This window comes from Treponema socranskii subsp. socranskii VPI DR56BR1116 = ATCC 35536 (assembly GCF_000468115.1).
Classification (GTDB): Bacteria; Spirochaetota; Spirochaetia; order Treponematales; family Treponemataceae; genus Treponema_D; species Treponema_D socranskii.
Window position 1 is genome coordinate 1 of the sequence record NZ_AVQI01000012.1, and the last position, 45,984, is coordinate 45,984.

38 protein-coding genes, 5 tRNA genes, 1 other RNA gene and 3 pseudogenes are annotated in these 45,984 nt (G+C 49.3%); 19 read left to right on the forward strand and 28 right to left on the reverse strand.

What is annotated here, in order from left to right:
- From HMPREF0860_RS01700 to HMPREF0860_RS14285, 4 genes and pseudogenes are all read left to right on the forward strand, one after another.
- Positions 1-210: pseudogene (locus HMPREF0860_RS01700) on the forward strand (hypothetical protein); the annotation flags it as partial.
- A 242-nt stretch (positions 211-452) separates the two neighbouring features.
- A complete protein-coding gene (locus tag HMPREF0860_RS01705) occupies positions 453-1,331 on the forward strand; it encodes an Rpn family recombination-promoting nuclease/putative transposase (protein ID WP_021330278.1) in 879 nt (292 codons plus the stop codon).
- A gap of 145 nt (positions 1,332-1,476) precedes the next feature.
- On the forward strand, positions 1,477-1,671 hold the full coding sequence (locus HMPREF0860_RS01710; RefSeq protein WP_021330345.1) for a hypothetical protein: 195 nt from the start codon (positions 1,477-1,479) through the stop codon (positions 1,669-1,671).
- Between the two features lie 629 nt (positions 1,672-2,300).
- Positions 2,301-3,276, forward strand: a pseudogene (locus tag HMPREF0860_RS14285) (Rpn family recombination-promoting nuclease/putative transposase).
- 181 nt (positions 3,277-3,457) lie between these two features.
- Here the strand turns inward: HMPREF0860_RS14285 and HMPREF0860_RS01725 are convergent.
- Both HMPREF0860_RS01725 and HMPREF0860_RS01730 read right to left on the reverse strand, forming a co-directional pair.
- A complete protein-coding gene (locus tag HMPREF0860_RS01725) occupies positions 3,458-4,222 on the reverse strand; it encodes a Nif3-like dinuclear metal center hexameric protein (RefSeq protein ID WP_021330272.1) in 765 nt (254 codons plus the stop codon).
- 72 nt (positions 4,223-4,294) lie between these two features.
- Complete coding sequence (locus HMPREF0860_RS01730) at positions 4,295-5,320, reverse strand: alpha/beta hydrolase family protein (RefSeq protein WP_156002085.1); 1,026 nt, start codon at positions 5,318-5,320, stop codon at positions 4,295-4,297.
- A gap of 209 nt (positions 5,321-5,529) precedes the next feature.
- Between HMPREF0860_RS01730 and HMPREF0860_RS13130 the strand changes: the two genes are divergently transcribed.
- The 4 genes from HMPREF0860_RS13130 to HMPREF0860_RS01750 all read left to right on the forward strand — a co-directional run bounded on the left by HMPREF0860_RS13130 (position 5,530) and on the right by HMPREF0860_RS01750 (position 11,472).
- Complete coding sequence (locus HMPREF0860_RS13130; protein WP_021330325.1) at positions 5,530-6,600, forward strand: DUF2804 family protein; 1,071 nt, start codon at positions 5,530-5,532, stop codon at positions 6,598-6,600.
- Positions 6,601-6,671: 71 nt separating this feature from the next.
- The gene (locus tag HMPREF0860_RS01740; protein WP_021495438.1) at positions 6,672-8,639 is read left to right on the forward strand and encodes a hypothetical protein; all 1,968 of its coding nucleotides are present in this window, start codon (positions 6,672-6,674) and stop codon (positions 8,637-8,639) included.
- Between the two features lie 71 nt (positions 8,640-8,710).
- The gene (creD, locus tag HMPREF0860_RS01745) at positions 8,711-10,096 is read left to right on the forward strand and encodes a cell envelope integrity protein CreD (RefSeq protein WP_021330307.1); all 1,386 of its coding nucleotides are present in this window, start codon (positions 8,711-8,713) and stop codon (positions 10,094-10,096) included.
- Positions 10,093-11,472, forward strand: a complete 1,380-nt coding sequence (locus tag HMPREF0860_RS01750; RefSeq protein WP_021330281.1) for an MATE family efflux transporter — start codon at positions 10,093-10,095, stop codon at positions 11,470-11,472. Before creD ends, HMPREF0860_RS01750 begins: the two co-directional genes overlap by 4 nt.
- A 17-nt stretch (positions 11,473-11,489) precedes the next feature.
- Here the strand turns inward: HMPREF0860_RS01750 and HMPREF0860_RS01755 are convergent, their stop codons facing one another.
- The 7 genes from HMPREF0860_RS01755 to HMPREF0860_RS01775 form a co-directional block, all read right to left on the reverse strand.
- Positions 11,490-12,446: a TraB/GumN family protein gene (locus HMPREF0860_RS01755; protein WP_038081016.1), complete on the reverse strand. Its 957-nt coding sequence runs from the start codon at positions 12,444-12,446 to the stop codon at positions 11,490-11,492.
- 99 nt (positions 12,447-12,545) lie between these two features.
- Positions 12,546-12,644: signal recognition particle sRNA small type (gene ffs / locus HMPREF0860_RS13125), an RNA gene on the reverse strand.
- A 4-nt stretch (positions 12,645-12,648) separates the two neighbouring features.
- A tRNA-Ser gene (locus HMPREF0860_RS01760) sits at positions 12,649-12,734 on the reverse strand.
- A 105-nt stretch (positions 12,735-12,839) separates the two neighbouring features.
- A tRNA-Ser gene (locus HMPREF0860_RS13730) sits at positions 12,840-12,926 on the reverse strand.
- Between the two features lie 20 nt (positions 12,927-12,946).
- Positions 12,947-13,021: transfer RNA gene (locus HMPREF0860_RS01765), tRNA-Arg, on the reverse strand.
- Between the two features lie 18 nt (positions 13,022-13,039).
- Positions 13,040-13,124, reverse strand: a tRNA-Ser gene (locus tag HMPREF0860_RS01770).
- A gap of 85 nt (positions 13,125-13,209) precedes the next feature.
- A tRNA-Ser gene (locus HMPREF0860_RS01775) sits at positions 13,210-13,294 on the reverse strand.
- Between the two features lie 121 nt (positions 13,295-13,415).
- On the opposite strand from HMPREF0860_RS01775, the gene HMPREF0860_RS13490 reads away from it, so the two are divergent.
- The 3 genes from HMPREF0860_RS13490 (at position 13,416) to HMPREF0860_RS01790 (ending at position 17,415) form a co-directional block, all read left to right on the forward strand.
- Positions 13,416-14,030, forward strand: coding sequence for a DUF308 domain-containing protein (locus HMPREF0860_RS13490; protein ID WP_021495444.1), 615 nt, complete (start codon positions 13,416-13,418; stop codon positions 14,028-14,030).
- 398 nt (positions 14,031-14,428) lie between these two features.
- On the forward strand, positions 14,429-16,273 hold the full coding sequence (gene aspS, locus HMPREF0860_RS01785) for an aspartate--tRNA ligase (protein WP_021330317.1): 1,845 nt from the start codon (positions 14,429-14,431) through the stop codon (positions 16,271-16,273).
- A complete protein-coding gene (locus HMPREF0860_RS01790; RefSeq protein WP_021330347.1) occupies positions 16,270-17,415 on the forward strand; it encodes an FAD:protein FMN transferase in 1,146 nt (381 codons plus the stop codon). The genes aspS and HMPREF0860_RS01790 overlap by 4 nt, the downstream gene beginning before the upstream one ends.
- Before the next feature lie 3 nt (positions 17,416-17,418).
- On the opposite strand, the gene HMPREF0860_RS01795 is transcribed toward HMPREF0860_RS01790, so the two are convergent.
- Positions 17,419-18,258 (reverse strand): TetR/AcrR family transcriptional regulator, encoded by an 840-nt coding sequence (locus HMPREF0860_RS01795; protein WP_038081013.1) that lies wholly within the window; start codon positions 18,256-18,258, stop codon positions 17,419-17,421.
- Between the two features lie 195 nt (positions 18,259-18,453).
- Between HMPREF0860_RS01795 and HMPREF0860_RS01800 the strand changes: the two genes are divergently transcribed.
- The 4 genes from HMPREF0860_RS01800 to HMPREF0860_RS01815 all read left to right on the forward strand — a co-directional run bounded on the left by HMPREF0860_RS01800 (position 18,454) and on the right by HMPREF0860_RS01815 (position 22,085).
- Positions 18,454-19,227 (forward strand): transporter substrate-binding domain-containing protein, encoded by a 774-nt coding sequence (locus tag HMPREF0860_RS01800; protein WP_021330353.1) that lies wholly within the window; start codon positions 18,454-18,456, stop codon positions 19,225-19,227.
- A 68-nt stretch (positions 19,228-19,295) separates the two neighbouring features.
- The gene (locus HMPREF0860_RS01805; protein WP_021330320.1) at positions 19,296-19,967 is read left to right on the forward strand and encodes an amino acid ABC transporter permease; all 672 of its coding nucleotides are present in this window, start codon (positions 19,296-19,298) and stop codon (positions 19,965-19,967) included.
- Positions 19,954-20,676 carry an amino acid ABC transporter ATP-binding protein gene (locus tag HMPREF0860_RS01810; RefSeq protein ID WP_021330277.1) on the forward strand — a complete coding sequence of 241 codons (723 nt, stop codon included), beginning with the start codon at positions 19,954-19,956 and terminating at the stop codon, positions 20,674-20,676. The genes HMPREF0860_RS01805 and HMPREF0860_RS01810 overlap by 14 nt, the downstream gene beginning before the upstream one ends.
- 14 nt (positions 20,677-20,690) lie before the next feature.
- Positions 20,691-22,085, forward strand: coding sequence for an MATE family efflux transporter (locus HMPREF0860_RS01815; RefSeq protein ID WP_021330351.1), 1,395 nt, complete (start codon positions 20,691-20,693; stop codon positions 22,083-22,085).
- Between the two features lie 63 nt (positions 22,086-22,148).
- Here HMPREF0860_RS01815 and HMPREF0860_RS01820 read toward each other — a convergent pair whose 3' ends face one another.
- Positions 22,149-22,853, reverse strand: a complete 705-nt coding sequence (locus tag HMPREF0860_RS01820; RefSeq protein ID WP_021330308.1) for a DUF3298 and DUF4163 domain-containing protein — start codon at positions 22,851-22,853, stop codon at positions 22,149-22,151.
- 150 nt (positions 22,854-23,003) lie between these two features.
- Between HMPREF0860_RS01820 and HMPREF0860_RS01825 the strand changes: the two genes are divergently transcribed.
- Positions 23,004-23,936 carry an ABC transporter permease gene (locus HMPREF0860_RS01825; protein WP_021495439.1) on the forward strand — a complete coding sequence of 311 codons (933 nt, stop codon included), beginning with the start codon at positions 23,004-23,006 and terminating at the stop codon, positions 23,934-23,936.
- On the forward strand, positions 23,933-24,736 hold the full coding sequence (locus HMPREF0860_RS01830) for an ABC transporter ATP-binding protein (protein ID WP_021330359.1): 804 nt from the start codon (positions 23,933-23,935) through the stop codon (positions 24,734-24,736). The genes HMPREF0860_RS01825 and HMPREF0860_RS01830 overlap by 4 nt, the downstream gene beginning before the upstream one ends.
- A 137-nt stretch (positions 24,737-24,873) precedes the next feature.
- Here the strand turns inward: HMPREF0860_RS01830 and aat are convergent, their stop codons facing one another.
- The 5 genes from aat to HMPREF0860_RS13135 form a co-directional block, all read right to left on the reverse strand.
- Entirely contained in the window at positions 24,874-25,644 is a 771-nt protein-coding gene (aat, locus tag HMPREF0860_RS01835) for a leucyl/phenylalanyl-tRNA--protein transferase (protein ID WP_021330362.1), read from the reverse strand.
- The gene (gene clpA / locus HMPREF0860_RS01840) at positions 25,631-28,012 is read right to left on the reverse strand and encodes an ATP-dependent Clp protease ATP-binding subunit ClpA (protein WP_021330346.1); all 2,382 of its coding nucleotides are present in this window, start codon (positions 28,010-28,012) and stop codon (positions 25,631-25,633) included. Before clpA ends, aat begins: the two co-directional genes overlap by 14 nt.
- Before the next feature lie 133 nt (positions 28,013-28,145).
- Positions 28,146-28,466 (reverse strand): ATP-dependent Clp protease adaptor ClpS, encoded by a 321-nt coding sequence (locus tag HMPREF0860_RS01845; protein WP_021330363.1) that lies wholly within the window; start codon positions 28,464-28,466, stop codon positions 28,146-28,148.
- 115 nt (positions 28,467-28,581) lie between these two features.
- The gene (locus HMPREF0860_RS13735) at positions 28,582-28,800 is read right to left on the reverse strand and encodes a hypothetical protein (protein ID WP_156002082.1); all 219 of its coding nucleotides are present in this window, start codon (positions 28,798-28,800) and stop codon (positions 28,582-28,584) included.
- A 128-nt stretch (positions 28,801-28,928) separates the two neighbouring features.
- Positions 28,929-29,840, reverse strand: coding sequence for a leucine-rich repeat protein (locus HMPREF0860_RS13135; RefSeq protein ID WP_021330366.1), 912 nt, complete (start codon positions 29,838-29,840; stop codon positions 28,929-28,931).
- Positions 29,841-30,467: 627 nt separating this feature from the next.
- On the opposite strand from HMPREF0860_RS13135, the gene HMPREF0860_RS01860 reads away from it, so the two are divergent.
- Entirely contained in the window at positions 30,468-31,262 is a 795-nt protein-coding gene (locus HMPREF0860_RS01860; protein WP_051169951.1) for a rhomboid family intramembrane serine protease, read from the forward strand.
- A gap of 128 nt (positions 31,263-31,390) precedes the next feature.
- On the opposite strand, the gene HMPREF0860_RS01865 is transcribed toward HMPREF0860_RS01860, so the two are convergent.
- The 11 genes from HMPREF0860_RS01865 to HMPREF0860_RS01920 all read right to left on the reverse strand — a co-directional run bounded on the left by HMPREF0860_RS01865 (position 31,391) and on the right by HMPREF0860_RS01920 (position 43,299).
- Positions 31,391-32,416 carry a carbohydrate kinase family protein gene (locus tag HMPREF0860_RS01865; protein ID WP_021330304.1) on the reverse strand — a complete coding sequence of 342 codons (1,026 nt, stop codon included), beginning with the start codon at positions 32,414-32,416 and terminating at the stop codon, positions 31,391-31,393.
- A gap of 11 nt (positions 32,417-32,427) precedes the next feature.
- Positions 32,428-33,312: a class II fructose-bisphosphate aldolase gene (locus tag HMPREF0860_RS01870; protein ID WP_021330358.1), complete on the reverse strand. Its 885-nt coding sequence runs from the start codon at positions 33,310-33,312 to the stop codon at positions 32,428-32,430.
- Between the two features lie 28 nt (positions 33,313-33,340).
- The gene (locus HMPREF0860_RS01875) at positions 33,341-34,327 is read right to left on the reverse strand and encodes an ABC transporter permease (protein ID WP_021330367.1); all 987 of its coding nucleotides are present in this window, start codon (positions 34,325-34,327) and stop codon (positions 33,341-33,343) included.
- Positions 34,328-34,344: 17 nt separating this feature from the next.
- A complete protein-coding gene (locus HMPREF0860_RS01880) occupies positions 34,345-35,805 on the reverse strand; it encodes a sugar ABC transporter ATP-binding protein (protein ID WP_231364331.1) in 1,461 nt (486 codons plus the stop codon).
- 202 nt (positions 35,806-36,007) lie between these two features.
- Entirely contained in the window at positions 36,008-36,961 is a 954-nt protein-coding gene (locus HMPREF0860_RS01885; protein WP_021495441.1) for a sugar ABC transporter substrate-binding protein, read from the reverse strand.
- Between the two features lie 85 nt (positions 36,962-37,046).
- Positions 37,047-38,225, reverse strand: coding sequence for a phosphoglycerate dehydrogenase (locus HMPREF0860_RS01890; protein ID WP_021330262.1), 1,179 nt, complete (start codon positions 38,223-38,225; stop codon positions 37,047-37,049).
- 84 nt (positions 38,226-38,309) lie between these two features.
- On the reverse strand, positions 38,310-39,407 hold the full coding sequence (serC, locus tag HMPREF0860_RS01895) for a 3-phosphoserine/phosphohydroxythreonine transaminase (RefSeq protein WP_021330263.1): 1,098 nt from the start codon (positions 39,405-39,407) through the stop codon (positions 38,310-38,312).
- Between the two features lie 101 nt (positions 39,408-39,508).
- Positions 39,509-40,822: a PD-(D/E)XK nuclease family protein gene (locus tag HMPREF0860_RS01900; RefSeq protein ID WP_162146984.1), complete on the reverse strand. Its 1,314-nt coding sequence runs from the start codon at positions 40,820-40,822 to the stop codon at positions 39,509-39,511.
- Positions 40,823-40,948: 126 nt separating this feature from the next.
- Complete coding sequence (locus tag HMPREF0860_RS01905; RefSeq protein WP_021330365.1) at positions 40,949-41,467, reverse strand: hypothetical protein; 519 nt, start codon at positions 41,465-41,467, stop codon at positions 40,949-40,951.
- Positions 41,464-42,123: a Gfo/Idh/MocA family oxidoreductase gene (locus HMPREF0860_RS01910; RefSeq protein ID WP_021330270.1), complete on the reverse strand. Its 660-nt coding sequence runs from the start codon at positions 42,121-42,123 to the stop codon at positions 41,464-41,466. The genes HMPREF0860_RS01905 and HMPREF0860_RS01910 overlap by 4 nt, the downstream gene beginning before the upstream one ends.
- 276 nt (positions 42,124-42,399) lie before the next feature.
- On the reverse strand, positions 42,400-43,299 hold the full coding sequence (locus tag HMPREF0860_RS01920; protein ID WP_021495437.1) for a tetratricopeptide repeat protein: 900 nt from the start codon (positions 43,297-43,299) through the stop codon (positions 42,400-42,402).
- A gap of 31 nt (positions 43,300-43,330) precedes the next feature.
- Here HMPREF0860_RS01920 and HMPREF0860_RS01925 point away from each other — a divergent pair, with 31 nt between their 5' ends.
- A complete protein-coding gene (locus HMPREF0860_RS01925; protein ID WP_038082118.1) occupies positions 43,331-45,733 on the forward strand; it encodes a helix-hairpin-helix domain-containing protein in 2,403 nt (800 codons plus the stop codon).
- Positions 45,734-45,791: 58 nt separating this feature from the next.
- Here the strand turns inward: HMPREF0860_RS01925 and HMPREF0860_RS13875 are convergent.
- Positions 45,792-45,984: pseudogene (locus tag HMPREF0860_RS13875) on the reverse strand (hypothetical protein); the annotation flags it as partial.

Sequence of the window (45,984 nt, forward strand, 5' to 3'; positions counted from 1 at the left end):
GAGCATTTGCGCGGTGATTTCTGTAAAAACTGTACGGCATTGCAAAGCGTTACCTGTATGGCAGCAACTCCTCCCGCACTGGGAGGCGGAGCTTTTAGCGGCGTAGTCTTAGCCGGCGTAACATTAAAAGTGCCCGCCGCCTCGGTCAGCGCGTACGAAGGTGCCCCGATATGGAAGGACTTCGGCACGATTACGGCAATAACGCCGTAAGGAATTGGTAATGCGCTAATGGGTAATTGGTAATTGTTTTGTACTCCGCCTCAGGATGGCGGTGGTACAAACTTGAAAGTTTTAGACGAAGACTAAAACTTTAAGCTGAAAAATGTACTCTGGATGTATATTTTTCAGCAGTTTTTTTGTGTGCGTGGAAGCGCTTTCTACTTTTAAATTTACATCGCGCCCTTTTAAAGTCCTTTAATCTGTGATATAATATGACAAGTGAGAGGGCAGTTATGAGTACTTCAAACAGAAAATATAAAGACTCCGTTTTTGTCGACCTTTTCAGTGAAGACGAAAAAGCAAAAGAGAATTTTTTGTCGCTTTATAATGCTTTGCACGGTACAAATCTACCAATGTCTTGTCCGGTCGAAAATATAAAACTCGATAATGTTATGTACATGAACATAATCAATGACGTTTCCTGCCTTGTCGATGGTAAAATCATCGTGTTGGCTGAACATCAATCAACTATAAACGAAAATATGCCTTTGCGTTTTTTGGAATACATATCTCGGCTCTACGAAAAACTGCAAGCACCGACAGACAGGTATTTAAGAAAGCTGTCAAAAATCCCCACGCCTGAATTCTACGTCTTTTACAACGGCAAGGAAGACTATCCTGAAACTACAGCCTTAAAACTGTCCGATGCATTTATAACAAAGCCTGAACACGCCCCGCTGGAACTGACGGTGCAGGTTTTAAACATCAACACGGACAAAGCAAATAAAGTTTTAACGGCCTGCAAACCGCTTGAAGAATACAGCCTCTTTGTAGAAGAGGTAAGAAAGCAAACCCAACTAGACTCAGAAAACGGCTTTACCAATGCGGTAAAGATATGTATAGAAAAAGGCATCTTAAAAGAATATTTACAGAGAAAATCACGGGAGGTAATAAACATGCTAGTAGCCGAATATGATTATGATACGGACATTGCAGTACAAAGAGAAGAAAGTTTAAGGATTGGCATACAGCAAGGAATACAACAAGGCTTCGCCGACGGGTCATACCAAAAAGCACTTGAAACAGCAAAGGCTTTTAAACGGCTTGGCTTTGATATTGCCAAAATAGCCGAAGGAACAGGGCTTTCCGTTGAAGAGATAAAAGCTCTATAAGAATCAGCACTTTTGCAAATAGGCGGAGTAGATGCAAGGAGTTAGGCAAAAAAGTACCGCAGGCGTATCGGGTATACATCAAGGACACTTTTTTGCCGTGCGACGCAGCAGATACCCGCATATTTGCAAAAGAGAGGTAATAAACATGCTAGTAGCCGAATATGATTATGATACGGACATTGCAGTACAGAGAGCTGAAGAAAGACAAATAGCCTTTGCTGACGGTTCATACCAAAAAGCTCTTGAAACGGCACGGATTTTAAAACAGCTTGGGGATTCCGTAAAAAAGATAATGCAAGCGACCGGCCTAACTCAAGAAGAAGTGGAATCGATTAGATAATTTATAATTCGGTTTATTCCCGGCTTCCGTGTCGGGGATAAACCTCGAGTTTTTGCAAATCCTAACGGCTTTGCAAAAACGTCGATTACGTGCAGCGTTCCCGGCGTCGTATGAAACCTGTACGAAGCGTACAGGTTTCAACGCGAGTTTGCCTTGCGGAAAACTCGCAAGACCTACGGCTTTTGCTGCCATCCGTGGCAGTATTGCAGATAAGGCCGGATTCCAAAGGGGGTACCCCTTTGGCAGTGCGGGTACAACCGGCGCAGCTTCAAGGTCAAAAGAGGGGGTATAGGGGAAGAAAAAAACCTGCCCTAAACGGGGTGTTTTCTCCCCCTAAAAGAAACTTCGGCTTTTTTTAAGGGAGTGAAAGTGGGCAGGACGCCCATACGGGGAAAAGTCCGTCGAGTTTTCGACAGAAAACTCGCAGCTGAAAAATGTACTCTGGATGTACATTTTTCAGCAGTTTTTTTGTGCGAGGGATGAGCTCAATGCCAAAACGCCTCGTGTTCGACACCTCGTTCGTTGCCGGTTTTATACGCCAACTATGGTGGAAAAATAATTGCAAAAACTTTTCCCTTTTGTTCCTGTTTTTATACCGTCTGCGCCTATAATTAGGTACGGAGGTATGTATGAGAAAAAGTTTTGACGATTTAACGATTGCTGACGATTTTATGTTTTGCAAAGTCATGCAGGACGAAGGCATTTGCAAGCAATTTCTTGAAATGATTTTGGCAGGGCAAATCGGGAAAATCATCTACCTGTCGCTGCAAAACAGTGTTGCAGCCGGCATCGAAGCAAAATCGGTGCGGCTCGACCTGCTCGTAAAAGACGAGGCGGGGAAATCTTACGACATCGAGATGGCGTTTTCCGATAGACGTCCGTGTCTATCGGAAAACACGAGTTTTTCTAGCGAAAAACTCGCACACACACAACTTTTCCGGCGTCCTTGCCGGGACTAAACAAGCGGCATGGATGCCGCTCAAGCTGAATAGATGCGACGTTTCGACGTCAGGCGAAACTCGTAAGTCAAAAGTGTACACGGAGGTGCACTTTTGACGACGATACTACCAAGCGGCGATTGACATCGCATTCTTAGACAAGGGCGAACACTACAAAGCATTAAACGACAGCTACATTATCTTTGTGTGCGTGTTCGATGCAATCGGAAAGAATAAACCGATTTATACATTTGAAAATATGTGCCTTGAAGACCGGCACACACCCTTACGCGACGGGACAAAAAAGGTTATAATAAATGCACAAGCATTTAGAAAAGCTGAAGACAAAGAACTGAAAGGTTTTTTGGAGTACGTCAAAACCGGAACGGCGAATACGGAGTATACCGGGAGGATAGAAACGATGATACAGGCTGTGAAGAATAACGAACAAGCACGCAAAGAATACCGCTTTATGTCGGGGTTTGAGATGGACGCGAGGGAAGAGGGCGTACAGCAAGGTTTGCGGCAAGGTATACAACAAGGCTTTGCCGACGGTTCGTACCAAACAAAACTCGAAACGGCAAAGAATTTATTTGATTTAGGCTTGTCGGTTGAAAACATAGCGCAAGCTACCGGTCTATCCAGAGAAGAGGTGGAAAATCTGTAATCCGTTTTTTTAGCGACAAGGCTTTTGGCATGAATACATAGCCGGAAGATAACAACGGGTGTTGTCTGCGTGTGCACACATCGCATACAGACGGCTTTAAGTTCGCAATTGTTTGCTGCCATCCGTAGCAGACAGTCCCGCATTGTTTGAGTGTTCAAAGTGAAGCGGCGCGTCCCGCCGTTTACAATTCCGTCGGCATATCGATAAAAACCGTCTCTATGTGCAGGTCTTTTTCAAGCTTTGCGCGCACGAGGTTGACTCCGACGGTTTCGGTTTCGTAATGCCCTCCGGCGATAACGTTGATCCCCGCTTCTTTTGCATAGTGATAATCTTCATGCTCGAAAGCTCCCGTAATATATGCGTCCAGCTTCGCGGCAGCCGCCTGTTGTACGTCTTCGCCCGCTCCTCCCGAAACGATTCCGACCGTGCGTATGTCTTGCACGCCGAACGGAAAAACGGCCGCTTTTTTTTCGGGACGCATGACGAGGGAAGCAAGTTCGTCGACGGTAAGCGGTTTTCGAAGCACGCCCTTTACACCGATCGTCATATTCCGCCACTCGCCGAAGGGTTCCGTTTTTTTCAGGCCGATGCGTTCGGCGAGTCCCGCGTTGTTTCCGACCTTTTCGTGCGCGTCGAGCGGAATGTGATACGCACACAACGCGACATCGTTTTTAATAAAAGCGGCGACGCGTTTGTAGTGCACGCCGGTCAAAACCGTACAGTCGCCCCAAAACAATCCGTGGTGAACGAAAAGCACCTGCGCGCCGAGAGCGACCGCTTCGAGCGCGGTCGCTTCGCAGGCATCGACGGCAAATGCGATTTTATCGACGGGTTTGTGTTCCGGATCGCTGTTTTGAATTTGGATGCCGTTGCGCGATACGTCGTGCGGAAAATTTTCCGGGTGTAAAAACGAATTAAAATATTTGTCGAGTTTTGCGAGCGTCATAGTTTCGCCTCCCGATTATTAAAACGGAGCTGCCGAAAATCGGTCGGCTTTTACAGCAGCTTCCGCAGTCTCTTATCGAATGCGTCGAACCGTCTCCGACACAAGGGAGCGCGGAACGCGCAACGCCGTATCGCGTTCGACACCGAAAAAAGAAGCAAGCAGCGGATCGGTCTGTTCGATACAGCCGAAACCGGGCGTACGGTATTCGGGAACGCTGTCGAGCGCAAGCGCCCCCGTTACGTTTCCGTTCGTCTGCCTGATAAAATCGACGGCTGCCCCGTCGGCCATACCGTCGCATGCGATAAATAATTCGACTCCGCTTCCGAATTTTCGTCTCGCTATATCCCGCATTGCGCCGAATTCGCGGATCATGCCGAACGTGTAAAAATCCTTTTGGCGGGAAAAGCGTTCCGCTTGCAGGAGATAGGATGCGATCATCGAATATTTGCGGAAGATGCGCAAATCGGCAAACGAATTGAACCAGCGCCCGTCGGCAGCATAAAAATCGCAGGCGAGCACCGTATAGCCCTGCGCGGCGAGCAGCATCATGTACGGCCGGTACGAAGCGGCATCGGCACGCTTATCGCTTCCGACGATAACGACGGGAGACGATTTTTTTTCGCCTGCAGGTTCGTATATATAGAGCATTGCGGAAGTCTTTTCAAAGTATTCCGCTTCGGTAAAGCCCGATGCAAAGGATCCGGCAAGCCTTGTTTTCGTTTCCGCGACGCCGAAGTCTGCGGGGTCGAGTGCGACGGGTATATACCGTACGATAACGCCTGCAAGCGCCAGAGAAGCGATGAAAATGCATACCGACAAAACGATAAAGACGAAAGAATAATGATCGACGTAGAGCTTCGACGCAAAGCGGAAAAGCGCGCGGGCATTGGTAAAAAGCGCGATCACGGCAAGAACGAAGAGAGCGGCGGAAATGCAATCGATATTCCATGAAAAAATCTGCAAAACGACGACGGCAAGAGATACCGGCACGAGAACGGCTGCGGTGTCGACGCGTTCGTATTTGAGAAAAAAAATCCGCGCGCTCGAGCACGCAAGCAAAACCGCCGCAAGCAGATCGCCGAAAACGGAATGCACCATAGGCGTATCATAGCTGAAACAAGTAAAATGCGCAATCGAAGCGTACAGCTCAAAAATGCGCACCTCACGTATCGACTCACGTAAAAAGCAAACCCAATGCGCGGAATTGCAGGACCGGCATTTTTGATATATAATAGAATGGGTGTTTTTAAAAACTGAAGTTTTTGGACAGCCCCGAGTATAAAAGTTTACCGTTTCAGAGGTAGAGATTGTATTCCAGGACAGTAAGCGAATCGCCCGAATCGATTGTCGCAGACGGTACCGCGCAGTTCGGTACGTTTTCAAATCCGCCGCAAAAGCTCGACATCAAGGGGATTAAAGCTCCGTTCGGCGGTATTCCGATCCCTGCGTTTTTAACGAATTTCCGAATCAAAAGCCGGCTCGCTTATATGTTTTCGATCGGCGATTATATCGGCATGGTCGAATTTTTCGACGATAAGCTGTTCGGACTCGCGGAAGTAATATTTTGGTACCGATCCACCGGTAAAAAATTCGTCTATCATACGTTTATGCTCCCGCGCTTCCGCTTTGTTCCGATACGGCTCGATAAAGCCGCCTGCGTCAATCACAAAAAATCGCGCTATATCCGCATTTCGTGGAACCGCAAGCGCGACCGCATATCGCTCGTGTTCAGCGTAAAAGGCGATGCCTCTCGTCCTGCGGCGACGGGTATGTTCGTGTCTCACTTCAGCGATCCGCTGCACTCCGAGCTTGTCGTCGTTGCACCCGCTCCGACAACGAGGCGCTGTTCGGCTTCTTGGCTCACCGCGATGTGTACGGAAGGTTCGCTCAATCTCCTCGCGGGAAAAAAGACGCCCGCCGTTCCGATGCGGAATACGTCGGGGCTCGCGTTTATGGTGATGAACCGCACGTATTACCGTTACCATTCAAAAAGCAAAATGATGTGCGGTCTGGGCGACTATGAGGGACGAAAATTGCTGTTCCGCTTTACGATGACGAATATGGATTCCGAAGAAGCCGACGACTGCAACGAAAACGTCGTCGTATTCGACGGAAAGTTGACGCCGATGCCCGCCGTGACGATCACGCATCCGTTCGGCAGCGGCAAAACGTGGATCGTGCAGGATACCGAATCTATGGTCGATTTAACGTTTACGCCCGTGTCGATCAGCAAACGCGTTTTGAGCATCCTCGTCATGCGTACCGATTACAGCGCAATTTTCGGTACTTTCGACGGCGTACTGCTCACCGGTACCGGAGAAAAACTTACGCTGAAAAATTTTCCCGGTATCGTGAAAAAAAGCAGACTGCGTATCTGAAGATTTTCAAAGCGGGCAGCGATCGATCTTCATTCGGGTAGGTCGCGATTTTTTCCAACGGAGGTGTGGGAATGGCCAACGAATCTCTCAATAAAACCGCTGATTGGGCGCCCGGTACGCTCGATAAAACGAGAAAGGCTATAGGTGATATCGATCCGCAAGAAGCGGCGACGATGGCGAAAAAACTCGGAGGCGAAGTGTTAAATGAACGCTCGATTCTTACCGATCCGTCTTCGAAAGGAATAACGCACGCTCGCCGTCCCGCGCCTATTCCGTCCCGCAGCGTTTCGGGTACATCTTCGGGAAACCGTGCAAAACCATCCGATGCGCGAACTTCGCAGCATACGGCCGTAAAGCACAGGAGAAAAAACGATCTGCAGATGCTTCATCCGAAACTCTGCGCGGAAATCGACAAGCTTATGATGTCGGACGAATACCAAATCAAAGCGAATTACGGTATCTTTAATTTTATCCGGCGCTTTCAAAAAGACGGAACGGAAAAAATTTTGCCGGCGTTCTACGACGTAACCCTGAAGCTCTACATCGATCAGATGGAAGCTTTTATCACCGTCATTAAGATGCTCATACAGATGGCGCCGAATACGTACAAAGCGAAGATCGCCGGCGGTGCCGATATCAAATTCAAATTCCTGCGAACGGTTGCCGGATGGACGATGCAAGACATCAAATTCTCATACGACGATCTGTTCGCGCTGCCGCAGCCGCTGCTCGTATGCGATCTCATACCTTTTATCCGCGTAGTATATCGCCCGCTCATGACGGTTTATTATTACGGCAGTTCAAAGATCCCGAAAATTATTAAGGAGATCTACGCCGACGAAATCGTCTATCCCGATACCGACAAAGAAAAGCTCCAATCGCTCGCAAAAGAAGCGATCACCAAGTGGCTCTACATCGATACGGAAATCATCAGGAAATTATATCCGCTGCTCATGCGCATGTGTTCCGATACCTATGAAGCGTATCCGGTATTTTTTTCGGCAAAAGTTGCGGACATCCTGCAGTTTATCGGTCTTCACAAATTCGACTTACTGCTTCCCGATAAACCGAAAGAAGCCAAAGCACCCGAACGAAAAGAAAACATCGTACACGAAGTGCGCGGCAAGCGCGATGAAACCGTCAACACGGGGTTAAACTTGCTCGACCGGCTGTTTCCCGAAGCCGGTTTTCAAAAACTCGATATGCACCCCGATCTGTTTCCGTATTTTCAGCCGCTCTATAAATTCGATGACGGCTTTAATATTTTATCGCCGTCGAATCCGATACAGCTGACGATCGTATTGCTTCGCATCATTGAAGATTTTTTTCAGGGATGCCGTAACATCTCTTTTGTTAAAGAGGAAACGGGCAGCGCTCAATCGGATTCGATCGATGCGGTACTCGATACGTGGTCGGCATACAGGGAAGACGTTTTTAATAAATTATATGCCGAACCGCTCATCTACTTCACCAATCAAATATATTCTCAAAGCGATTTCGAATCTTCGTCGTTCGGCAAAAAATCGATTACGGCGCTTTTATGGCAGGCACAGTATCACTTTTTACCCGAGTTGAAATTCAAGCCGCTCGTACTCGAGCGTCCCGCAAACGACAGCAAATATCCGCCATTGTATAAGCGCGTCGACTTTGTGCGGAAATACCTTACCCGCGCCGCAAACGCATGCGACGCCGTAGCGCACGTGCACGGAACCGTCGATTCGATACGCAATCCATGGGAGCATTATCGCTTCGATATTCCGAATGAAATTTCAAAGCGGCTCGACGTTTTGCTCGGTGCACAAAACACGACGGCGACGACAAATGCGACAAATGCAAATTTATTAAAATACACGCTGTGCATCGTCGCCGTGCTCGACTGGTGGCTCAACAATCCCGACAGTCCCGCATATTCAGTACCCCCGACGCAGATATACCGCATTTCGGAAGAGGACGGCAAACCTCAGTTTTCGGTACCGGAGCGTCACGATCAAAATAAATTGTTTGCCGAAGCGATACGCACGGCATATCAAAAAAAATAAAAGTGAGTCTCGAAAAACTTCAATTTTTTGAGGCTTTCCTATGTTTAAATATCTTTTACGGAGTTTTTTTTATGGACAAAAACAAATTATTAAATTCGGTCGGAAAAATCGGCGTCAAACCGTTTATCATCCTCATACTCGTACTGCTGTTTTTAATTCCGCTGCACATGCTCGATTCTCTCGTCGACGATAGAAAATCGTATCAAAGGGACGCCGTGCGTTCCATACTCGAACCGAAGGGAGGCGCTCCGGTCATCGAAGGCTTCGCACTCGCCGTACCGTTTAAAAAGACAGTCGACGTATGGGAAAACGGAACGAAGAGGACGGAGCGGAAAACGAGCCACATCGTATGCGTACCGGAAATGTGGAACATGCGCTTTTCCGCAAAACCCGAATACTTGACACGCGGCATTTTTAAAGCGCCGGTGTTTTCGGGTACGGTCTATTCCGACGGCGCATTTTCCGCAGCCGACTATTCGTATAACAAAATAGACGAGCGCGATATCGTGTGGAGCGAATGCGTTTTGATGCTCGGTATTTCAAACAAAAAGAATTTAACAAAACTGCCCGCCGTCACGGCCGACGGAACGCCGCTCGAAATGTCGCCTATGTCGCCCGATGCGGCAAGTCCGTTTTCAAATACGGTGTTTTACAACGTACCTGCCGAATACTGCAAAAAAGGCTTTGCTTTTACTGCGGAAACGGCTATCCAAGGCGGGCAGTATTTTGCCGCGATGCCGCTTGCCGGCGATAATACGTTTTCCGTCGAATCGACGTGGCCGACGCCCGGCTTTACAGGCGGCTGGCTTCCGACCGAGCGCAGCATTTCCGACGCGGGCTTTTCCGCAGTGTGGAATATCGCAGGTCTTTCGACCGCTTTTCCGAAAGAGTGGATCGCCTCGGAAAAAGACGATGCGCCTTCCTCGTCGCGCAAGTCCAATCAAAAATATGCGTACAATTCATACGACAGCGACGACGCGGAAACCGTGCAGATCGATTTCGTAACACCGGTCGACAATTATCAAAAAACCGAGCGGAGTATAAAATACGCGCTCCTCTTTTTAATAATTCCGTTTATCACGATATTTATCTTTGAAATTTTTACACATATAAAAATCCATCCGGTACAGTATTGTTTGATAGGTCTCGCCGATGTGATCTTTTACCTGCTGCTCCTGTCGGTTTCAGAGCACATTCCGTTCGGTACGACCTATTGGATCAGTTCGGCTGCAGTGAGTTTTCTTTTGCTGTTTTATGCATCCGCGATTTTCAAAAAACCGAAATGGGGAGCCTGCTTTGCGCTCGTACAGATGACGTCGTATATATTTTTGTTCGGCACGCTGCAAGCCGAAGATTACGCGCTTTTGATCGGCAGTCTCGGTTTGTTCTTCGTCGTTACGCTGCTTATGGTGCTGACGCGCAAAATCGACTGGTACGCCGCACAGGAAGAAAATTGAAGGAAGCGCGGGGACAGATCGCCCTTGCAAAATTATTAAAAGAACGGAACGCTGTTCCGAGCGCTCGGCTTTTGTCGTATGTGTGGCGTTTCAGCGTACCCGGTATGCTCGCTCAAGTTTCTTCTATTTTGATGCAGTATATCGACGCGGCGATGGTCGGGCGATTGGGCGCACAAGCGGCGGCTTCGATAGGGCTCGTTTCACCGGCACTGTGGATGTTCGGCGGATTGACGCATTCGATTGCGACCGGCTTTACCGTGCAGACAGCACAGGCGGTCGGTGCAGGTGACGGACGGAGAGCAAAGCGCCTGCTGCGCCAAGCGATCGTCGTGTGTACGATTTTTTCGAGCGTCGTCGCCTCTCTGAGCGTTTCGGTAAGCGGCATGCTGCCCGCGTGGCTCGGAGCCGAAGATGCGATCAGGGGCGACGCTTCATTTTATTTTTCGGTCTTCCAGCTCGCGCTCCCGGTTTTTCAAATCGTGTATTTGATGAGCGGTATGCTGCAGGCATCCGGCGATATGAAAACTCCGGGCGTATTGAATGCGCTCATGTGCGCTCTCGATGTCGCATTCAATTATCTGTTTATCGTCATACTGCATCTCGGAGCGGCGGGTGCGGCGTACGGTTCCGTGTGCGCAGCCCTTGTGACCGCCGTTTTGATTTCGTATTACACGCTTCGAAAATCTTCCGAACTTGCGCTTATCGAAAAAGATACGTGGAAAATCGATAAAGGCGATTTTAAGCGCGCTCTGAAGATCGGCGTACCCGTCGGTGCCGAACAGACGGCGTGGAGCGGAGCCGTCGTCGCATCGATGCGTTTTATCGCACCCCTCGGTGCCGTTTCCCTAGCGGCGAATTCCTTTGCCGTAACGGCCGAATCGCTGTGTTATATGCCCGGCTTCGGTATAAAGGAAGCGGCCGTAACCCTCGTCGGGCAGAGCGTCGGAGCCCGGCGGAGCGATTTGTCGAAACGTTTTGCCCGGCTCACGACGGCGAGCGGCATGATCGTGATGACGGCGACGGGTGCACTCATGTATGCGATCTGCCCTGCCGTGTTTGCCTTCCTTACGACGGACGCAGCCGTGCGAGCGCTTGCAGTACGCGTTTTGCGCATCGAGCTGTTTGCCGAGCCGCTTTTCGCCGCCTCCATTGTCGCCTCCGGCGCCCTTCGCGGAGCGGGCGATACCCTCGTTCCCGGCATCATGAACCTCGTAAGTCTGTGGGGAGTGCGCATCGTACTGACGGTTTTACTCGTGCCGAGATTCGGATTGTACGGCGCGTGGATCGCGATGGGCATCGAACTCTGTTTTCGCGGTACGATTTTTTTAGTGCGGCTTGCCTCAACGAAGTGGGAAAAAGCCGCGTATGCGGGATAAGAGCGGGCGAATCGATGTCAGTGAGAGAGTTTTCCGTTTTTCCGCAGATAGGAAAATACCGAATTCTCTCCGATAAAGTGTCCTGCTCCGGCAAAAATAAAAGTCGTCCCTCCTTCGGAAAGCCATACCGCGATTTTTTTTGCCCATGCTCTGTTCCTTTCGGTAAAAGTTTTTTCGTAGTACGCTTTGTACAGCGCTGCTTTGGCGGCCGGTTCGCCGTCGGTTCGATACGATTCTTTTAGAAGCGCATCGAGAGAAGCGGCATCGTCTGTAAGGTACGCGTCGTAGAGCTTTCGGACATATTGCTCGATGTCGTTCGCTCCGGCAATATCGTCGAGTACGTCTTGCAGCATGACCAGCTGTTCATCGTATGTGCCGAATGCCAGTACATCAAACTGCGTTTCCAAATCGTCGAGGCCTTCCATCTCCCTGTTTTGCCGATAAGACAAAAGCATAAATTGACCGTCGAGTCCCTGCTCTGCGGAAAGACCGGAGTTCGTATAGACGAGGGATTGAAGCGAAAGATTCGTTACCCACGGTTCGAAGAGATCCGTTTGTTCGGCTTCGGCTTTGCCGAGTACGGAATAGAGCGCACGTTTTTGTTCGATCGTGAGCGCGTCCGAGATACGCCTCCCGCCAGCGCTGCGGACGCTTTCGCGTATGCGGTTTTGCAGTTCGTTTTGAAACTTCGCCCAATCGGCCGTTGAAATCTCTCCGACGATCCTGTCCGTGGAATTCCACGCTTCGACGACGGAAGGCGCAAGCGGATACAAGCGTTTGTCTCCGACGTGAATCGTCCCCTGTATGTATACGACGGAGGGTTTGCCGTCTGCGTCGATACCGTCGATTTGCCAAAACATGCGTGCACGTTCTGTGACGTACGCTGTGTTTTTTACCGTTCGGTTCGACGCGCAGGAAACGAATGCACTCAATACGAGCGGCAATAAAATCAGTGTGATATTCTTTTTCACCATCTTTCAGCCTTTTTTTTTCGGCGTTGAACACCGTTTTTTGATTATGGGAACGCAGCTATCCGAAAATTTCACTTGACTCCCTGCATTCGAAACAACAAAAAAGCCCAGGTAATCCACGGCACGCCGCACATCCGACTACCGCTGCTGCATTCCTGCTCTGACGGGGTTTGCCGGCGTTCGGCTGCATGGCACCTGGGCATAACGGAAAGAGGGGGATTCGAACCCCCGGTGCCTTTTGGGCACGCACGCCTTCCAAGCGTGTACCTTAAACCACTCGGACATCTTTCCTAAAATATTTTCAGTATAAAATAATAAGATGAATAATAAAAACGATTTTTGCTCGGCGCTCGCTCCGGTTCGAATCCCTTAACGGTATCTACGATGCACGCTGACCGGAAAGAGGGGGATTCGAACCCCCGGAACCCAAAAGGGTTCAACGGTTTTCGAGACCGTCCGGATCGACCACTCTCGCATCTTTCCTTACGCGGCTATAAGCCGTACGAGACTAACACGATTCGAACGTGCGACCCCCACCTCCGCAGGGTGGTGCTCTAATCCTGCTGAGCTATAGTCTCAAAAAAAAATTAACAATACGGAAGCGACAGGAGTCGAACCTGCCCAGCCCTTACGGAACTGACGGATTAGCAATCCGTTGTATTACCGCTCTACCACGCTTCCGATTCGTCCGACGGCGCCGTAAACGATGCACGAGCGATGCCCATTGAAAACCGATGCGATAAAAATCACAGGCGATTTTGCTGTCCGGAGCGAGAGGGATTCGAACCCCCGGAGGATTGCTCCTCAATAGTTTTCAAGACTACCTCCATCGACCGCTCGGACATCGCTCCAAAAGACGTAGTATTAGCATATCAAATTATCGCTTTTTGTGTCAAGTATAAGATCGGCGATTTCTGCGACCGTGACAAACGAAACCTTGTTGATTTACACATAATCGAGTATATTTATATTATGAGAAAAACAGATTTTATGCTCGGCGCACTGCTTGCAGTCGTTGCGCTCATGATGATCATAGCGCCGGAACAATGTATAAAAGTCGCCGTTATCGCCCTCGGTATCGAAGCCGTCGTAAACGGCATATTCAATTTAATTAAAATACGGCAGCTCGTCGATGACAAATCGTTTCAGCTCACCGTCCTCGTTCGGAGCCTTATCAGCATCGTCATCGGCATCCTCGCGATCGTTTTGCCGCTGCGCTTCGCCGAAGCGATGTGGACGATTATGCTCTATGTACTCGCAGCGTACCTCCTCGCATCGGCCTTTCTCGAACTGTACATGCTCGCAAAACTCCGCGATACGAATATAGAGCGCCGGCGCTATATGCTCGAAGTGATCATATCGTTTGTCGGCGCGATCGTATTGTTTATCGTACCGCAGCAAATCGGTCTCATACTCGTGCGCATCCTCGGCCTTTTGCTGCTTGCGGTAAGCGCGGGGTATATATTATTCGAATGGCACGATCGTCCGATCGTCGTCGATGAAGTCGAAGTCGTAGACGACATTCAGCCGCCCGTTTCCGACGCGCTGCCGAAAACCGATACGGAAAGCGGACGTACGGAAAAATAAAGCGTGCCGGTACATTAAAATTATTAATTAGCCGAGTTTGGTGTGTAAAACGGATGGAATAAGGAACGAGACGTCGTTGGACAGCTCTGCGTACATCGCCTGCTCCGGCTTGAGCAATTTCAGTTCCGTAGAAAAATCTCGGTATGTTTTTATAAGGGAATGATGTTTTTCAAGTGTAATCACATAGGGGAAGGGATAAACCGGCTGAAACTATACATCCGTGTACATTCTCAGCCCCGAATTTTTACCGCAGTTACCCTTGCTTTTACTGTCAGTTTACTCTTTCTATCTACTTTTCAAGGCTGTCTGCGGTATAATCATGCGGCGGACACTCTTTCGCGTGACGCCTCCGCCGATTCTCTTCCCACTTCAAGCGCAATGTATTACAATGCGACATTATGGAAAATTTAAAACGAAGCGTTACCTGCGGAGAGCTCCGAAAAAGCGATGTCGGTAAAACCGTCGTCTTAAACGGCTGGGTACATCGCACTCGCGATTTGGGCGGCATCTTTTTTATCAGTCTGCGCGACCGCTACGGCATAACGCAAGTGCTCGTCGGACCCGGCGCAGCGGAAAGCGTCAAAAAAACTGCGGCTTCGCTCAAAAGCGAATACTGCATTGCAGTACACGGCACCGTTTCCGCGCGGGGCGATAAAGACGTCAACGCCGATATGCCGACGGGTGAAATCGAAGTCGCGGCCTGCGATATCGAAATCTTTACGGCTTCCGATCCGCTGCCCTTTGCGATCGACGAAGTGCGCCAAAAAGACGGAAGTATCGTATTGCCGAATGAAGATTTGCGTTTAAAATACCGCTATCTCGATTTGCGCCGCGCTCCGATGCAGCATCATATCATATTGCGCTCTCAAGTGACCTTTGCCGTCCGCGAATATCTTACACAGCAGGGCTTTCTTGAAATCGAAACGCCGACTTTTATTAAATCGACGCCGGAAGGTGCCCGCGATTATCTCGTGCCCTCGCGCGTGCATGCGGGGAAATTTTATTCGCTGCCGCAAAGCCCGCAGCTGTACAAACAGCTTTTGATGGTTTCGGGTTTCGATAAATATTTCCAGATCGCCCGATGTTACCGCGACGAAGATGCACGCGGCGACCGGCAGCCTGAGTTTACGCAGATCGATATGGAGATGAGCTTTACCGACCGCGAAGAAGTGCTCGGCGTAACCGAAGGCATGATGGGCTATGTTTTTAAAAAGACGATGAACTTCGATTTGCCTCTGCGCTTCGACCGGCTTTCGTGGGAGGACGCGTTCGATTTGTACGGTTCGGATAAACCCGATCTCCGCTTCGATTTGAAAATGCGGGACGCGGCTTTTATGGCAGAACTCTCGGACTTCAACGCGTTCAAAGCGGGAGCTGCAAACTCAGGGCGCGATATCGAACGGCACAAACGCTCGGCGATAAAAGCGCTCGTCGTCAAAAACGTCGCCGACAAGTACAGCCGGAAAATGATCGAAGCGCTCGAAGCGGTTGCAAAGACGTATAAAGCGAAGGGGCTCGTGTGGATGAAAGTCGACGGTTCGGGTGCGTTCGAAGGCGGCATCTCTAAATTCTACGCGGGCAAAGAAAAAGAGATTTGTGAAAAGCTCGGCGCCGAAAAAAACGATTTGCTTTTGTTTGTAAGCGACGAAAGATGGCAGACCGCCTGCGTCGCACTCGGTGCCGTGCGCAAGCAGCTCGGTAAAGAGCTCGGCCTCTATGATCCCCGTGATCGGTTTCACTTTGTGTGGATTATCGATTTTCCGTATTTTGCGTGGAACGAAGACGAGAGCAAGTGGGAAACGGAACACCACATGTTTACGCTTCCGCAAAAAAAATATTGGGACACTCTCGAGCGCGAGCCGGGTGCCGTCAAAGGCGATCTCTACGATTTGGTGCTCAACGGCTACGAGCTTGCATCCGGTTCCATGCGTATCAACGATCCCGAACTGCAAAAACGCATTTTTAAAATCGTCGGCTACAGCGAAGAGCGCGCGCAAAAAGCGTTCGGTTTTCTCGTGCGCGCATTTCAATTCGGCGCTCCTCCGCACGGCGGCATCGCACCGGGTCTCGACCGCCTTATCATGCTCATGGAAGGGGAAGAGAGCATCCACGAAGTGATCGCCTTTCCGAAAAATAATTTGGCCGCTTCTCCGATGGACGAGAGTCCGAGCGAAGTGGAGCGGATACAGCTCGATGAACTGCACATCGCGGTAACCGAAAAGGAAGATGCAAAAGACGTATGAAAAACGTTTTCGGTTTTAATGAATTTAATAAAATCGAGAGGGGTCGCGCTTTAATAAAACGCTGTTTCGGAGTGCCTTTGTTCAGACAATATTTTCAAAAATCGATATTCGCCTTATTAATTATTATTTTTTCTATTTGCTTTACTTCCTGCGAGCGTACTGCGGATCCGCGTACCGAAGCCCTTATGGGAACGGTGTGCACGGTGAACGCGTACGACGACGGCACAAAATCGCTGTACGACGAGCTCTTTGCACGGCTGCATGAAATCGACGAGACCTTCAGCGTCACTATCGACTCGTCGGAAATCTCCGCGATAAATAAAGCTGCCGGTGAACGAAGCGTTTCCGTTTCTCCCGATACGGCTTACGTCGTTAGATCTGCTCTCGCCTTTGCGGAACTCACCGGCGGCGCCTTCGATCCGACCGTCGGCCCGCTCGTAAAGATTTGGGGCATCAATACCGATCACGCGCGCGTACCCGAAAAAAGCGAAATCGATGCGGTGCTGCCCTTGATAAACTGGCGCGATGTTTCCGTAGCGGACGACAATACCGTCATGCTCAAACGGCGCGGTATGACGCTCGATTTGGGCGGCATCGTCAAAGGCTATGCTGCAGACGAATTGACGAAAATTTTAAAAGCGCGAAAAGTACGCCGCGCCATCGTCGATTTGGGCGGCAACATCTTCGTGTACGGCAAAAAAAAGGACGGCTCTCCGTGGCGTGTCGGCATTAAAGATCCGAACGATCCCGAAGGCGTGCCGGCTATCGTTTTGAATGTGGCAAATTCGACGATCGTGACGAGCGGCGTCTACGAGCGTTTTTTTACGGAAAACGGCGTACGCTATCATCACATACTTGACGTAAAGACGGGATATCCTGCAGCCAGCGGTTTGCTTTCTTCGACGATCGTGTGCGAATCGAGCATGGCGGCCGACGCGCTTTCGACGAGCGTTTTCGTGCTCGGCAAAGAAAGCGGTATGGAGCTGCTGCACAGGATACAGTCGTCGGCCGGTACGCCTCTTGCCGAGATTCCGGGGCTTCACGCGCAAGTGCTCGGCATATTTATCGAAGAGGACGGAAGCGTAAGCGCATCGAAAGCGCTTGAAGGTTCGCTCGAAGCGCCTGCCGTAAGGTTCGAATAGCCGTCAGCGTGTCCAATACGCTTCGGCTCTCGCGATGATTTTTGCAAGCGCCGAATCGTCGGGGGGAAGAGCAAAGAGGCTCCCCGCGCCGCTTTCGGGATTTCGCCTCAGCATTTCTTTTTTTTCGACGATGTACGCACCCAACTCCGCACTCAGCTCACGCGCAAAAAAGAGGGCGCGTTCTTTGAACGTATCGGATGCCGCCGTCTGCAGCGTATGCGGTGCATCGTTTGCATCGCCTGCCGTTCCGCGCTCACCGTTTGCAGGGCGTTCATTTTTTTCCGTTGCATCTGCAGTCTGCACGCCGTCCGCCTGCCGCATATTTCCCATTCGGTTTGCATTCCCTGCGCTTCCCGCATCGAGCGCGCTCGTTTGTTCCGCTTTACTTTTCGTGCCCGGCAGTTTTCCGCAAGCAGCGAATCGCGCAATGAGAGATGCCGTATCGTCCGCGATCTTTTGCGTTTCCCGCTCCGCCGACAGGGCGGCTTCGGACGAAAAAAATTTACTCGAATGGATAAACGCGTACATTTGAAAGAGAGGTTCGATTTCGTACGAACGGAAATACTGTTTGACGATTTTTGCGAGCGCATCGGAAAACGGAAGCGAAACGAGTGAATCCGCACTTTCGGGAATAAAGCGGACGCCGCTCATATACTCGGCGCAAAAATCGATCGCCGCTTCACAGATAGCATCCCTGCTCGAAAAATGATTATAGAGAGAGGCTTTATTTACGCCGAGGAGAGAGGCGATGTCGGCAAGGGAGACGGCGCCCGCGCTTTTTTCAAACGCACACATGAGAAAGGCTTGTATTATTTTATCGCGGTCGATCCGTTTTTTTGCCATACCGTCATTATATCGAAATGCGGCGTACGTGTAACGGGTGCGGACGGCATACGCGTTTATTTCATCGCGAGCGTTGAAAGACCGTCGGCTAATAATTGACATTTTGGGTACCGAATTTTATACTTTCGTAAACGGACAAAACTGCATACGCAGTCTTTTGTCCCTTTTTTCATTTTGCACAGGAGACATAACAGTATGAAAAGAATTATGTTTGCACTTTTTGCTGCGGCAGCTTTATTCGGTCTGATTTCGTGTTCGAAAAAAGCGCAGGTGAACATCGCTTCGGCGGAAGATTTGAACGGCAAAAAAATCGGATGTCAGGCGGGAACGACGGGTGAAATCTATGTTCAGGACAACGTAAAAGACGCAACGCTGAAATCGTTTAAGACGGGCATGGACGCGGCTCTCGATTTGAAAAACGGCGCGATCGATGCGATAGTTCTCGACGAACTGCCTGCAAAAGAAATCGTAAAGCGAAACCGCGACTTAAAGGTGCTCGATATCCGCTTTGCAACCGAAGAATACGCGATCGCCGTAAAAAAAGGAAACGCAGCTTTGCTCGATTCGATCAACAAAACGATTTCCGCGATGAAAACGGACGGAACCTATGAAAAACTCGTAAAGGCGTTTATGCCTGCCGACGGCGCCATCGTCGTTCCCGAAGCGATTGTGTCGAACGGAAGTGAAATTATTAAAATGGGAACGAACGCCGCCTTTCCCCCATTCGAGTATATCGAAGGTACGGATCCTGTCGGCTTCGACGTAACGATGAGCCAGATGATTGCGCGCGACTTGGGGAAAAAGCTGCAAGTCGTCGATATGGCGTTCGACGGACTGATCGCGGCTCTTCAATCGGACGCGATCGATTTTATTGCTGCAGGTATGACTGCAACCGACGAGCGCAGAAAAAACGTCGATTTTTCCGAGCCGTATTATTCATCGAATCAGGTCATCATCGTTCGAAAATAATTGATAGTATATGACACTTTTGAGCCGGATATCGCATTCGGCTCGAAGCGATTCACGAGGAGCGGATTGTGTTTCAAATATTCTATGACACGATGATTGCGAATATGCGATGGAAGCTCGTATTTTACGGACTCGGCACGACGCTGCTCATTGCGATCTGTGCCGTCCTCATCGGTTCGGTGCTTGGCTGCACCTTCGCTCTTTTTAAAATTTCAAAAAACAAAGTGCTGCAAAAGATTTCCGAAATTTATACGACGGTTATACGCGGCATACCGATGGCGACGCAGCTGATGATTTTTTATTTTGTGATCTTTTCTCCGATCGGCATAAGCAATGCGGTGCTCGTCGCGATCATTGCCTTCGGCATCAACTCCGGCGCCTACTGTACGGAAATTTTCCGCGCAGGCATTCAGGGGGTCGATGCGGGGCAGACCGAAGCGGGCCGCTCGCTCGGTCTTTCGTGGCGGCAGACGCTTGTTAAAATCGTTATGCCGCAGGCGTTCCGCGTCATCATTCCGACGTATACGAGCGAGTTTATCGCACTCATCAAAGAAACGTCGGTTGCAAGTTTTATCGCGGTAGTCGATCTGCAAAAAGCCTGCGACAATATCCGCAACGCTACGTACAACGCATGGCTTCCGCTCCTGTCGTGCGCGGCGGTCTATCTCTGCCTTACGGTCGGATTGACAAAACTGTTTTCGATTTTCGAGAGAAGGATGGCGCGCAGTGATCGAAGTTAAAAATTTAATAAAAAAATTCGGAGGAGACGCGGTTCTCAACGATATCTCCGAAACGATCGTTAAAGGCGAAAAGATCGTCATCATCGGGCCTTCAGGTGCGGGTAAGAGTACGTTTTTGCGCTGTCTTAATCTCCTCGAACGCCCGGACGGCGGCAGCATTTTTTTTAACGGAGTCGATATAACCGCCGAAAAGACGAACGTCGACGAACTGCGCGCAAAGATGGGCATGGTATTTCAGCACTTCAATCTTTTTCCGCACTTGACCGTTTTACAGAATATCACGCTTGCGCCCGTCACGCTCAAGCGCCGGACGAAGAGCGATGCCGAATCGAACGCGATGAAACTCCTCGCGCGAATCGGCCTTGCCGATAAAGCTTCGACTTATCCGTCGAAATTGTCCGGCGGACAAAAGCAGCGCATAGCGATCGTGCGCTCGCTCGCAATGAACCCCGACGTGATGCTCTTTGACGAACCCCCGCGCGCGCTCGATCCCGAAATGGTCGGCGAAGTGCTCAGCCTCATGAAAGGGCTTGCCGAAGAGGGCATGACGATGGTCGTCGTTTCGCACGAAATGGGATTTGCACGGGAAGTCGCCACGCGCGTACTCTTTATGGACGGAGGAGTCATCGCGGAATCGGGAACGCCGGATGATATTTTCAACCGGCCGAAGTGCGAACGTCTGCAGCAGTTTTTAAAATCGGTTTTGTAAAAATTATTAATCCTATGCCTGAGACCGGTTTGTTATTTTCGCCGAAGGATTTGCGGCGCCTCATTTTGCCGCTCATCGTTGAACAGCTCCTTTCGATATTTCTCGGCATGGCCGATATCGTTATGGTGTCGACACTCGGCGAAGAAGCGGTGTCGGGCGTCTCTCTCGTCGATTCCCTGAACGTATTGCTCGTCCAGCTTTTTGCAGCTCTCGGCACGGGAGGCGCCGTCGTTGCCTCTCAGTATATCGGGCACGGCGCTCACGATATGGCATCCAAAACCGCAAAGCAGCTTCTTTATACGATCGTCGCCGCCTCTCTTGCCGTTTTGGCGCTCTGTCTCGTATTTAACCGGCAGCTCCTTTCGTTTTTATTCGGCAGTATCGACGACGGCGTTATGAACGCTTCCCGCACGTATTTTTTTATTACGATTTTTGCGCTCCCTTCGATCGGTTTGTACAACGCGTGCGCGGCACTGTTCCGCGCTCAGGGTAATTCCCGCGTGTCGATGCTCATCTCGCTTTTGATCAATGTTTTGAATATCGGCGGCAATGCGATCCTCCTCTACGGTTTTCACCGAGGAGTCGAAGGAGTAGCGTTTCCGACGCTCGTGTCGCGAACTGCTGCGGCCGTCGTTTTGCTTGCGCTTTTGTACAAAGGCGGTGAATACAACGGACATCCGGCCGTTTCGATACGCGGCATATTCCGTTTCGAATTCGACGGAGGAATCGTCAAGCGCATTCTTGCAATAGGAGTGCCGAACGGACTTGAAAACAGTATGTTTCAAATCGGAAAGATACTCGTGCTTTCGCTCATCGCGACGTACGGTACGACGGCGATCGCCGCAAACGCCGCGGCGAATACGCTCGCTTCGTTTGAAACGCTGCCCGGTTCGGCGATGAGTCTTGCCATGCTCACGGTCGTAGGCCAGTGCATCGGAGCGGGAAAAATGGAACAAGCCGAATACTATACGAAAAAACTGCTCGCGCTCGCATTCGTTTCGATTGCCGCTCTGAATATCCCGTTCCTTTTGTGTTCGCGCTCGATCTTGAGCCTGTATGCGCTTTCAACCGAAACGACACGCCTTGCCTGGTATATGACGCTTTTGCACGGCGTGTGCGCGATGCTCATTTGGCCCGTGTCGTTTACGTTTCCGAACTCGCTCCGCGCCGCCGGAGACGCCGTGTTTACGATGATCGTTTCTATGATTTCGATGTGGGTCGTACGCATCGGCATGAGCTATGTACTCAAGTGGACGGGGATGTTCGGCCTTACGGCACAATTCGGCTGGCCGCTTTCCTTCGGCGCCCTCGGCGTCTGGTTTGCGATGATACTCGATTGGATCGTGCGCTCGTCGTGCTTTGTGTACCGCTTCCGAAGCGGCAAATGGAAAGGAAAGCGCGTCATATAGAAAACCGCCGCAGTGTGCGGCGGTCGAAATTATTTATTAATTAAAAAATTGCGTCAGGCAATTTTATTTCACAGCTGCAATCGTAACTTTCTGCACGCCTTCGGAATACGGCGCGACCGTATAGGGCTCGAAATAAACGGTGAGTTTTTTGCCGTCGTACGTGAACGTCTGGTAATTGCTCGCTTCCGGTATGGTGCCTTCGGCGATCCAGTCCGTGCGCGCTTTTTGCGCTTCCGCTTCGTTTCCTCCGTAGCTTAAGTGCTTCATAAAATAATCTTTGCATTGCGTTGCAATATCTTTGACCGATAAGCCGGACGCTTCCGTAATCGACACTTCTTTTTTCAGCGCTTTATCGTAGGTGATCGAGTCGAGCAGCGTTTCTCCGTGTGCGCCTCCTTCATAGCGGTACGCCGTAAAGAGCATCGAAATATAGTTGTCGCTTACGATGATCGAATCGCATACGGCTTTATATTCGAACGGCGGAATTTTTTCGGCGGAAGCGCTCTTCGCGCTTTCGATTTCCTTTCTCGTTTTTTGTGCGGACGATTTGAAGTCATCGTACGCGCCGAGCGTGCGCGATTTAATAAGAGAATTGAGATCATCGAATCCCGCAAACTGAGGATAGGCGATTTCCGCTTCGAAGACGGCGTTTTTTTCGGAAACCGTCGTCATTTTGTAAGGAGCCGCTCCCTTTTGAGATGCGGTTTGACATCCTGCGAATACGAGAGACGCAAGCACTGCAGAATACACGATGTGTTTTATTTTCATAAAAACCCCTATAAAAACTTTTGTCAAACGGCGGCGATTGTATTAAAACGGATACGCATCTGCGCTTGCCGTTTCGGATTTGCCGCCTATTCACATAAATGAAAAAAAATATTACTATCAATAGTTACAAGAAGGTTATGGGGAGTCTGCATGATTTACGGTATTTTAATCGAAGGCTTGATATACGGCATTATGGTGCTCGGTGTCTTCGTGTCCTTCCGCGTTATCAATTTTTGCGATATGACGGTCGACGGAGCCTTTCCGCTCGGCGGCTGCATCCTTGCCGCGTGTTTGCTGCACGGCATACCCCCCGTTTTCGCGCTTTCGCTCGCATTTTTCGGCGGCGCTTTTGCAGGGCTCGTCACGACACTCATCTATACGCGCTTTCGCATACCCGATCTGCTCGCCGGCATCCTCGTCATGACGATGCTTTATTCGATCAATCTCCGCATCATGTCAAACCGTGCGAACATATCGTTTTTGCGCATCGAAACGGTATTTTCAAAGAGCGCCGCATGGACGGAACGCGTCTTTCCCGCACTTCCTCCTGAAGCGGGCATCCTTTTGTTTTTAATAATTTTCGTCGTCGTCTTAAAAGGACTCCTCGATCTCTTTTTTCACACCGACATGGGCTTGACGATGGGTGCGCTCGGAGCGAACGAACAGATGGTCGTTTCACAGGGCGTCGATCCGAAAATACTCCGCGGCATCGGCGTGTCTTTCGGGGACGGACTTGCAGCCCTTTCGGGTGCCTTTGCCGCAATGTACAACGGCTTTGCGGACGTGGGAAGCGGTACGGGCGTCATCGTCGGAGGGCTTGCCTCCCTCATGCTCGGAGAGTTTATCATCCGTTCAAATAAGATTTCGATGCAGACGCTCCGCGTTTTGCTCGGATCGATTTTATACCGCGCGCTCATGTTCGCAGGCAGAAGCTACGGCTATCGGATCGGCTTGACGAGCAACGATCTGAAACTCGTCACCGGTTTGCTTATCATCCTGTGCCTCCTCATATCCAATTTGAAAGGCAAGGCGAATTTTAAATCGCATCTTTTACGGCCGACGAAAGCGGGAGGCGAAGCATGATTGAATTGAAAAATATTGCGATAACGTTCAATCCCGGCACTGCCGATGAAAATGTGGCGCTTAAACATATCGATTTGACGATTAATAAGGGCGACTTTATCACGGTGATCGGATCGAACGGAGCGGGAAAGTCGACGCTGTACAATGTCATCGCCGGTACGCTCTCTCCGACTGCCGGAACGATTTCGCTTTCGATGAACGGCTCCATACGCGACATCACGAAAGACGAAGAATACAAACGGGCACTGTACATAGGGCGCATCTTTCAAAATCCGCTGCTCGGTACTGCGGGGAAAATGTCGCTTGAAGACAATATGATGATATGCAGCAAAAAAGGCTGGAAGGGTTTGAAGATCGGTTTGAACACCCGCACGCGCTCATATTTCCGAAGCGAACTCAAACAGCTGAACATGGGACTTGAAGAGCGCCTTTCCGACAATGTCGAACAGTTTTCCGGCGGACAGCGTCAGGCCTTGACGCTGCTCATGGCGGTTATGTCGCGTCCCGCTCTCCTTTTGCTCGACGAACATACTGCCGCCCTCGATCCTTCGAACGCCGCCCTCGTTATGAATTTGACAAAGCGCTTTGCGGAATCCTACAATCTCACCGTGATGATGGTGACGCACAATATGCAGCACGCGCTCGAATACGGCAATCGTCTTATCATGATGGACAAAGGCGAAATCATTTTCGACATAGCCGGAACCGAAAAAAAGAATTTGACGATGGACGATATCGTGCAGCGCTTCCGCTCCATAAAGAAAACGGCGCTTACGAGCGACCGGCTGATATTACAATGATATCCGATTAAGTCGAGAGTTGAAAAACTCGTAACGCGTTTTTCTTTTATTTACCGCAACGAAATGAAATAATTAATCATACTTTATCGACTTTGTGCTCGGCGAGAAAGCCGCTCACTTTTGCGATGATACCGACTTTATCCGCACTCGTGCGCGAAAGCGCACACGGTTTCCGCCGCGATTTCGGCAAAAACTTTGTGCAAGTCGCCTGAAAGTTTTTGCGATAAGAGTTCGCTTTCCATGCGCAAAAACGCAGTGCGGCTTATATTGCGGCCGCCGTATCGCGCGATGTTTTCCGTATATACTTGCGAATCGATTAAAACGCCGCCGCATCTTTCGAAGGCTTTTGCAAATAGCATAAACGCGCTTTTGCCGGCGTTCGATTCAAGCGTAAACATCGACTCGCCGCAAAACACTTTTCCGATGAGCACTCCGTAGAGTCCGCCCGCAAGCTCGCCTCCGTGCCACGCTTCGACCGAATGCGCGATACCGCGTTCGTGCAGCGCGCAGTAGATATCGATCATACGCTCCCCTATCCACGTACCGTCCTGACCCGCGCGGGGCACGCGCGCACAATTTTCGATCACGCGGGAAAAGGCGGCATCGATGGTATACGTATACGGGCTGTGTTTTAAAAATCTCACGGCACTGCGCGGAAAGCGGATTTCTTTTACGGGAAGCACAAAACGCGGATCGGGACTCCACCACAAAACGGGATCACCCGAATCTTCGTCATACCACGGGAAAATCCCCTGCAGATATGCCGAAAACGCGAGCTCCGGCGTTATGTGCTCCGTATAGCCGAGCAAACCGTTTCGACCTGCGTCGCGGACGAAAAAATGTGTGTATTCAAAACCGCTTCCGAAACGTTCTGCGCCGAGCTTTTCCTGCCAATCAACGTTTTCCATAGTCGAAGGTCAATATTTCCGTACTGCCGTCTGCCCGAGATACGTCGACGCGCACTTCGCCGCCTGCGGAAAGTTTTCCGAACAGCACTTCGTCGGTGAGCGGAGATGCGATTTCTTCTTCGACGGTACGAGCCATATTCCGCGCTCCGAATTCGCGCGAATAGCCTTTTTCCGAAAGGTAGGCAATCGCACGCGGAGTCGTTTCCAGCTTGACTTTTTTTTGCGCGAGGCGGGCGGCGAGTTTTGCGATTTCTTTTTTTGCGATATCGTCGACGATCGCTTTTCCCAAATGAGAAAACGCGATAACGCCGTCGAGTCTGTTGCGGAATTCCGGCGAAAAAGTTTTTTCAACCGCTTCGCTGAGAGCATCTCCCTCGTCCGAAGCGTTTTCGGCGCCGAAACCGACTTTGCTCTTTTCCATTTCACGCGCGCCGGCATTGCTCGTCATGATGATGATGCAGTTTCGGAAATCGGCTTTGCGTCCCTGATTGTCGGTGAGAAATCCGTAGTCCATAACTTGGAGCAGCACATTGTAAATTTTCGGATGCGCCTTTTCGATTTCGTCGAAGAGCACGATCGAATGCGGATTTTTGCGCACGTCTTCCGTAAGCTGACCGCCCTCTTCATAGCCGACGTAACCGGGCGCCGAACCGATGAGACGGCTCACCGTATACTCTTCCTGATATTCGCTCATATCATAACGCAAGAGCGTTTCACCGAGCGTACGGGAAAGCGAACGGGCGAGTTCCGTTTTACCGACGCCCGTCGGACCGACGAACAAAAAACTCGCTTCCGGCCGTTCGGGATTGTTAAATCCCGCGCGCGCCCTTTTTACCGCCTTTGTCACCGCCGCCACCGCTTCATCCTGTCCGAAGATTTCCGAGCGCATCGTGTCGGCAAGGTCGCGGAGCTTTTCTTTTTCTCCGCTCGTCACCGATTCAAGCGGCACCCGCGCCATCTTTGCCGTCACCGCTTTGATAACGGAAGTCGACACGATGGGTTTCTTCATAAGCTCGTTCGTATGCGAGACTTCCTGCGTATGAGCGGGAGCTTTGCGCATGCGGGCGAATCCGCCCTTCGCTTTGATCTTCATGTACGAACCCGCTTCGTCGATGACGTCGATAGCTTTATCGGGAAGCCGCCTGTCCGGCAGATACTGCACCGACAAGTCGACTGCGGCTTTCAGCGCCGTATCGCTGTACGTAACTCCGTGGTAACTTTCGTATTTATCGCGGAGTCCTTTTAAAATCGCCAGCGTGTCTTCCGGCGACGGTTCTTTGATATCGATCTTTTGGAAACGGCGCGCGAGCGCCCTGTCTTTTTCGAAATTTTTCGCATACTCTTCGTGCGTCGTCGAACCGATGCAGCGAATCTTTCCCGACGACAGCACCGGTTTTAACAAATTTGCCGCATCCATCGTGCTGTTGCCGCTCGTACCGGCGCCCATGATCATGTGGATCTCATCGATAAATAAAATCGCGTGCCGCTTTTTCATCAGTTCGTCGGTGATCTTTCTGAGACGATCTTCAAAATCGCCGCGGAATTTCGTACCGGCGAGCAGCAAACCCATATCGAGACTGTAGATGGAAAAATTATTAATCGCATCCGGCACGTCGTTTTGTGCGATTCTCTGCGCAAGTCCGTTTGCGATCGCCGTTTTGCCCACACCCGCATCTCCGACGTAAAGCGGATTGTTTTTCGTCCGTCGGCACAGAATCTGGATCGTACGGTCGATTTCATCCGTCCGCCCGATGAGCGCATCGATTTTGCCCTGCTTTGCCTCCGCCGTCAGATCGACGCAAAACCGTTCGAGCGCCGTCCGTTTCGTATTCCGCAAATTGTCTTGGCGCGCGTCATCTCCCGTCTGCATACCCGGCATGAATTTCTGCTGCGCTTCCGCACCGTCCAAAAAAAATTGATTTTCATCGGTAAGCTTTTGTGCGCCGATCTCTTCGATAAGGCGGAGCTTGTCGACGCCGCCCATGCGCAGCGAATACGCACAATAATTGCGTTTTTCTTCTATCATGCTGACGAGTACATCGGTGATGTCGAGGATCTGCTTGTCGCTCGATGCGCAGTGAAAGACGGCGCGGTTCATCACTTCCTGAAAGCCCTGCGTTTCGACAGGCTCGGCGCTCTGTCCGTTTCCCTGCACTGCGGATACCGGCACATTTTTTTTAATGTATTCGTTGACGCAATCGCGGATTGTCGCGACGTCTGCCCCGCACGATTCGAGCAGCTCGCGCACCGAATCGAATGCGAGCGCAGAGCTGAGCAAGTGTTCCGGCGTAAAAAATTCGTGACGGGCATATTTTGCATCGGAAAACGAAACCGATAATATCTTTCGCAGCTGCGGACTTATTTCCATATCTCACTACTCCCGGCCGCTCCGGTACGCGGCACAATTCGGAGCCGAACAAAAACCGCACGTGCATGCAATTTTCATCGAGCGCTATAAAGTCGCTTATCGATTAATTTTATCTTCGGCTAATCGATATCGCCTACACTTCCTGCACTTCAACTTTCAGCGGAAAACCCTCTTCTCGCGCACGGTGCACCGTTATCGAAGCCCGCGTCGCCGCTATATCAAACGCATACACGCCGACAATACCGGAACCCGTTTTGTGTACGGATTCCATGATGATGCACGCGTCGTGTTCCGATTTATGAAAAACGGACATAAGCACGTCGACGACAAAATCCTTCGTCGTATAGTCGTCGTTAAAAAAAACGACGCGGCCGTTCGGCGGAATATCGTAATCGACGGCATCGACCGCTTCGATCGAAAACTCGCCGTTTCCGAACGTATCGCTGTCAGCCATGCTTATAATATACAGAATTTTTGCCGTTATTCCAATAGCTTTTGTCCAATATCTTTAGAAACTTTAAAAAATCAATACTGTGAAAACGGATATGTGCAAATCCGAAAATTTTCGCTTAATGGCAGCAAATACGCAAAAATCGCTTGAGGCGCGGCGTCCGTTCCGTCGTTTTAAACGGCGGCGTGCACGACGTGTCGTCTATGCACGATGCACTGCACACTTCTCCTTGCGCTTCGGGCATTATGATTGCGCGCCGAACGTATTTTGGAAGACGCGTATGCAGCGTTTTTTCGCGTATTATTGCCGCGGTTTTTCGTTTGCGCATTATTTTCAAAAAAAAATTGTACGGCGACTAAATCTTCAGATTTTGAAGCCGTACAATCAGTGTACGCAAGCGCATGCGTATAGTAGCGAGTTTTCAAAAGAAAACTCGATTTTAAAAATTTCAGCCTGCGCTGCAGCTTATTCCGCTGCGAACCACTCCGCCTGCGCAGACATCGTGGCGGCGGCAGCCTTATACGTTGCAAGCTGTCCCGACGGAACCTTTATGCTGCCCGCCGTTAAGCTTGTGCAGTCGTAAAAGGCGGCGGCAAAAGCCGGGCCGCCAAGAATGGTTGCAGGATTGTAATCGCACTTAAGCGTAACGGCTTTAAGGTTTCCGCACTGAAAAAAGCAGCTGTTCAAGTATTCAACGTTTTTAGGGACCGCAGGAATTTCCGCCAGCTTTTTGCAGCCGGAAAAGCAAACAGCCATCTGTTTAACACTGTCAGGGATCGCAGGAACTTTTGTCAAACTTTCACATTTGTAAAAGCAGCTGTTTATATTAGTAACGCCTTCGGATATTACCGGAGCCTGCATGAGTTTTTTACACCCGAAAAAACAACTATACATAGTCCGAATGTTTTTAGGTATAACCGAAGGCGCCTGTATCAGCCTTTCGCAACCGGAAAAACAGTAACTCAGATCCGTAACGCTTTCAGGTATTTCGGGAGCCTTTACGAGATTTTTACAATTGTAAAAACAGCATGACATATCGGTAAGATCCGGTATTTCTCCGAATTTAAGAGCGACGTCTATTGTATCGTTGTTGCTCAGTATTTTTCCGAGCCTGCTTGCCGTACTGGGGGAGGTTGCACCTTTTAAGTCCTCCTTTGCAAGGCCCGTTATTTCGATGTAATTTACTTCGACAGGTGATGCCTTTGTTTTAAGATAGTCTTTTAAGCCGTCGCCGTTTGTACCGAAGTCGACCTTAACGTATCCCGGTCCTGAATCTCCGTCCGATTCGGTTTTGCAACCCGCTGTGAATACTGCGGCAAGCACAGCCGCCGCTGCAAAAAAAGCCTGAGCTTTTCGGTTAAAAATCGTAGTCTTCATCGTTTCCTCCTGTATAAAGACTTGTAATTGCAGGAACTTTCATTCCCAAAATATGTATCTCCGGCAATGCCGGCAGCGATACCCGCGTACTCTGTGAGCGATGCAGCCTAAGCCGCGCGCTTACCCTCGTCTAAAACCTTATGTATGCCCTGCGCCGCAGATTTTTTCAAAAGCGCACGGGTATGGATAGGACAAATATAAAAACCGCGCAGAGAAAAATTCCCTGTGCGGTGTACAAGCGGCGATTGTATTGTTTTGAAAAAAATATTGAGAACGGAGTACGCCTAAGCGAGTTGCGAGTTGCGAGTTGCGAGTTGCGAAATTATAAGCGCGCCCCAATCTTTGTCAAGCGATTCGGGCAAATTTTTTAAATATTCTTCGCTTTGCCTGCAGCCGATACGCACTCTTTCCATACGTCGATTATATCACGGTTTCCGTGTATCGGCAAGTGAAATTTTTACATACATAGGGAATCCAGCGGAAATGCATACGCGGAAAAGAAGCGGAACGCGAAACAGCGGCATTTGCTATGTGCACGAAGTCTCCGGTATCCCTACCCTACCATATACGCAAAAATATACGCAAAAATCGCTTGAGGCGCGACGTTCGTTCCACTATACTGTCGCCATGCAGGAACATACCGAAGTGAGTCGAAAAATCCGCGTAACCTACAACGCGCCCGTTACGCTTACCTTTGTCGTCATCTGTACGGTAATTATGCTGCTCGACAGTTACGTGTTCGACCGGCACCTTGCGGCGGCGCTTTTTATCATACCGGGCGGAAAGTACAGCAGCCATCCGTTCGATTGGAAAGCGCCGCTCGACTATTTCCGCCTCTTTTCGCATGTGTTCGGGCATGCCGATTGGCAGCACCTCATTTCGAATATGTCGCTCGTCATATTGCTCGGCCCGATCATCGAAAGCCGCTACGGTTCCCGCGTCCTCGCGCTCGTCATAACGATAACCGCGTTCGTCACCGGCGTCATCAACGCGTGCTTGATCACACATCCGGAAATGGGTGCAAGCGACGTCGTATTTATGATGATCATGCTCGCGTCATTTACGTCGTTTGCAAAAAACGAAATACCGCTGTCGTTTATCCTCGTATTCATATTGTATATCGGCGGACAGTTTTTTAATTTCGACACGCTGCAGCATAACGGTATTTCGGTCGCCGCTCACATAGCAGGAGGATTGTGCGGAAGCCTCTTCGCGTTTTTACTCACGCCGCAAAAATTTCCGGCTCCCGCAGAAGGCGTAAAAGAGGTAAAGCAAAACGATACGGTGGCAAAGCAAAACGGTTCGGCGAGAGAGCAAAAGAGCGGCGACAACACGCAGACGAACGGCAAAAGCGATAGGCGGACCGAAACAAAAAAAGCGAAAAAAAACACGAAGAGCACGAAAACCGCAAAGAGCCGGTAAGCGAATTCGGCGTGCCGCACGGGGCGTTGCGGGGTGTCCCCGCAGAGGGGGCAACGCGCAACGAAGTGCGCGCGAGGGGGAGACTTCCCCCTCTTAATAATTTTTTTTTGCAAAAAGCCGGCAACGGCTTACAGTTTTTCAAATTCGACGGAGCATTTGTACGCATCGTATAAGGCAAGCGCTTCGCCGTATGCGCGCATGCCGTCGGTACCGTTTATTTCGGAAAGCGAACACGTCGCACAGGCGGTACCGAGCTTCATCGCATCGATGATCGATTGCCCGCGGTACGCCGCATATAAAACACCGCAGCAATATGCGTCACCGGCACCCGTTTTGCCTTTGATCTTTTCGTGCGGAAACCGAAGGCTCGGCATTGTAAAACACGCACCCGTCGCACAATCCATACCGAAGCTGCACGAAGCGGCATGGATGATGATCCATCGGGACACGCCGTATTCGGCAATTTTTTCCAAAACGGGACGCATGGCATTTTTAATAATCTTTCCGTCCGATTCGAGCGGGATCCCCGTCACTTCCTGCGCTTCAAGCTCGTTGATTGTGCAGTAGTCGGTATATTTGAGCGATGCGCAAACGATATCTTTAACGTATGCGCCTTTTCTGGAAACGATATCGATGGAAGTTTTCATGCTGCGCCGGCGCGCTTGTGCGAGAATGCGCGCCGCATGCGTACCGTATTCGCCGTCGGGCGCATCAATACCCTTTGTAAGCAAAAGGTATTCGAGCTGAAAGATATCGCCTTCAAGCGCATCCCAGTCGATATGCCGTTCGCCGTAAGTGTCGGATACACCCGCATAATAAAAGAACGTGCGCTGATGCGTATCGTCCGCATCGATGACGATCGTCAGCGGCGTATGCCCTTCATCGCTTTTTACGATGCCGCTTTTGTCGATGTTCGGATATGCGTCGAGCGCTTTAATAATGCTGCGTCCCGCGCTGCCGCGGCCGAGAACCGTGCTCACCCGTACCGGAAGCGCCGCGTCGATTTTTGCCAAATCGATTATTAAATTGCCCGTACCGCCGACGTCCTCATGGATGTCGTGTACGCTTACGAGCCGGCCTTCATCGGGAAACGTATCGACCGCATAATGCCGATCGAGGATGAGCGGCCCCGCAACGATGATACCCTTTTGCATAGTGCACCCGTTTATAAGGTATTGTTGAAAATACGTATCGCCTGCTTTACGTCTTCTTTCATCGCTTGTGTCGCAATACCGGGAATGTCGTGAAAAAAGACGTGATCATCGGCTTTGATCCTATCCGTTTGCGCTTTAACCGCTTTTCCGCCGCTCATCGTCATATACGTATAATAATTGATTTTTCTAATGCCGTTGCGTATTGCAGTTTGGAATTCTTCTTTGCTCAAACCGGATCCGCCGTGCATGACAAAGGGCATATCGACCGCTTTTTTTATTGCGGTGATTCTGTCAAGATCGAGCACCGGCTTTGCAACATAAATACCGTGAGAAGTGCCGAACGCTATCGCGAGTGCATCGACGTTCGTTTTTTCTTTAAAATCTTTTGCGGTTTCGGGACGCGTATATACATCGTCTACGTCGGCAAACGAATCTTTCGTTTCGATTTTTGCAGGCCCCTCGGCGCTCCCCGTAACGGATGTGAAAATATGACCGACTTCCGCTTCTACGGAAACGCCGACTGCATGAGATGCCCGTACGACTTCTGCAGTCGTTGCGACGTTTTCTTCGTAGGGACAGGCCGACGCGTCTATCATAACCGATGTAAAGCCGAGCCGGATCGCCTGCATACAGCGTTCAAAACCGTCGCCGTGATCGAGATGTACGCATACGGGAACTTTTGTTTTTTTCGCAAAGTACAGCATAATCTCCGCAGCGTCTTCCATACTCAAAAACTGCGCATGAACGGGCGCATATTGCAAAACGACCGGCATATCCGTCTCTTCCGCCGCTCCGATAATCGCGGCAGCGGATTCCCAGTTCGGAACGTTGAAGGCGCCGATTGCAATTTTATCGCGTTCGGCGATTTTCATAACATCATGCAGCGATACAAGCATACAACCCCCATCATCTTAAAATTAATAATTAGCGTTTGTTTCTGTTGCGGATAAAGTCGAGGAACACGGCGAGCAAAATGACCAAACCCTTTACGACATACTGCCAAAACGAATTGACATTCATCAAGTTCAAACCGTTGTTCAAAAATCCGATAATCAGCGCACCGATTATCGTACCGCCGATTTTACCGGAACCGCCGGCCATGGAAGTTCCGCCGACAACGACGGCCGCGATCGCATCCATTTCCGCCCCGTCGCCGGCCGTCGGCTGGCCGGAATACATGCGGGATGCGAGCACAATACCCGCAATACCCGCCATTAAACCGGAATATGCGTACACCCAAAATTTTACGCGGGTTACGGAAATACCGGAAAAAACGGCGGCTTGTACGTTTCCGCCTACCGCATAGATATGCCGACCGAGCTTCGAATTATTCATAAGCAAGCCCGTTATGATAAGCACGACGATCATTATGATAACGGGAACGGGAAATATACCGATATATCCCGCTCCGATAAACTGCCACGCCTTTGTCACGACGCGTACGGGAGAACCGCCGGTATACACATAGGCAAAACCGCGCGCGATATTCATCGTGGCGAGCGTGACGATGAACGGAGGAATCGTCGTCTTTGAAATGACAAAACCGTTAAACATTCCGAATACGACACCGATGACGGTTCCGATGATAAGTGCAACGGGGATCGCCAATTCGTAGCGAGCGACACACGCAGCCGCAACGCAGCCCGAAAGTGCGATAATCGATCCGACGGACAGATCGATACCGCCGAGGATGATGACCATCGTCATGCCGCACGCCAAATACATATTCGTTGAAATTTGACGAAGCACATTGAACATATTCTGCCGCGTCACAAAGGCACGGGACGTGCTCGGATTCAGCGACAAAAACAAAAATAAAACGATGAACGCTGCGATGATACCTAAATTTTCTTTGAAATATCGTACGAATCCCTGCTTCATTACCAGTTGTTTTGCCGTATCGTTGTTCATTGCAATCCCCCAATCCCTTATTCTGCAGCAAACCGCATAATCGATTCCTGCGATACTTCAGCATGCGGCAAACACGCTTTTACCCTGCCGTTTGCCATGACATATACACGGTCGCTCATATTGATGATTTCCGGCAATTCCGAAGAAATCATGATAATCGATATGCCTTCTTTGACGAGCTCATTCATTATGGCATAGATTTCCGCTTTCGCTCCGACATCGACGCCTCTGGTCGGCTCGTCGAGTATGAGGATCGACGGATTTACCGCAAGCCATCGTCCGATCATTACCTTTTGCTGATTCCCTCCGGAAAGGTTTCCGATCCGCTGATCGAGCGACGGCGTTTTCGTTTTCATCATCGCCGTATATTTATCCGCAATCTCGGTTTCTTTTTTTTTATTAAAAACAAATCCTTTAATAAATTCTTTTAATACTTCGATCGTAGCATTGTATTTTACGCTTTGTACGTGATACAAGCCTTCAAGCTTTCTGTCTTCGGGAACAAAGGCCATACCGCTGTCGAGCGCATCTACAGCAGAAGTAAAATGAACGGCTTTTCCGAACAGCGTTATGTTACCGTCGTATTTTTTCTTCAACCCGAATACGGCCTGCATCGCTTCGCTTCGGCCCGCTCCGATAAGCCCCGCAAAACCGAGGATTTCGCCTTTCCGAAGCTCAAACGAAACATCCTTTACCATGTCGTTATCGCACAGATGTTCGACGCGCAAAACCGTTTCACCGGCAGTTTGAAAGTCGCGCGTATAATACTGTTCCAGCGTCCGTCCAACCATCATCGCGATAAGCTCGTCGCGCGTTATTTTGTCAACGTCCGAAATACCTGCGAAACAGCCGTCGCGGAGCACCGTAACCCTATCGCAGATTTCCCATAACTCGCTCATCTTATGAGAAATATAGATGATCCCGACGCCGCGCTTTACAAGCGTACGCATGATACCGAACAAAAATTCGACTTCTCTGTCGGATATGGATGAAGTCGGTTCGTCCATAACGAGAATTTTGGAATTGAATGAAATCGCTTTTATTATTTCCACCATCTGCTGCTGCGCGATCGTTAAATTGACGATGAGCGTCTGCGCGGAAAAATTGGCATTGTACCGGTGCAGCAGCTTATCGGTTTCCGAATTCATCGCCGCTTTGTCGATAAATTTGCCTTTCATCGGTTCTCTGCCGAGATAGATGTTTTCCGCAACAGTCATGTGCGGCACAAGCACGAGCTCTTGATGGATAATCGCTATACCGTTTTTTTGGGAATCGAATACGCTATCGATATCGACTTTTTTGCCGTCGATGTACATCTCGCCTTCATCCGCTTTGATGATTCCTCCCAAAACTTTTATAAGCGTAGATTTACCGGCGCCGTTTTCGCCGATCAGCGCGTGCACTTCCCCCGCACGCAATTCGAAATCGACACCGTTCAACGCATAAACGCCCGGAAAGCGTTTATGGATGTTTTTCATTTGAAGCAATAAATTTTCATCCATGAGACGGAACCTATTTTGACGTATGACGTTTAAAGCGGCCGGTCGAACCAACGCAGAACAAGCAGTACGGCAGCATCACTGCTGCCGTACCGTCGCCGCATTAACCGTGAAATAGGAAGCACAAAATATACAGTTCATCCGACGCTTTTTTGACAAAACGCGCTTTGCGTTTATCCGATTACTGCCAACCTGTCGTACCGTATTTCGCTACGTTATCGCTTGTGATGAGGAATGTCGGAACGGGATAGCGGGCATCGACTTTTTCACCGGCCATGATTTTATACATAAGTTCGACCGATGTTTTTGCGATATTGACGGGAGACTGAGCGCCCGATCCTTCGATCAACGAACCCTTCGTCGCTATCTCTTTTTTTATATCGGGCGAACCGTCGACGCCGTAGATCAGCGCTTTTTTAATACCTGCAGCGTTTGCCGCCGCGAGCGCGCCGAGCGCCGTCGGATCGTTACCGCCGAAAATGGCGACGACTTCGGGATGGGCTTGCAGCAAATCTTCCGCAATACCCATCGAAACCTGCAAATTGCCCTTTGCATCCTGCTGGCCGACGATTTTAAAGCCGTGCCCTTTAATCGCATCGAGAAAACCGTTTGTACGATCGACAACGGAGTTCATCGTCGGCGAATCGAGTATGATAATATTGCCGCCGTTCGGGCATTTTTTTACGAGATCGTCGCCGCACACTTTGCCGGCATTGTAATTGTCGGAACCGGTGTATGTCGCAACATAGCTCATATCCGCAACTTCCGTATCGAAATTGACGATCGGAATACCGGCCGCTTTGAGCTGATCGAGCGCGGGGATGATCCCTTCCGCTTCAGCGGGGTTCAAAAATATACCGTCGATTTTCTGTGCGATGATATCTTCCACCTGTTGGATTTGGCGGGTAACGTTATTCGCAGGGTCGACGGATATAAGCTGATCGCCGCGGGCTTCAACCTCCTGCCGGATCGTCTTTTCGATGAGCACAAAGAACGGATTTGACTGATCCATACAGGTAAAGCCGAATTTGTAATGTTTTTTTCCGTCGGCGGGATTTGAATCATTCGCACCCATTGCGAAAATACCTGTTGCGACAAACAATGAAATCATTATTGCGCTTATTACCTTTTTCATATACGCCTCCTTAAGCGCATTATACATCGGTTTTTCCAAAAGTCAAGGAATTTCCAAATGCTGCCAAAGTTACGGTAATACCCGCTCACCCTGCGATCGCACGCACGTGCGTGACGTTTTCCATTGCGGAAAGTTTTGCAAGCGTATCGTCGCTCACATTGCCTTCGACGTCGATGATATTGTACGCGATGTTGCCGCTGTTTTGATTTATCATACCCGCGATGTTGAGTTCGGCTTCACCCAAAATCGTCGAAAACTTCGATACCATACCGGGAATGTTTTTGTTCGAAATACAAAGTCGCGTACCGCCGGAGGGAATTTCGTTTTCGGTGACGATTTTCGGAAAGTTGACCGAATTGGCGATAGTGCCCCGTTCGAGAAATTCGCGGAGCTCTGCAACGGCCATGACGGCGCAGTTTTCTTCGGCTTCGGGCGTCGATGCGCCGAGGTGCGGAAAACAGATGACTTTCGGATTTGCAAGCAGTTCTTCCGCGGCAAAATCGGTGACGAACATGGAAACCTTTCCGTTCGCAATCGCCTGAAGCATATCGGCATTGTTGACCAGTCCTCCGCGCGCAAAGTTTATGATGCGTACGCCGGTTTTCATCGCGTTCAATCTGTCGGCATTGATAAAGCCTTTCGTGTCGTTTGTCTGCGGCATGTGGATCGTGATGTAGTCCGATTTTGAAAGCAGAGTATCGAGGGTTTCCGCCTGTTTGATGTGCGTGTCGAGCTGCCACGCGTGTTTGACGGAGATAAAGGGATCGTAGCCCGCAACGGTCATACCCAAACCGACGGCCGCGTTTGCAACGAGGGCTCCGACGGCGCCGAGACCGATGACGCCGAGCGTTTTGCCCTGCAGCTCCGGCCCGACGAATTGGGATTTGCCTTTTTCCGCAAGGTCGGGAATCTCATCGCCTTTGCCTGCAAGACTTTTTACCCACTCGGCGGCGGCGATCGCGGGGCGGTTTGCGATGAGCATGCCGAGTATGACGAGTTCTTTAACCGCGTTCGCGTTTGCGCCGGGCGTATTGAACACGACGATGCCGCGCTCGGTCAACTCCTGCACGGGGATATTGTTGACGCCCGCTCCCGCTCGTGCGACGGCTTTTACCGTATCGGGAATCGTCATGCCGTGCATATCTTGAGAGCGCACGAGGATGGCGTCGGGATCGTTGATCGAAGATGCGATTTCGTAATCGTCGCGGGGAAATCGTTCGAGCCCCGCAGAGGATATTTTGTTGAGCGTTTGAATTTTAAACATATTGACTCCCGTAAATTATTAATACGGATGCCGCGTTTTGAAAGCCGTATCAAAACGATATGCTTTCGGCGGGCATTCGTCCGCTTAAAAATTTTCAGCGGCAAATTTATCCATAAATTCGATAAGACGTTCGACGCCTTCGATCGGCATGGCGTTATATATGGACGCGCGCATACCGCCGACGGTACGGTGCCCCGCAAGGTTTACGAGCCCCGCTTCCGCCGCTTCGGCTGTGAATTTTTTGTTGATCGCGTCGGCCTTCGCTTCGTCTTCCTCTTTTGTCAAAAACGGCACGTTCATGATCGAACGGCTGTCTTTGTCGGCGGTTGCACGATAGACGGCGCTCGAATCGAGGTAGTCGTACAGGCGCCCGGCCTTTGCATAATTGCGCACTTTCATGCCTTCCGCTCCGCCGTTTTTTTCTATCCAATGAAGCACTTTACCGACGACGTAGATCGCATAGCACGGCGGCGTATTGTACAGAGAATCTTCGTCGGTGTGCGTTTTATACGTGAGCATCGTCGGCGTGAGTTTTTGCGGAGCGTCGGTGATGAGGTCGTCCCTGATGATGACGAGCGTGACGCCCGCAGGCCCGATATTTTTTTGCGCGCCTGCAAAAACGAGACCGAAAGCGCTCACGTCCAGCGGCTCGGACAGGATGCACGAAGAGATATCGGCGACGAGCGGAATGCCGCCCGTATCGGGAATATAATTCCAGTGCGTGCCCTTGATCGTGTTGTTGAAGCAGATATACGCGTAATCGTAATCGCCCGTGATTTTATCGATTTTCGGAATATAGCAAAAATTGCGGTCTTTCGACGACGCGGCGACATCGACGGAAACGTATTTTTTCGCTTCTTTGATCGCTTTACCCGACCACACGCCGGTATCGACGTATACCGCTTTGCCCGAACGTATGCCGAGGTTTTGCGGCACCATTGCAAACTGCGTCGAACCGCCGCCCTGCAAAAATACGATTTTGTAGTTGTCAGGCACGCGCAAGAGTTTTCGTACCATAGCTTCGGCGTCTTCGACGATCGGCTTAAATGCCGACGAACGATGACTCATCTCCATAACCGACTGACCCGTGCCTTTGTAGTCGAGCATTTCATCGGCACAGTCTTTCAACACTTCTTCCGGCAAACACGACGGTCCCGCCGAAAAATTGTACACACGTCCCATAGTTGGCTCCTATATTTTCGATAATTCGCGTTATCGATCCGCAAACATTTTAAGCGCAAACGCTCTCGTCCCGTTTGTCGGCGACGAAAACTGTGTTATGCCTATTTTATTGTTAAAAATCTTTCTTTTACGTTAGGAAGTAAGCTTGTATAAAATTGTAAAAACTCCTTAAGGCTTTCTTTATCATCCAACGGTTCTATGTCTAGCCACACCCACTTATCCTCTTCAGTTTCTGTTTTTACTTTATAAATATCTTCCAAAATGTTTTGATAAATTTTCTGATTCTGCTTAGAAATTTTGTTATGAGTTCCAAAACCGAGTTGTAATTGGCCGCCTAGACCTGCTGCATATAAATAATCCGAACTTATATCTTTTGTAAAGATATAGCAGCCCCAGTCGCTATACTCCCAACTTTCAAAACAAAATCCTAGCGGCTCAAGTAAATTTTTTAATTGATCAGTGATAATTGAACCTAATACATCATTTTTGTCCTGTTCAAAAACTGCAACTAAATCTTTTGCAGCCTTGTAATTCTCTTCAGAGGAATAAATCTTTTCAAGCAATTTTTTTTGATACTCCAACATGGCTTCATCGCCTCCTAAATGTCCTAACAAGATTTTATATTGTTCCAAATAAACTTTTGTAAGCATGACTTCTGAGTTGGTCACATCTTTTAATTCAGGAGATTCCAGACAATTTCTTAAGAACTTGATTAAACTTCCTTTGTTTTTGTCCCTGTCAATAGCTGAACGATATTTTAAAACTTTTCCATCTCCATACTTTGTATCACGGATAAGTTTAGTATAATCTTCAAATACTGAATCATAACTATCAATATCAGGTTTCTTTCCGGGAATCAACGTAAGATACACCACAGTCATATCAACTTTGCTGTTTTTTCCAAATTTTTGTTCCTGCACATATTTCATATACCTGACAATTTGATTCGGTTGGTCAGGAGCGCCATTCAGTTTATTTTCTACAATAATTGCCTGGTTATGATTATTTGTTATCAATAAGTCAATATAACCTTTTTTTTCTTCACTTCCATCCCATACAGAATTATATTCCTCTTTTGAAATTTTGACGGTATTATCTATAATAAATTCGTAATCCAAATCCAGCATTTTTACAAAATTATCAATAAAGATTAAGCTTGCGATTTTACCGATTTGCGGAGTAGTCGGATTCAAAATGGTATACAAAATATCACTGTGGAATTTTTCTCTTTTATATAAATCCGATATTGTTTCAAAAATATTAAATTTATCTGTAAGATTTAAATCATATTCTTTAATAACTTCATCTTTTTGTGATGAATATTCTTTAGAAATATTTAATAAATCTTGTATATTTGTAAGAGAATCTTTTTTTATTTTTTCAGCTTCCGATAAAAGTTTTTCTACTTCAACCATATTCATAGTCTTTATTCTTACCCAATGTGAGCATAGGCCTATCATTATTTTAAACCGCAGGTAGCTTGACCGCGTATCGGTTTTGAAAACGGTGTTAGGTAAAAATATTTCTTACCGAGTTATACCTCATTTGTTATTTGAAAAATCCGATTTTGATATTACATTTATCAAATCACCACGAGTTGAATTAGCAACAGAGTAATTCATTAAAGCCATTATTTTATCTCGCTTTTCTTTATCCACTTCATCAATAATAATTATTACAGAAAAGTAACCATGTTTTAAATCATCATTTTCTTTTTTGTCATTATAATTGGCTGTATATGCTTTTTCTTCCCACATTCCATCAACAGTATCCGGATTACTATTATTTTCCGAAAAATCAGCTTTGCCAAAAACCCTTTTAGTTATAACTTGTTCGGAAACCGCTCTTTTGGAATATTCCTGTGTTTTTTGATAAATTATCGAAATCGAATATTTATCTTGAAATTCCAGTTCATCAAGAATTTTGGAAATATTATTTTGAAGTAATTTTTTTTCTGTTTCGATTATTTTTTCAAATAATTCTTTTTCACCGTTTTTACAAGATGTTATTCCAATTATAGTGAAAATTATAATAAATAATATAATAATTCTTCTTTTCATAAAACTTTTCTCCAAGCGCCCGAAGTGCGGGCGGAAAGCGTTCGAAGGAGCGTCACCGGAGATGCGTTTTCCACCCGAGCCGATACGGTCGATCCCAGCACGGCATCGGTATAATTGACGATACCGCGTATGCCGCAAAAAACAAGGCGCGAAGCAAGGGATGCGGCATCTTCGTTTTTCGACGCGAGGATCGCATATTCGATGCGTTCCGAAGCGACGACCGCTTCGATCCGCGATGCCGGATAGAGCGGAAACGCAGATCGGAGGATTTCCGTCCGGTTTACGTTCGGATCGAATCCCGCGACGATTTTATAGCCCGTGCCGTCGAATATCGCTTCGTCGAGGAGGGCGGTGCCGAGCCTGCCCAAACCGACAATGCAGCACTTCTTTTCGCTCGACGCGGGAGCGATTTCGAAAAAACGCAAAATCGCATCGCAGAGGCGGCGCACGTCGTAGCCGTTTGAAACGCCGCCGCAAAAACCGATCGACGCTATATCGTGCCTGATGAGCGCGGAACTCCAATGCACGAGAGATGCAAGCTCGACCGACGTAATGCGCGTTTTATCCGTGCGCGAAAGAAGTTCTGCCAAGAGCACGAGCCGCCGCTTCGACGGTTCGGAAACGCGCTTTTGCGGCGCGGCAAGCATTTCGTTCATCGCAATCCTCCCGATAGTAACGGATGTCAGGTTTTCCGGTCAACGGAAAATTCGGCCTTTTCCATCGATTCGAAGCCGAAAAATCTAAAAAAATCGGAAAATCCGCATTTACTGTGAAATTTTTAACAGTAATTAAGAAAAAAGTAAAGATAGGACGCGGTATAGGTAAAGGAAGGCGACGGAAGGATGGGGCAATTCGAAAACGGATATGATGTATGAAAAAAAAGCGGGAGCAGCGTAATTTCAAAGAGTGACTTGCAATATTATTTTTTAAAATTACTGCAGCGAAGCGTTTGCCATAAGCCGTTTCATCGCATCAAAATCCGCCTCCGCTTTGTTACGTCTTTCTAATGCAAGATTTGTATTACCTCGCCATTCATAGAATATATAATTTGCATCATCGATTTTAATCGCTTCGGTAAACGCATCGAGAGCATCACCGTATTTTTGCAAACGGTAACAGCAAACGCCTATATGAAAATACACATCCGAAACGCGGTATTTTAATGTTGCGGCTTTACGGTAATCGCTCAAGGCCGCATCATATCGTCGCAGCATTTCATATGCCGCACCCCGATCAAAATAGGTTTCCGCATTTTTAGGATTCAGCCTTATCGCATGAGAATAATGTAAAACCGCATTTTCATAATCATTCATTCGATAACGGATTTGTCCTTTATTTTTAAAATGTAAGGCACACTTCGGATTCAACTCTATAGCGGTATCGATATCACGAAGTGCTTTTTCCAGATCTCCCAACTGTATATAGAGGCATGCTCTGTTATTGTATACTCTGTCGTCGTCGGGAATCAACACAAGTGCTTCGTCGAAATCGGCAAGCGCGTCCTTATATTGCGCCTTACAAATAAAAATCATTCCCCTTAATAAAAGCGCTTCCTCATAAGACGGCTGTATTTGCAGAGCTTTATTTATATCCGCCAGTGCCGCATTATAGTATCCCGACAAACAATAATAATTTCCCCGCTCATAATACAGCCGATAATTATCGGGATATTTCCGTATTTTTTTCTCGTAAACTCGAAGGTTAAGCCTGAATATCAACAAATTACCTTTTTCCGTAGTCCGATTCATAGGAACAGAACTACAGGCAAAAACAGTGCATAACAATACCGTATAAAAAAACATCACACATATATTTTTCATCTTCCTTGCCACGCACCGTCCTTTTCCGTACAATAGCGCCTATATGGAATTTACTCAAGACACAATGGACGCGCTCGCAATCGATGAAGCGCTCATCGAACAAAAAATCGCGGCGGAAATCGGCATCCGCGAAACGCAGGTGCGCGCCGTCATCGACCTCGTAAACGAAGGCTGCACGGTTCCGTTTATCGCGCGCTATCGAAAAGAAAAGCACGGTTCGCTCGACGAAATGCAGATACGCGACTGCGACCGTCTGTTCAAATCGCATAAAAATCTCGAAGAGCGGCGCCTCGAAATCGCGAGGGGTATTTTTGCTCAAGGAAAACTCACCGAATCTCTGTACGACGCGGTAATGAGCGCGCTTACGCTCACGGCGCTTGAAGACTTATGGGCGCCGTTTAAAAAGAAAAAGAAAACGCGCGGCATGATTGCGATCGAACGCGGGCTCGAAGCGCTTGCGGATGCGATGCTCACGCTCGACGATACGGCAATCGAAAAAAAGGCGGAAGAATTTATTAAAATAAACGACGACAACCCCGAACTTTCGGTTCCGACTGCAGAGGATGCGATCGCGGGTGCGAAAGACATCATCGCGGAAAGGACGGCTCAGGACAGCACAAATCGCAAAGCGGTGTACGATCTTTATATGGCGACCGGCTCGATCGTTTCGAAAGGTATCGGAGACGAAGAAAAGCAAAAGACGTCGACATATCAAATGTATTGGGATTACGCGGAGCCGCTCAATCAGATAAAGCCGCACCGCATTCTCGCGATAAACCGCGGAGAAAGGGAAGAAGCGCTCGAAGTTACCGTAAACGTGGACGTCGATACGGCCGTAGATATGCTGCAAAAGCGCCAAACGATCAACAACGCGTATCACGCGGATGCGATCAAAGACGGCGTCGTGAGACTCCTTTCACCGGCTGTCGTGCGCGAAATCCGCAGCGACGAAACGGACAAAGCGGACGAACACGGCATCGGCATATTCAGCGAAAACCTCAGAAACCTTTTGATGACGCAGCCGATCAAAGGCAGCCGCGTGCTCGGCGTCGATCCGGGCATACGAACCGGAACGAAGTGCGCCGCTCTCGACGAAACGGGAAAATATCTCGGAAGCTTTTTAATAAAGCAAGTCGCCGACGTTTCGGGTTCTTACGAAGCGCTTAAAGCTGCGATCAAAAAATACGATATTCAAGTCGTCGCCGTCGGAAACGGAACGGGAAGTCCCGAAGTGCGCGAACTCGTAAGCCGCGTCATAAGCGAAAACTATCCCGACGTGCGCTACACGGTCGTAGACGAAAGCGGTGCGTCGGTGTATTCCGCAAGCGACATCGCGCGCGAAGAGTTTCCCGACTTGGATTTGACGATCCGCGGAGCGGTGAGTATGGGGCGGCGGCTGCAGGATCCGCTCGCCGAACTCGTCAAAATCGATCCGAAAGCGATCGGCGTCGGACTCTATCAGCACGACGTCAATCAAAAAAAACTTTCCGACATGCTCGACGAAGTGGTAGGCTCCGTCGTAAACAAAGTCGGCGTCAATTTGAATACGGCGAGCAGTTCGCTTTTAAAATACGTTTCGGGCATTACGCCGGCGACGGCGAAAAAGATCGTCGCATACCGCGATGCGAACGGAAAGATCACAAGCCGCGACGATTTGAAAAAAGTGAGCGGACTCGGCCCGAAAACTTTCGAGCAGTGCGCGGGATTTTTAAAAATTCCCGAAAGCGGAGAGCCGCTCGACAACACGTGGGTGCATCCCGAAAACTACGAAGCGGCGCGCGAGCTTTTTGCCGTCATCAAATCGGGAGGCGAAGTTTCCGCCGAATTGAAAAAGAAACTCGAAGAAAAATACGGCATCGGGGAAACGACGATTTCGGATATTGCAGAAGAATTGAAAAAGCCGAACCGCGATCCGCGCGACGACTACCCCGCTCCGATCATGCAAAAAGGCGTCATGCAGTTCGAAGATTTGAAGCCGGGCATGAAAGTTACCGGAAAAATCAAAAACGTCGTCGACTTCGGCGCTTTCGTCGACCTCGGTTTGCACGAAACGGGACTCATCCACATCAGCGAGCTTTCGGACAATTTCGTCAGAGAGCCGATGGAAATCGTCAAGGTCGGCGACGTCAAAGAATTTACGATTCTTGCGCTCGATCCCGACAGAAAACGCATCAGCCTGTCGCTGAAAAGCGACGCAGCATCGCGCGCACTCAATCCGACGGAAGCGAAATCCGGCGACAAGGGAAACGGAAAAACACCGCATGAAAAAAAAGCGAACGGGGGCGCAAAGAGAGCGGTCGTCGTAAAAGCGCTTTCGAAAAATGCGGACGGCACGCGGCAGAAGAACGACGGCAAAAACCGTCAAAGCTCAGGCGTAAAAACGGGCGGCGTGCGGAACGACGGTATGACGTACAATCCCTTTGCGGATCTGCTGAAAAATCGCTGAAGCGGGGAGCTGGGGCTGCGGAATATCGGCGCAGACAAGACTTCGGGGTACGGAATACTTACAGCTGTTCGACTTCCGCTTTCGTGAAACCGGTTATTTTGCAAATGTCTTCAAGCGGATAGTGCATAGCGAGCATGGTTTTTGCCGTTTCAAGCTTAGCTTGGTATGAGCCTTCCTGCAGTGCGATTTCTCTTTCTTCTTCCCGCTGCACGGCGATGTCTACATCGTAATCGTATTCGGCTATGAGCATA

Coding starts and splice junctions, on each gene's coding strand:
- HMPREF0860_RS01905 (WP_021330365.1), bottom strand. CDS start 41,467: ATGAAAAGAAGAATTATTATATTATTTATTATAATTTTCACTATAATT.
- HMPREF0860_RS01900 (WP_162146984.1), bottom strand. CDS start 40,822: ATGGTTGAAGTAGAAAAACTTTTATCGGAAGCTGAAAAAATAAAAAAA.
- HMPREF0860_RS01830 (WP_021330359.1), top strand. CDS start 23,933: ATGATTGAATTGAAAAATATTGCGATAACGTTCAATCCCGGCACTGCC.
- HMPREF0860_RS01705 (WP_021330278.1), top strand. CDS start 453: ATGAGTACTTCAAACAGAAAATATAAAGACTCCGTTTTTGTCGACCTT.
- HMPREF0860_RS01820 (WP_021330308.1), bottom strand. CDS start 22,853: ATGAAAATAAAACACATCGTGTATTCTGCAGTGCTTGCGTCTCTCGTA.
- HMPREF0860_RS13135 (WP_021330366.1), bottom strand. CDS start 29,840: ATGAAGACTACGATTTTTAACCGAAAAGCTCAGGCTTTTTTTGCAGCG.
- HMPREF0860_RS01910 (WP_021330270.1), bottom strand. CDS start 42,123: ATGAACGAAATGCTTGCCGCGCCGCAAAAGCGCGTTTCCGAACCGTCG.
- HMPREF0860_RS01860 (WP_051169951.1), top strand. CDS start 30,468: ATGCAGGAACATACCGAAGTGAGTCGAAAAATCCGCGTAACCTACAAC.
- HMPREF0860_RS01890 (WP_021330262.1), bottom strand. CDS start 38,225: ATGTTTAAAATTCAAACGCTCAACAAAATATCCTCTGCGGGGCTCGAA.
- HMPREF0860_RS01875 (WP_021330367.1), bottom strand. CDS start 34,327: ATGAACAACGATACGGCAAAACAACTGGTAATGAAGCAGGGATTCGTA.
- HMPREF0860_RS01845 (WP_021330363.1), bottom strand. CDS start 28,466: ATGGCTGACAGCGATACGTTCGGAAACGGCGAGTTTTCGATCGAAGCG.
- HMPREF0860_RS13490 (WP_021495444.1), top strand. CDS start 13,416: ATGAGAAAAACAGATTTTATGCTCGGCGCACTGCTTGCAGTCGTTGCG.
- aat (WP_021330362.1), bottom strand. CDS start 25,644: ATGGAAAACGTTGATTGGCAGGAAAAGCTCGGCGCAGAACGTTTCGGA.
- HMPREF0860_RS01815 (WP_021330351.1), top strand. CDS start 20,691: ATGCCTGAGACCGGTTTGTTATTTTCGCCGAAGGATTTGCGGCGCCTC.
- HMPREF0860_RS01730 (WP_156002085.1), bottom strand. CDS start 5,320: ATGGTGCATTCCGTTTTCGGCGATCTGCTTGCGGCGGTTTTGCTTGCG.
- aspS (WP_021330317.1), top strand. CDS start 14,429: ATGGAAAATTTAAAACGAAGCGTTACCTGCGGAGAGCTCCGAAAAAGC.
- HMPREF0860_RS01725 (WP_021330272.1), bottom strand. CDS start 4,222: ATGACGCTCGCAAAACTCGACAAATATTTTAATTCGTTTTTACACCCG.
- serC (WP_021330263.1), bottom strand. CDS start 39,407: ATGGGACGTGTGTACAATTTTTCGGCGGGACCGTCGTGTTTGCCGGAA.
- HMPREF0860_RS01795 (WP_038081013.1), bottom strand. CDS start 18,258: ATGGCAAAAAAACGGATCGACCGCGATAAAATAATACAAGCCTTTCTC.
- HMPREF0860_RS01925 (WP_038082118.1), top strand. CDS start 43,331: ATGGAATTTACTCAAGACACAATGGACGCGCTCGCAATCGATGAAGCG.
- HMPREF0860_RS01825 (WP_021495439.1), top strand. CDS start 23,004: ATGATTTACGGTATTTTAATCGAAGGCTTGATATACGGCATTATGGTG.
- HMPREF0860_RS01755 (WP_038081016.1), bottom strand. CDS start 12,446: ATGGTGAAAAAGAATATCACACTGATTTTATTGCCGCTCGTATTGAGT.
- HMPREF0860_RS01885 (WP_021495441.1), bottom strand. CDS start 36,961: ATGAAAAAGGTAATAAGCGCAATAATGATTTCATTGTTTGTCGCAACA.
- HMPREF0860_RS01790 (WP_021330347.1), top strand. CDS start 16,270: ATGAAAAACGTTTTCGGTTTTAATGAATTTAATAAAATCGAGAGGGGT.
- HMPREF0860_RS01710 (WP_021330345.1), top strand. CDS start 1,477: ATGCTAGTAGCCGAATATGATTATGATACGGACATTGCAGTACAGAGA.
- HMPREF0860_RS01800 (WP_021330353.1), top strand. CDS start 18,454: ATGAAAAGAATTATGTTTGCACTTTTTGCTGCGGCAGCTTTATTCGGT.
- HMPREF0860_RS01865 (WP_021330304.1), bottom strand. CDS start 32,416: ATGCAAAAGGGTATCATCGTTGCGGGGCCGCTCATCCTCGATCGGCAT.
- clpA (WP_021330346.1), bottom strand. CDS start 28,012: ATGGAAATAAGTCCGCAGCTGCGAAAGATATTATCGGTTTCGTTTTCC.
- creD (WP_021330307.1), top strand. CDS start 8,711: ATGGACAAAAACAAATTATTAAATTCGGTCGGAAAAATCGGCGTCAAA.
- HMPREF0860_RS01870 (WP_021330358.1), bottom strand. CDS start 33,312: ATGCTTGTATCGCTGCATGATGTTATGAAAATCGCCGAACGCGATAAA.
- HMPREF0860_RS01740 (WP_021495438.1), top strand. CDS start 6,672: ATGGCCAACGAATCTCTCAATAAAACCGCTGATTGGGCGCCCGGTACG.
- HMPREF0860_RS01880 (WP_231364331.1), bottom strand. CDS start 35,805: ATGAAAAACATCCATAAACGCTTTCCGGGCGTTTATGCGTTGAACGGT.